This is a genomic window from bacterium (genome assembly GCA_026708055.1).
Classification (GTDB): Bacteria; Actinomycetota; Acidimicrobiia; order Acidimicrobiales; family CATQHL01; genus VXNF01.
In genome coordinates this window covers 1-43,245 of sequence record JAPOVS010000017.1, presented here as the reverse complement: position 1 = coordinate 43,245, position 43,245 = coordinate 1, and the positions used below count along the sequence as shown (strand labels likewise).

Here is a 43,245-nt window from a genome sequence, read left to right as displayed (position 1 = left end):
CTGCCTGCCTGCCTGCCTGCCTGCCTGCCTGCCTGCCTGCCTGCCTGCCTGCCTGCGGCGGCGTCAATGGCCGCGCCGGTCTCGAGCCGCTCGGGCTGCCAGGCCTCCAGCTTGGCGCGCCAGTCGTTCACCATGGCGCTCACCGCCCCGCCCAACTCGGCGGGCAGGCCGGTGTTCTCGGGGTTCTCCAGCCAGTCCTTGAGGCTCTTCGGACTGGTGTGGTGGTACAGCCTGCGCCAGGCGGTCTCGTCGCGGTTGGAGTCGTCGTCGATGGGCACTCGGGGCACCTTCACCAGGCCCGACTCGATGGCGTCCATCAGCCCGAAGTCCGACGACACCCACTCGAACTGTTCGGGCTCCGAACTCGACGCGGTGTCGATCCACAGCGGCGTGGCCGAGAAGTCCAGCACCGGATGAGCCTGCCCGTAGTGGGGGTCGTCGTGGCCCAGAGCCCCCATGTCGCGCAGTGCCCGGATGGCATTGAACCACACCGACGCCCGGCTGTCCTCGGCGCGCTGCAGGCTGTCGGACTTCAGGCGCTCCTTGGGGATGTAGCAATGGTGCGCCTCGTCGTTGATGACGCAGATTCCCGGCCCGGTCGGGCCCGAGGGGGAGTCGAGCAGGTCGCCCAGCACTCGGCGCACCGCCGCCGGCCACGACTCGACGTCGTGCCCCCGGCCTCTGCCGAGCAGCTTGCGGGCGTTGGCGTCGTCGATGAGGTCGCGCTGTACGAAGGCCTGGTAGTTCACCACCCGCACCCGCGCCCGGTTCAGCCGCCGGCGCAGGTCGGCGGGCACGAGGCCCATCTCGTCGTAGACGTTCCCCGGCTGCGACGGCGACAACACCTGCAGCCGGCGCCGTACGGTGTGGCCGGGCGCGAACACCGCGAACCGGTCGGTGTGCAGCACGTTGCGGGAGCGCCGGGAGTGCGCCGCGTTGAGCGTCTGCCAGCAGATCACCATGGCCATGACCGCCGTCTTGCCTGTCCCCGTGGCCATTTTGGCGCAGAGGCGCACGATCCGGTCGTTGTGCGCCCGGGCTGCCACCTCCAGCTCCCGCCGCTGCGGCGTGGCACGCGTGGCCGCCTCGCGCAGCCAGATGAACGTCTCGACGGCCTCTCGCTGGGCGAAGAACGGTCGCAGCCGCATGGCCTCGTCGTCGGCCCAGTGCTGCAGCAGCCGCCGTGTGGTGGCGGTGACACGCGGGTAGCCGTCGGCTCGCCAAGCGCCGACCGCCTCGCGCGTCTGCTTGATGGAGGTGTTCTCCCCCCGGTCCGCGAGCGCCAGGGCCAGCTGCTTCGACGCCCTGGCGTCGGACGGCACGGTGATGCGCAGCGGTGCCCGCCGGCCGCGCCGAGGAGCCGCGTCGCGCCTGGCCCGACCCAGGTCGTCCAGCGCCCAGTGTCTGTCCGGCTCGCGGAACGGGTCGCAGAGCACCGGGTCGACGGCCGGGTCCCACCGCTGCGAAGCCACGAGGCAAAGGTAGTCGCATCCGCCCCGCCGCTCGAAACACTGGGGGTGTGGGTCGGCGGCGCCGTCGAGTGTCAGTTCACCTCGTGGAGTGCGCCGGTGTCCACGTCGTAGATGAACCCCCGCACGGGGATCGACTGGTCGAGGTGAGCGCTGGCCCGGATGGTCGCGATGTCATCGCGGACGCTCTGCTCGAGGTTGCCGAAGGGCAGGAAGTCGATGTCGCCGGCGTCGCTGCCGCGCCGCTCGGCCAGGATGCCCCGCAGGTCGTCGTTGGAGAACGTGAGCATCCCGCAGTCGGTGTGGTGCACGACGATGAACTCTTTGGTGCCCAGCAGGGTCGAGGAGATGATGAGCGAGCGGATGGCGTCATCGGAAACCCGCCCGCCGGCGTTGCGGATCACGTGCGCGTCGCCGAGGGTCAGGCCCAGCATCTCCGACGGGTGGATGCGGGCGTCCATGCAGACCACCGCGGCCACGCCGCGGGCGGGGGGCATGGGCTTGTTGCCCTCGCTGAAGCCGTCGACGTAGGCGGCGTTGGCTTCGAGCATCGTTGCTGTCTCGGACATGAGTGATCCTCCGGTTCTCCGGTGCGAATTCTGCGCCGGCCGTCGGCCGACCGGAGCAGGCTACCGGATTCCCGACCAAAAGACTCAACAATAAGAACGGTTCCCAACCTCGCGGATTCGCGGTTGTCCGGTCGGGGCCGCCTGGGTGCTGTTCGCTCATTCCGCGCGGGCGCAAGGCGTCGCGAATCGGCCCCCGGCCGCTCTCCCTCGCCGTCCTGCGGTTGTCCGGGCGGAGCCGCCGGTGGCCGTCGGCGGGTCGTCTGGCGAAATCGATCCGGCGCCGCCCCCCGGTGTCGCCACCCTCGCTGACTCGTCATTCCGGCGAAGGCCGGAATCCAGGCTGTCGCTACCGGTTCCAGGCGGCGGTGAGCTCGGCTATGGAGGCGATCTGGCCGAAGAAGCGGTCGATGGTGGTGAGGGTGGCCTCGTGCTCGGCGTCGCTGTAGGCGGCGCTGCCGTCGGAGGCGAGCACCACGTAGAGGTCGCGCATGAAGGCGTCGCGTGCGGTGGTCTCGACGCACACGTTGGTGGCCACCCCGGCCAGCACGACCGTGCGGATGCCGGCGGTGCGCAGGATCGTCTCCAGGTCGGTGCGCAGGAAAGCGCTGTAGCGGTGCTTGGTGACGACGGGGTCACCGGGAGCGGGCCGCACGTTGCCGTAGTAGTCGCCGCCGAAGGACCCGTCCATGCAGACCGGCCGCAGCGTGTAGCTGCCGGCGCGGCGCCGGGTGGCCTGCTCCAGGATCACGTCGCTGAGGTAGCGGTTGTCGTCGCTGGAGAGGACGCTGCGCACGAACACCACCAGCACGCCGGCCCGCCGGGCCGAGGCGATGAAGCCCTCCAGCCGCTGCGCCGTGGTCACCGCCGAACTGACGTCGAGCCCCTCGGCGCTCATCATCCCCTCGGGCGAGCAGAAGTCGTTCTGCACGTCGACCACGACGAGGGCGGTGTGGGCCGGCGCCACCTTCTCGGCCAGGCTCCACAGCGGCTTCACGCGGGAGAGACGCTCGGCGGCGCGCCGGGCCTCGCTGTTCACCTCGCCCGAGTCGCTTGTGCCCTGCACGCTACTCCGGGTGGGTCTTCAGCCGAGCAGGAAATCGCGGCGGTACAGCGGGTAGCGCTCCCGCATCCCGGCGTAGAACGGGTACGGGTCCGCGTCGGATTCCGGCGACAGGATGTCCGGTCCGGCTGCGGCGACGGCTGTCATGGCTCGGGCCTCCTCGGGTGGGGTCGGGATCCGGTGCGAGCGCCTGGTGTCGCTCAGACTCCGCGGTGGCGGTAGTCGGCCGCTTGACGGACCATCAGGTCCCAGGTCTGCTCCAGGTAGCCGGCCACCTCGTCGATGAGCTTGCGCATCGGCAGCCGAGCCTCCTCGGGGAGCTCGGGGGCCCCGGTCGGCTCCAGCGTGACGTCCAACCGGGCCATCTGGTCGAGGGTGACGTGCAGGGCCGCCGCACGGGGCAGGCTGCGCCCGACGGTGATTCCCCCGTGCCACGGGATGAGCACCGTCGAGCAGTCGCCGATCACCGGTCCGATGGAGTCGAAATGATCGTCGGGGCTCATGACCTGGTCCTGGTAGAAGAGCGTGCAGAGGTTGTGGCGCATCTTCAGCGGTCGCGCCATCGAGGCCAGGGCGCAGACCCAGAACGAGTGCGTGTGCACGATGGAGTTCACGTCGGGGCGCTGGCCGTAGATCCCGGCGTGGAACTCCCAGCCGGGGCTCACGAAGCGGTTGCCCGCCAGCAGGTTGCCCTCGTAGTCGAGCTTCATGACGTCGTCACGGCCCACCTCGCCCAGCGTCCGGTCGAAGGCGTTGATCCACAGCGCCTCCTCGCCGGGGGCGCGGACGCTCACATGGCCACCGATGCCGGTGTCACAGCCGTTGGCGGCGAGCGCCCGGCAGGCGGTGACGATGTCGCCGGTCACGTTGGAGGAGGTCTCGTCTGCGGAGCTGCTCATAGTGGGTGTTCCTGTCTGCGACGTGTCGCGGCCCCGGGCCTGCAGGCGGCCCGGCACTCGGGCCGCTCAGACTACAGCCATATGGAACCGCTGACTGGCGGTTCAGCGCCGATCCAGATGTGTCTGCTGTGGGGGTCAGCCGGGTCTTCAGTATTTTTTCAGGTCAATTTTAGCGTGAGAGGCCAGGCTATACAGCAGGCGTTCAGCGTCGCAGAGCATGTTGGCGACTTCTTGGATGGGGTCGGCATTGACATCCTCGTCCGCAAGTACCTGGGTGTAGTCGGCACCCTTGCGGTGCGCTGCGAGCTTGCTGCGGAGACGTTGAAGTCGTCTCAGGAACGCAATGTCGCGCTCAACGAAAGGATACTGCTCTTGGCGCATCCATCGTTCCAGCTTGCTGATGCCCTTCTCGTTCGGCTGTCGGTCGGGAAGCAGCTTCTGAATCTCCCTTTCGTTCAGGGCATCGACCATGAGCTTGGTCAAGCTGACGATTTGGTCTTCGAATTCCGGTTGACTACTGTTGAGCGGGATGCGAAGCCGCTGAATAACGTGGGCGTCGTCGGGCTTGGGCTCTTGAAATAGTGGCCAGCTAAACTGTTTTGCCATTCCGTTTTGAACAGTCGATATGCCGACTTGAATCTCAGGTCGGGAGCTTCTGGAGCGGTGGGTAGAGCGAAGAGCGACCGCCTGATCGCCGTTCGGCTCGGTCTGCCGATTGGTGCTATGTTGAAGGTTCGCCAGTAGGGTCGTTCCGACTCGGGAAGATCTCGTCCGAGGTCACCCAGAAAGACCATCACATGGTCGGGGTGGTCGTTGTCGATGGATAGGCCCCAGAGGCCGCCGCAGGACAGGTAGCTTGCTTCGATCGAGAACTTCTCGGGGAACTCGTAATAGCGCTGAAGAACCTCACGGCGAAAATAGACGGGCGTCAGGTAGTGGGGCGCGTCCGGGTTTGCCCCGAAGTTGTTGGCAAGGTGATCGGGGTTACAGGTGTGCTCAACAGGCTCGCCGTCAGAATTCTCGGCGATGATGAACTCGTGGTAGATTCTCTTCTCTTGCTTATCGAAGGGCCAGATGCCAGCCTTGGTCCGAGGGGGAGCCTTCAGCACCTTCCTGCCGTACAGGCTTGAAGAAGGCATCTTGCTGCCCCGAGCCTCCGTCGACACGTAGATGCTGAGACTCATGTCGCTCCGGCCCAGGCGAGGGGCTATCTCACCGATTTGGGCTACTTCTCTGGGGTCATCGACGTAAGAGCGTGCGCGGATAGGTGATCAGCACCGCCCCAGAGACACCGATCCGGCATGCTTCGCCGCTCGCCACCAGCACAAACAGGTTCGCCAGACGAATAGCAAATCCCCTGTTCAGAGCCTATCCGCGCACCCTCTAAGTCATTGAGCTAAGCCTCAGCACTGATCCAGTTGTCTGCCTGCCTGAAACTGCCGGACGAACTTCGTCCGGACCTTTGCGGAGTCCGGAGTAATCTTAGCGGCGATCTCTTCAGAGCCATCGGAGTTGACCTTGATGCACTCCGTTCCCTCCTAGCTGGCCCACAGGTTGTGGTAGAGCCGGAACTCTTCGCTAAGCTGCGGCAGCATACGAGGACGCACGGGGTAGTGGTCTTGAAGGATCACGAGGGGCTCATATCCCTCGTCGCCGCCGAATCTCAGGTACTTCCGTTGTTTGCGGCCGCTCCTGTACGACTCCACGAAGCCTGGAGCGCCAAAGTCAAGAGGTGGGAGATGAACGTGGTCCAAGAGGATATCGGATCTCCGCTTCTTCGGAGCGAGCACTACCACTAGCAGCCTGAACCCGTCCCTTCCCTCCCAGGACTCATAGAGAGTCGTCCACGGGCCATCTCCGACGCTCTCAAATGCTTGTCGAACTTCACGCTGCTCAAGTGCAACCTGAACATCGCTCATTCTGATCTCCGCTTCAACTAGTGTCCTGAACGAGGTTTGGCTAGGGGAAGGAAACGCTCGTCGTAATAGACGCAAGTGAGCCGGTAGAGGGAGTCAGCCTTTACAACTGCCGTCTTGCCTGAGTCGCTAGGAGTGTTGGATGTGTTGAAGTCGTGTCTGGACAACTCTCCGAGTCTAGCCTCCCAAATCCACACAACATGGCCTCGGTCTCCGCGGGAGTAGGTGGCGTCACGTTCGGCGAGCACGTAACGGCAGATGAGGTGCGCTCCTGGCTTTGGCAGATGACCCTTGGGCATGTTCCCTTCGAGGGCGATCTTGATTTCAAGGTCTTGAAACCGGTCAGACTCGGAAACGAGATCTGGAAAGGTGTGAGGCGCGTTGCTCCGATAGGCGCCGTCAGAGTGTCCTTGCAGAGCTGATCGCATAAGGTTGCCGACGATCGCTGATAGATTCGCTAGTTCGACGACCTTGGCAAGAGGCTCTGAGCCGGTATTGACGAGTTGCTCGTCAATACGATCTAGCGTCTCGTAGGTCGCTTCGACGGCGGAGGGAACCCACCTCTCGGTTAGTCCGGTGCTCGCCTTGACCGCTTCGGCTCCACGGGCGGCATTCGGTGGTGGGATCCTTCTGGGAAAGCGGACCGGGTCGACGGTGCCTGACGCCTGTGCCGCAGCGAGGTCGATGAGTTCTGAGAGGGAGAGTCCGAGAGCTTGTGAGATGCGAAAGGCTGTTGCGACGCTCAGGTGCCGTTCGCCCCTCTCAATCAGTCCCACGTAGGTACGGTGCCTGCCCGCTTCGTCCGCTAGGTCTTCAAGCGACCACCCGCGTTCGCGTCGGAGACGAGCGACGACTGCGCCCACGGCGCGGGCGAGGGTTCTCGCTGCCTCGTCTGCAGGATCCCCGGGTGCTGTCTCACCCACGACATAGGATCGTAGGTGCTTGCGCAGGACCCAAGTCAGAGACTATAGTCTCCCCCGGCAATACGCCCCTACAGAAGGGAGGTGGCCTCGGATGGCGCGCATGAAGGTGATGGACTTGTTCTGTGGAACCGGCGGGTTCTCGAAGGGGTTCGAGAACGCCGGCGCATTCGGCGTCGTGTTCGGCATCGACGTGCTACCGGTTGCGGTGGAGACCTTCCGGCTCAATCACTCGCAGGCCGTCGCGTTGGCGGCCGATGTGCGCGACGTGCGGCTCGGGGAGGTCTCCCGCCGCACCGGGTTGGGGCGCGGCGAGGTCGATGTCATCGTAGGCGGGCCGCCGTGCCAGGGCTTCTCCTCGATCCGGCCGTTTCGGTCTGCGTCGGAGGACGACCCGCGCAACTCGCTCTTCGAGGAATTCGCCGGCTACGTCAACTATTTCAGGCCCCGGGTGTTCGTGATGGAGAACGTCGTGGGTCTGGCGACCCACAACCGGGGGGCCACCATCGAACAGATACAGCAGTGCTTCGGCGGGCTCGGCTATACATCGGATTGGCGGATAGTCAATGCCGCCCACTTCGGCGTTCCTCAGAAGAGGGAGCGCCTCGTGATGATCGGCGGGCAGCACGGAGTTCGCGCTCGGTTTCCCTCCCCTACCCACACCGGCGAATTCAGGACGATCGGGATCCGTGATCGGACACGACGACTCGAACCTTCGACGCCGACCGAGCAACTCGGCCTGTTCGCGTGTGACGAGCCCAAGTTGCCAGAGGCGCTCACCGTCATGGAAGGGATTGGGGACCTCCCCCCGGTGGGCGCCGGCCAGACGGCCGACGAGTATGAACTTCTACCGCAGAACGACTATCAAGCAGCCCGCCGCCGACGCGCCCCGCGTCTTGAGTTACATGTAGCAACCGATCACACCAAGCGGATGCTAGAGATCATCCGACACGCTGGCTCGAACATCAGCTCTGTGCCGCAACACCTGATCTCGTCGGGATTCTCCTCGTGCTATTCGCGATTGGATCCCGACGAGCCAGCTGTTACCCTGACGGTCAACTTCGTACATCCCGCTTCCAACAAGTGCATTCATCCCTTCCAGGACCGGGCGCTCACCCTGCGCGAGGGGGCAAGGCTTCAGTCGTTCGACGACGACTTCTCATTCTCTGGGACACGGACTCAGATCGCGAAGCAGATTGGTAATGCCGTGCCGCCGCTGCTGGGTCAAGCCATTGCTGAGAGTGTGCTCGACATGCTCAAGTGACGTCACTCGCCATGTGTCAGTCATAGTGAAAGGAGCTGGAGGGGGGGGGCGGCGACTCGATGGTGCTCAGCGGGAACCCTTGGCGGCACGCCAGGTTGCCAGCGTCTCGGGCAGGTCGGCGGCCACGGGGCCGACGTCGGGGTAGCGCTTGCGATCCGGGGCGCCGAGGCCCCCGTCCACCAGTTCGCTCAGCGGCATGAAGTACAGGAAGCAGACCGTGCGCGAGCCGAAGAGCCAGGTGCCGTCCTGGCGCCGGTAGGTGTCGGCGTAGCGGAGTCCCACCTGGTAGGTGGTTCCTTCCAGCGCCAGCTCGGCGTGGGCGAGCACCGTCCCCGTGGCGTGGTCGTCGTCGTCGAAGTCGATCCGGTGGCTGTGGGGATAGTGGTAGGTGGGCCCCATCAGGCCGGTGCGGTACCGGTAGAAGTCCACGATGGCGTCGCGGCCCTCGGTGGAGTCGCGGCCGTCGGCGTGGGCGAACGTGGCGTCATCGCAGAAGATCTCGCCGATGCGGTCGTAGTCCCGGTCGTCAACGGCCACCGAGTAGTCGAAGACCAGTTCGCGGATCGCCTCGCGGGCCTCGATGCGGGCGATTCGGCGCTCCAGGTCGCTGGTCACGTTGCCTCTCCTTGTGGTCTCAGGGGTTCGATCGGACTTTGTCTGCGGTCCGGGCGGGGTCCGCGGTGCCGCTCTGCTCCTTCGCGCGGGCGCAAGGCGTCGCAGTTCGGCCCCCCGGCCCCTGCCCTGGTCGGTTTGCTGCGGTCCGGGCGGGGTCCGCGGTGCCGCTCTGCTCCTTCGCGCGGGCGCAAGGCGTCGCAGTTCGGCCCCCCGCCCCCCTCCCTCGATTGTTGGTCCGTCCTTGCAGGGTCTGGATCGGTGCCGTCATGCCAGCATCCCGCCGTCGATGATGAGGGTGGCGCCGGTTATGTAGGAAGCGGCGTCGGAGGCCAGGAAGGCGACGGGGCCGGCCACCTCGGCGGGCGTGGCCCAGCGGCCCAGCGGGATGCTGAGCGCCGAGGCCGCAGTGACCTCTCCGCGGTCGAAGGCGTCCCAGCCGGAGGTGGCAACGTAGCCGGGGGCGACGGCGTTGACCCGCACGCCGCGGGGGGCCCACTCGCGGGCCAGGGCGCGGGTCTGGGCGAAGAGTCCCCCCTTGGCCGAGCTGTAGGCCGACATGCCGGCGAGGTGGCGCAAGCCGGCCACGGAGCCCACGTTCACGATCGAGCCACCGCCCCGTTCGACCATCGGGCCACCGAATGCCTGGGCGCACAGGAACGGCGCTGTGAGGTTGAGCGCCACCGTCCTTGTCCAGCCGGCCTCGGCGACTTCCAGTGCCGGGGCCAGGAAGCGGGCCCCGCCGGCGTTGTTCACGAGGATGTCGATGGGTCCCAACTCCTCGGCGGCGGCAGCGGCGGCGGCGGCCAGGGCCTCGCCGTCGGTCACGTCGACGGGCACGACCGCGGCTCGGCGCCCCGTCGCCCGGATCTCGCCGGCGAGGGTCTCCAGACGTTCCCGCCGGCGCGCCAGCAGTGCCACGTCGGCCCCGGCGGCGGCGAGCGCGGAGGCGATGGCCCCCCCGATGTCGCCGCTGGCGCCGGTGACGGCGGCCCGCTTGCCGGCCAGGGAAGTCACAGCGGAGTCGCTGGCCGATGTGCTCACGCCGCCGCCCCCTCGCTGGGGGTGTAGGACACGCAGAACGAGGACATGCCCCGGCTGATGAGGGTGGGGTGCCACTCGGGGGGCTCGGGGCCGGGGCGCAGGTCGGGCAGCCGCCGGGCGAGCGCGTCGAGGGCGATCGACCCTTCCAGGCGGGCCACCGCGGCACCGAGGCAGTAGTGCAAACCGAAACCGAAGCCCACGTGCTCGGTGGGGTTGCGCTCCAGGTCGAAGCGGTCGGGCTCGGCGAAGACCTCCGGGTCGCGGTTGGCGGCGGCCTGCACCAGGTAGACCATGTCGTGCCGGCGGATCACGTGGTCGCCGACCTCGATGTCGGTGGCGGCCATGCGGACCTGCATCTTCGACGGCCCGTCGAAGCGCAGGATCTCCTCGGTGGCCGCCCGCAGGTAGTCGCCGCCGTCGTGAGCCCGCAGGCGCTCGAGCTGGTCGGGGTGCCTCAGCAGGGCACCCAGCCCGTTGCCGATGAGGTTGGTGGTGGTCTCGTGCCCGCCGAACAGCAGCAGGATGCAGGTGCCCACGATCTCGTCGTCGGTGAGCGTGTCGTCGCCCTCCTGGGCGCGGATGAGGGTGTGAATGAGGTTCTCCTCCGGCGCGCTCCGGAACCGCCGAACCAGGCCGCCGAGGTACTCCGACAGTTCCAGCAGGCCGTTCTGGGCGCGCTCGCGACGCCCCTCGACGCCCCGCGCCCCGAACACCAGCACCATCAGGTCGTCGGACCAGTCCTTGAACAGGTCGCGGTCCCCGGGGGGCACCCCCATCATCTCGGCGATCACCACCGCCGGCAGCGGGTGGGCGAAGTCGGCAATCACGTCCATGTGGCCGCGCGGGGCCAACTCGTCGATGAGGCTGTCGACCACCTCGATGATGCGGGGACGCCACAGCGAGATCGCCCGGGGGGTGAAGGCCCGGCTGACGAGCTTGCGCAGCCGCGTGTGATCGGGCGGGTCGCGGAACACCATCCACTCGCCGAGGATCCGGTAGGTGGGGGCGCGCTCTTGGCGCTGCGCCTCGGTGAGCTTGTGCTCGAAGACCGGCCGGATGCGGTCGGAGGAGAATCGGGTGTCCTTCAGCGCCGTCAGCAGATCGTCGTGGCGGTGGATGAACCAGGCCCGGTAGTGCTCGTTGAAGAACACCGGTTGCCGGTGCCGCAGCTCGGCGAAGATCGGGTAGGGGTCGGTGACCCGCTCGGGTGTGAGCAGGTCCACGCCGCCCGCGCCAATGACGCTGCTCACCGCCGGCCTCCGGGCGCCTCCAGCACCGCCACCACGCAGGCGTTGCCGTCGATGCCGGCGGTGCCGCCGCCCATCGTCTCCACCACGCCGATGCGGGCGCCGTCCACCTGGCGACCCTCGGCGTCGCCGCGCAACTGCCAGACGATCTCGGCGATCTGTCCCAGCCCCGTGGCGCCGAGGGGGTGCCCCCTGGCCAGCAGGCCGCCGGACGGGTTGACGGGATGGGCGCCGCCGAGGCTGGTGCGGCCGGAGGACACGAGCGCCCCGCCACCGCCCAACTCGCACAGGCCCAGCGCCTCTGTCGTGACGATCTCGCCGATCGTGAAGGCGTCGTGGACCTCGAGCACGTCGATGTCCTCGGGCCCGATGCCCGCGTTCTCGAAGGCGGCCGTGGCCACCTCGGACACGAGTTGCCAGCCCCAGACCAGGTCGCTGGTGTGGTCCCAGGCCTGGCCCGAGGCCAGCGCCGAGGCCCGCACCGGCACGTCCGAGCCGCTGCCGGCCGTGCGCGCCGGGCCGAGCACCGCCGCGGCGGCGGCGTCGCTGATGTCGCAGCACTGCAGCAGCGTCAACGGGTCCGAGATCGGCCGCGAGTCCAGGATCTGCTCGACGGTGAACTTGCCGGCGTGCTGGGCGCGAGGGTTGCCCAGCGCGTGGCGCCGGTTCTTCACCGCAACCAGCGCCATCTGCTCGGGGGTGACGCCGTAGCAGTGCTGGTAGCGGCGCGCCGCCATGCCGTAGAGGCTGGGCATGGCGAAGCCCTGGGCGCCCTCGGGGTCCGAGGCCAGTGGCTCGATGGGCCCGTCGAAGACAGCGGTCATAGTCTCGATCCCGAACGCCAGCACCGTCTCGTATCGCCCCTCGGCGACCGCCGCCTGGGCCTCGTGAAACGCCGTCGTGCCGCTGGCGCAGGCGTTCTCCACCGTCACGACCGGCACGCCGGTGATCCCCAGGTGCTGCAGAGTCCGCGTGGTGACGCCGGGGTCACCGAAAACGGTGCCCGCGTAGACGGCCTCGACAGCCGCGGGTGTGATGCCGGCATCGGCGAGCGCCTCGGTGACAGCCTGCCAGGCGAGGTGCCTCGGCGGGGTCTCCGGCTGGCGGGCGAAGCGGCTGGTGCCGACCCCCCGGACGGACACAGGTGCGGGTCGGTCGGGGGCGGCGGTGGCTGCTCGTTCCTTCGGCGCGGACGTAAGGCGTCGCGAGTCGGCACCCGGTGCCCTCTCCCTCGCGTGTCGGTCCGTCCGGTCGGGGGTCGCGGCAGCGACCGGCTGTGGCGGCGGGGGGCGGTTGCCCGAGGTCCCACCCCTGCCGGCGCGGGCGTCGAGGTCGGCCGGGGTCACCAGGGGGTCGCCGCGGTCGTCGCGGCCGAGCAGGTTGACCCGCGTACCCGGCCGGAGCGGCTCGTCGGCAGGGCTGTCGACGTGCACGAGCGAGCGGGGGCCCTCGTCGAAGTCCACGTAGGCCAGAACCGCCGGCGGGGGCAGGTCCGCAACGCGAATGCGCAGGACGGTCGAACTCCAGACCGTTCCGCCCGGGCCGAAGCAGGCAGGTTGCACCGGCGAACCGCCGCAGGAGGGGCAAAGCGGCGGCAGGTAGAGCATGGGATACCGGCACGATGCGCAGCGCCCGCCGCGCAGTCCCTCGGCGGTGGCGTCGGGCCGCGGATCGTGACCGGGCCCCTCGCGGGCGAACACCGCCGGATCGCCTCCGGTGCTCATCGTCCCGACGCCGCTCTCCACACGGTAGGACTGTACCAATGACGTATGACTGTCAACCGCTCGTTTGGTATCGTTCGGCCACGACCGCGGGCCGTCGGGTGTCCATGAGCAGGCACAACAGGCCGCCAGTCCGGATCGTCTCCGAGTCCGGCAACAACAACGAAGGGACTGAAATGGGTATAGAGGGAATGCGTTTCGTGATCACGGGATCGGCCGCCGGCATCGGTGCCGCCACCGCTCGGGTGGCTGCCTCCAAGGGTGCGGCCGTCATGGTCAGCGACCTGGCCTCCTCCGCCGAGGCCGGCGAGCGGGTCGCCGCCGACATCCGCGCCGCCGGAGGCGAGGCGGACTTCTTCACCTGCGACGTCACCGACGCCGAGCAGGTCGAGGCGCTCATGGCCGCCGCCGCCGAGCGCTTCGGCGGCATAGACGTGCTGCACAACAACGCCGGTGTGCACGAGACCGCCCGGGCCGGGGAGGACACGTCCCTGGAGACCATGCCCGTGGAAGTGTTCCGCTGGGTCGTGGAGGTCAACGCCATCGCCCCGTGGGTGTGCGCCAAAGCCGCGGTGCCCTACCTCAAGGAGAGCGACTACGCCTCGATCATCAACGCCGCCTCCACCGGGTCGCAGTCCGCCTACCCCCGCAACTCCGCCTACGGCACCTCCAAGGGCGGCATCCGGCTGCAGACCCAGAACCTGGCCGTGGATCTGGCGCCCTACGGCATCAGGGTCAACTGCTACGGCCCCACCGCCATCGCCACCGAGATGGTGACCCGCTTCGTGCAGCAGGCCGAGGACCCGGAGGCCTTCGAGAAGGCGCTCGTCAACACCAGCCTGATCCCGCGCCTGGGCCTCCCCTCCGAGGTCGGCGAGCTGGTCTGCTTCCTGGCCAGCCCGCAGGCATCGTTCATCAACGGCGCCTACATTCTCATCGACGGCGGCTCCCTGGCCTGGCGAGGCACCGTCGACCAGATCGGCCTCGAGTAGCAGCCCGACCCTGCAGGGTCCGAGGTACCGACGTAACCGAACCAACAACCGAGGGAGGGGCGCAGCGGGCCGATTCGCGACGCCTATTGGAGACCAACCACGCCCGATCCGAAAGCAACAACCGAGGGAGGGGGCGCCGGGGGCCGATTCGCGACGCCTTGCGCCCGCGCGAAGGAGCGAACGGCCACCGCCGCCCCCGACCGGACAGGGCCCCCGACCGGACAGAACCGCTGCCCGGACAGAACCGCCGACAGATCAACGAACCCAAACCGAAGGAGCATCCCCATGGCTGACACACTTGCGATCACCGGCCTGCTGAACCGGGCCGGGACGGCGTACGACACCGGCGACCTGGAGTTCATCATGGACCTGTTCCTGGAGGACAGCGTCTTCGAACTCGTGATCGCCGGCAACGAGCCCATGGTGTTCGCGGGCAGGGAGAACATCAGGGCATTGTTCGAGGGCGCCCACGAGACCCAGACCGACCAGCGGCGTCACTGCATCACCAACGTCTACTTCACCGACGAGACCGACACGTCAGTGACCGCCGTCTCGAACCTGATCCTCATCTCGGTGGAGAACGGCGCTCTCACGGTGCTGTCCAGCGGTCTGTACACCGACACCGTGGTTCTGGTGGACGGGGCGTGGAAGCTCCAACGCCGCCACCTGCACCTCGACCTGCCCTACTAGCCATGAACATCGGCCAGATTCCGGCGAAGTGGGCCCGCCAGACGCCCCGGGGCACCGCTGTCATCGATGCCACCACCGGGCAGCGGGTGAACTGGGCCGACTTCGACGACCACGTCAGGCGCCTGGCCAACGGCCTGCGCGGCCTGGGTCTGGAGCGGGGCGACCGTGTGGGCGTGCTGAGCCGCAACTCGATGGAGTACGCGGCGGTGTACTTCGCCTGCGGCCGCACGGGGCTGGTGGCGCAGCCCATGAACTGGCGACTCTCACCGCCTGAGTTGAAGAAGATCGCCGACAACGGTGAGCCGCGCGCCTACATCAGCGGGCCGGACTACCACGCGGTTGCCACCGAGTTGGCCGGAATGGTGGACAGCGTGGAGCACTGGCTGCAGTACGGCGCCGACGGGGACGGCAGCTACGAGCGTCTCACCGCGAGCGCCTCCGATGACGAGCCGGCGGGCTCAGGGGCCATCGGCGGCGACGACCCGCTGTTCATCCTCTACACCGGCGGCACCACGGGCGAGTCCAAGGGTGCGCTGCACAGCCACCGCAGCTGCTGGTTCGGGATGCTGAACCAGACGGTGGCCGAACGGATCGTGCCCAGCGACGTCTACATGCTCACCGGGCAGATGTTCCACATCCCGGTGGTGCTGGCCGTCAACTACCTGGCGCACGGCTGCCCGCTGGTGCTGATGAACTTCGAGGCCCGCCTGGCGATGGACCTCATCGAGGCCGAGCGGGTGTCGGCCTTCCTGGGCGTCACCACGATGCTGAACTGGATGATGGCGACCGAGGGCTTCGACCGCTACGACATCTCCAGCCTGCGCAACATCCAGTACGGCGGCGGCCCCATGCCGTCACGGGTCATCACCGAGGCCCTCGACCGGTTCCCCTGCACGCTCATCCAGGGCTACGGCCAGACCGAGGGCACCACGATGTGCTTCCTGTCCCAGGAGGACCACCTGCGGGCGATCCACGAAGAGCACCGGCCCGAGCGGCTGCGCTCCTGCGGGCGGGAGGGCTTCGTGACCTCGGTGCGGGTGGTGCACCCCGACGGCAGCGACGTGCCGACCGACGGCAAGACGCCGGGTGAGATCGTGGTGCGCTCCGAGGCCAACATGCTCGGCTACTTCCGGCGCCCGGACCTCACCGACCAGACCATCCGCGACGGCTGGATGTGGACCGGCGACATCGCCTGCTGGGACGACGAGCGCTACGTGTTCATCGTGGACCGGGCCAAGGACATGATCATCTCCGGCGGCGAGAACATCTACTCGGTGCAGGTGGAGGAGGCCATCGCCCGCCACGCCTCGGTGCTGGAGTGCGCCGTCATCGGCGTGCCCGACGACACCTGGGGCGAGTCGGTGAAGGCGTTCGTGGTGCTGAAGCCCGAAATGAGCGCCGGCGAGGACGAGATCATCGGCGTCGCCCGCCAGAACCTGGCCTCTTACCAGAAGCCCCGCTCGGTGGAGTTCGTGGCGGAACTGCCCAAGGCCCCCACCGGCAAGATCCTGAAGCGCAAGCTGCGCGAGCCGTACTGGGAAGGCGCCGAGCGCCAGGTCTGACAGCCTGAGGCTCCGAGCGAAATGAATCGCGGACCGACGAGGGAGGGGGTCGGGGGGCCGATTCGCGACGCCTTGCGCCCGCGCTGAAGGAGCGAACGGCACCCCGGGCCCCCGACCGGACCGGAGACGAAGAAACTCAAGTACGACTGGCTGGAGTCACCCATGCGCATCGGCTATCTCGTGGACACCAACGCGGGCGGCTACGACCAGCCCGTCCCCGACCGGCGCAACGCCGCCGAAACTCTGCACGCGCTGGTGGAGGAGTGCGTGCTGGCCGAGCGCGCCGGCTTCCACTCGATCCAGGTGCCCGACCGCCACGGCCGTACCGAGTCGTACTTCGGCTCGCCGCTGAACCTGCTCATGATCCTGGCGCGGGAGACCCGCCGCGTGGGCATCGGCGCCTACTGCCTGGTCAACACCCTCTATCACCCGATGCACGTGGCCGAGCAGTGCGCCATCATCGACAACCTGTCCCGGGGGCGGCTCTTCATGACCTGGGGCCGGGGGTTCCACGAGGGGTACTGGGACCAGTTCGGGGTGCCGCGTGAGCGCATGCTGGGGCGCTACCTCGAGAGCGTGCGCATCATCGAGCAGGCCCTGCTGTCGAAGGGGGAGCGCTTCAGTGTCGACGGCGACTTCTACTCGGTGCGCGACGGCCTGCTGTCGCCGCAGTGCTACCAGCAGCCGCGCTTCCCGTTCTGGGGCGGGGGGCAGTTCCCACCCTCGATCGAGCGATGCGCGACCTACGCCGAGAGCTGGACGTGCGACGACTTCCCGATCCTCGCCGAGGTCTGGGAGTCGCAGGTGGGTGCCTACCGGGCCCGCGCCGAGTCGCTGGGCAAGGAGCCGTTCGTGGTGCTCATGCGCAACGGCTGGGTGGCCGACAGCTTCGAGCAGGCGGCGGCGGAGTTCGGCACGCACTACGTCTCGGAGATGCGGTTCTACTGCGCCCAGGGGATCCTGGCGCACCACCCGGCTTTCGACAGCCCCGAGAAGATCACCGCCGAGAGCGCCCGCGAGCACATCGTCGTCGGCACGCCCGCCCAGTGCCGGGAGCGCCTCGAGCACTATCACGAGACCTACGGCGTGCAGTACTTCACGATGCGCTTCCGCATGGTGACCGGCCCCGGCTTCGAGGCCGCCGCCGAGCAGATCCTGCGCTTCGGCGAGGAGGTGGTGCAGCCGCTGCACAAGAAGTACCCGGCGATCGAGCACCCGGCGATTCCCGAGGCCTGCCGCTGGTAGCGCCGCCGGCGACGGGAGGTGAACGCAGGTTGAACACCGCGTTTGCGCTGCTAGTTTGTCGCGACCAAACTCTCGTTTGATATCCAGGGAAAAGATCGCCCATCCGGGCGAAGGAGGGGAGAGATGCCCAACCGCAAACGAACGCTCTGGCGACTGTTGTCGCTCGGCTTGGCTCTGTCGCTGCTGGCGGCGGCCTGTGCCAGCGATGACGGTGCCGCCGACACCGCCGACGCCGCCCTGGCTGAGGCGACCGCCGCCAACAGCGAGGCGGATTCCGCACTCGCCGACGCGTCGGCCGCCGGCGCCGCGGCCGAGGCGGCGCTGAGGGCAGCCGAGGCCGCACAGGCGGCCGCGGAGCTGGCCCAGGCCACCGCCGAGGGCAACCAGGACGCAGTGGCCGCCGCCGAGGCGGCGCTGGCCGAGGCGCAGGACGCCGCGGCAGCCGCCCGTGACGAGGCGGCATCGGCGCAGGCCGAGGCCGATGCGGCCCGCGAGGCCGCCGCCGCGGCGCAGGCCGAGGCAGAGGCCGCAGCCACCGCACCGGAGCCGCCACCCCCGCCGCCGCCGGCCGAGGAGCCCATGGACGACGAGGAGCCCATGGACGACATGGCGCCGCCCGCGCTGGTGGACAAGCCCGAGGGCTGGACGCCTCCGGAGGCTTCGATGGGCACCGCCATCGCCTGGCCGACCGGCCCGGCCACCGAGCTGCCGCAGCTCACGATCGGTTACCTGCAGGTGCTCGGCGCCTCGGAGGCCGCGCAGCGTCTCGAGTTCACCGCCAAGGACGCCGTGGACTACCTGGGCTGGGACTGGGAATACTGCGACGCCGAGGGCGTACCCGACCAGATGCAGACCTGCCTGGCGGGCTTCATCAGTTCCGGCGTGGACGCCATCGTCACCGACGGCACGACCGTTGAGGTGATCGTCGAGGGTCTCGCCCAGGCACGCGAAGCGGGCATCCCCTTCGTGAACACCGGCGGAACCCAGAGCTTCTACCACCTGTACGCGGCGTCCTTCAACCCCAACGACTCCGAGTTGGGCCGCGTGCTGGCCGAGTGGATGATGGAGAACCGCGGCAAGGACGGCCCGGTCCAGATCTCCAGCGCCGGTTTCGCCAAGTGGGGATCCGACCGTGAGGATCAGCTCCGTGCCGCCGTCGAGGGCACCGGCGTCACCATCGGCGCTGTGGAGATGGTCGACTTCGCCGACGTGATCGGCACCGCCGCCGATCTGGCGGCCAACTGGCTGCTGCAGGCGCCGGACTCGCTGGCCTTCTGGCTGACGTTCGACCTGGCCGCGGTGGGTGTCGGCCCGGTGATCACCGAGAGGTTCGCCGGGGTGTCGCCCCCTGACCGCCCGATGGTGCTGACGTTCTACGCCAACTGCACCACGCAGCAGCAGATGCTTGCAGGCGGCGTGGACGCCTCCTCGGAGGAGAACCTGGAGTGGGGCAGCTACGTGGCCATGGACCAGATCGCCTCGTACTACGCCAAGGGCGTCCAGTTCACCGACGAGTTGCGTCCCTACTACGAGGACGCCGACGGCAACGCCTGGCAGTTCTCGATCCCGTTCATCGTGACGCCCGAGGACGTGGGCGACGAGTGTGACCCGGGCCGCGGCCCGTATCCCACGCCCACGGATCCGCGCTGGGCAGACTATGTGGACTTCTTCGAGGCTCGCTGGGCAGCGGCGTACAGCAACATCGGCTAACAGCGGCCGAACCCCGTGACGGGAATCCGTGACGGGCACAAGACACAAGCAGGAGGGGGACGCGGTCGCTTGGCTGCGTCCCCCTCCGCCGTTGTGAGGCACCTAGTGCTCCGCGACTAGGTTGCAGAGGCCGATCGACTCAGGAGACGCACGTGAGCGACGACACAGGCACGGGAAGCGACGGGGCCCGCTCGAACGCTCCTGCGAGCGAGGCGATCCCCACAACCGACAGTCGCTCGAGCCGGGTCAACCTGCGGGACTTCTTGGCCCGCTACGGCCTGCTGGTGGTCTTCGGGGCCGTGGTCCTGATCTTCAAGGGTCTCAGACCGGAGAACTTCCTTACCCAGAGCCATGTGCAGGACGTGCTGTTCCTGTCCTCGTCGTTCGTGCCGCTGCTGCTACTGGCGACGGCCCTCACGTTCGTGCTGGCGATGGGCGACTTCGACCTGTCATTCGGCAGCATGGTGGGTCTCGCCGGGGCAACCGCCGTGGCCCTCATGGTCAACTTCGAACAGCCCGTGTGGGTCGCGATCCTGGCTGCGCTCGGGGTGGGTGCGGCCGTCGGCGTGTTCAACGGCTATGTCATCTCCTACCTCGGGGCCTCATCGTTCGTGATCACCCTGGCCGGATACATAGGGCTCAAGGGCATCGAGCAACTCTGGACGAGCAATCGCTCCATCAACATCCCGGTCGGGGATCAGCCCTTCTTCGTCGACCTGGCCCGCAACAAGGAGTTCTGGAATCTGGGTCGTCCGGTCTACATCGCCTTCGCCATCGTGGCGGTTGCGTGGATCGTCATGGACCGGACGGAGATCGGCCGCTACATGTACGCCATCGGCGGCAACCCCGAGGCCGCCCGCCTCGCGGGCATTCCCGTGGCTCGCATCAGGGCGCAGGGATTCGTGATTGTGGCCCTGCTGGCCTCCCTGGTGGGGCTGCTGCTCACCGCCGGCAACTCGGGTATCCGGCTGAACCTGGGTGATGCCTTCCTGCTCGACGCTTACGCGGCGGTGTTCGTGGGCGCGGCCGTGTTCCGTCCGGGGCAGTTCAGCATCCCCGGGACGATCGTGGGAGCGCTGTTCCTGCGTGTCATCGAGACCGGTCTGCTGTTGTTGCAGATCTCCAACGCCTGGGTCAACATCGCCAAGGGTGTGATTCTGGTCTTCGGCGTGCTGGTCAGCCAGACGATGCTCCGGCGCAAGTAACCGGAGGCCGGCGACATGAATGCCACTGCCACCGCCCCCGTCACGACGACCGGCGAGGTCTTCCTCGAGGTCAGGGGACTGGTCAAGGATTATCCGGGCGTGCGCGCCGCCGATCGTGTCTCCCTCGCCATCCGGTTAGGAGAAGTTGTCGGCCTGGTCGGCAAGAACGGCGCCGGCAAGAGCACGGTCATCAAGATCCTGGCCGGTGCCACCGCCCCCGACGAGGGGCAGATCCTGCTCGACGGCGAGGAGATCGAGATCCACAACCCGCACGACGCCACGTTGCTGGGGCTGTCCTTCGTCCACCAGGAACTCTCGGTGGTCCCCGAGTTGTCGGTGGCTGAGAACGTGGAACTGGGGCTCGGATACCCCCGCCGGGCCGGGGTGCTGGTGGACTTCGCCAAGCTGCGCCGGCAGTCCCGCGACGTGCTGGCCCGCCTCGGCGGCGGCATCGCCCCGGAAGTGGCGATCCGCACGCTGCCGGTGGCGCAGCAGCGGCTGGTGATGATCGCCCGCGCCCTGGTGACCCAGGCCCGCCTGGTCGTTCTGGACGAGCCCACAGGGTCGCTCACCGACGAGGAGACCAGCCATCTGTTCGCCGTGATCCGCGACCTGTCGGCAGCCGGCGTGGCCGTGGTGTACGTGTCGCACCGCCTCGAGGAGATCCTGGAGATCACCGACCGGGTAGTGGTGATGCGCGACGGCGCCGTCGTGGATGACCGGCCCACCGAGGCGTTCGAGGCGCGCACGCTCATTGAGGAGATCACCGGCGAGGACGCCAGCGAGACGGCGCTGCAGCGTCGCCGCAGCCACGGCATCGGCGGTCCGCCCGACACCCCGATGGTGCTGGAAGTCGAAGGCGTGGAGGTGCCAGGGCGCATCCGCGATGCGTCGTTCAGCATCCGCGAGGGGGAGATCCTGGGTGTGGCCGGGCTCATGGGCGCGGGGCGCACCGAGTTGATGCGGGCGGTCTTCGGCGCCGATCACCGCAGCGCCGGCACAATCCGCCTGCACGGCGCCGAGGTCACGATCCGCAAGCCCGCCGACGCCATCGCCTCCGGCATCGTGCTGCTGCCGGAGGACCGGCGCAACCAGGGACTCATCAGGGACTTCAACGTGCGCCGCAACATCACCCTGGGAACCCTCGCCAGGTTCCGCATGGCCCGGCGCCTGCCGATGCCGTCGGGGCCCAAGGAGCGCGAGGCCTCCCTGGCGGCGGTGCGCGACCTCGACATCAAGACCCCCTCGGACCTCACGCCGGCCGCCTGGCTGTCGGGCGGGAATCAGCAGAAGCTGGTGCTGGGCCGCTGGCTGCGCTCGGGCGCCTCGGTGCTGATCTTCGACGAGCCCACCCACGGCATCGACGTGGGCGCCAAGGAGGAGGTCTACGGCCTCATGGAGCAGCTGGCCGCCGAGGGCAAGGCGGTCGTGTTCATCTCCTCGGAGTTCGGCGAGCTGGTGGGGGTCTGCCACCGGGTCATTGCCATGCGCGAGGGTGAGATCGTGGGCGAGGCCGTCGGGGACGAGATCACCGAGGCCCGGCTGCTGGAGCACTGCTACGGCCACAGCCCCGACGCCGCCCTCGCCGGCAGCGACGAACTCTGAGCAGCCTCTTCCCAGTTGTGATTCTCTCCCTCTGTCATGTCGGCGAAGAGCCTGTTCCGGACTCAATCTGGGGCTGGTATCCAGCCGAGTCTCGTCATTCCGGCGGGGGCCGGAATCCAGTCGAGCTTCGTCAGACCGGCCCAGGACGGAATCCGTCCTGGCGTCGTTGTCCGGTCGGGGGCGGCGGTGGCCGTCGGCGGGAGCGTCTGGCGAAATCGCTCCGCCGGCCGGCCCCCGGTGCCCCCTCCCTCGGTCGTGCGTTCTTCGGTCGAGGGCCGTAGCGGTGGTCCCCTTCGAGCAGATGCAGGACCTCGTCGGGACGGAGTTGCCCGGCGGCTCGTTCGACCTCGAGCACTACCGCAACTGGCTGACGAACGACGTGATCGGCTCGCCGCAGCGCGACGACGATCTGGCCCACCCGATGTTCTGCTACTACGCGGCCATGGGCGGCATGGGTCTGAGCATCGGCGAGCTGTTCGCGCTGGCCCACAGCAGCGCGGACGAGGGTCCCATGTTCGGCGAGTGCGACATGGAGGTGCGCCTGCCGCTGCGCACCGGCGTGAACTACGCAGTGCGGGGCGAGATCACCGACGTGAAGCGCAAGCAGGGCAGCGCCATCGGCACGTTCGACCTGCTGACGTTCTGCTTGGAGGTCGTGGCGCCCGACGGCGAGGTGGCCGGCGTGTGTACGAACTCGTTCATCTTCCCGAGGGAACTGTGAGCGCCGGCAGCGGGACGGACGCAGGGGCGATCCCTTCGCCACCACCGGCAGCCGGTTGCACCGTGCAGGCGGGCGACGAGCTGCCCCGGCGGGTCATCGAGTCGGTCAGCGCCGAGAAGATGAAGACCATGGCGGCGCTCCTGGGCGACCCCAACACCATCCACTGGGACGCCGACGACGTGCGCCGGCTGGGCCTGGGGGACCGCCCGGTCAACCAGGGACCCAACAACATGGGCTACGTGATCGACATGCTTACGGACTGGGCCGGCGGTCCGGCCAACTTCCGGCGACTGAAAGTGCGGTTCGGCGGCAACGTCTTCGCCGGGGACCGCCTAGTCGCAGGCGGCAAGGTCACCGGCGTGCGCCCGAGCCCCGACGGCCGGCTCGTGGACTGCGACGTCTGGCTGGCCCGCGACGGCACCGAGGCCGTCCTCACCGGCACCGCCACCGTCCTGCTGCCCGAATAGCCCCTGAGCCGTATCGGGTACCCGCCGGGAGGGCAAGGGGCGTCGAGAGTCCGGTCGCGCGCCGACCGTGCGCCCTGAGCCGTATCGGGGTCCCGCCGGGAGGGCAAGGCCGTCGGGCCGCGACGACCCCTCCAGCCGCCAGACCTCGCCCGCCCGTCTCCGCCGCCTCCGGCAGCTGCGTGAGCCGGGGCATCGGGCAAGACCACCGTCGCGAGTCATCGACCGCCCCTCTCCGTCGTCTCCGGCAGGGCCGCTCGCCGCAGAGGTCAGCGACGCGCCCGATGGCCTCCTTTATGGCCGCGTCCGAGGGCGCAGCGGGCCTTCGCCACCGGCATCCACTCGCCGCACACCTGCCCGGCCGGCACCGCTTTGGCATCCGCGGTTCTCGGCCCGTCCTCCTGGCGCCGGTACCCCAACTCGTGTTCGGCGAAGTCGAGCACGTCGTCTCGCTGCATCAGTTCCGCGAGCTCCAGGGTGCCCCCGTCGGTCATGCGGAGGTAGCCCGAGATCGTCAACCGCCGCTCGATGCGTGCCAGCAACTTGGTCCCGGCGTCGATTTCTCCGGCGACCGCCCGGCGTGTGGCCGCCGGGTGCAGGCGGGCGACTGTGTGCAAGTAGTCCTGCTCGGTGTCGGACAGCTGGTGCCACGCCGGTGCGCTGATGCTCCGACGGAACTCCTGGCCGGCCATGCCGACCGCCAGCTGGCACGCCGCGAGGTCGATCGTTGCCTTCGGGGCACCGGCCGCTTCCCAGGCCGAGCGGCCAAGCAGTTGCAGGTGGTAGGGCGAGCCGTTGACAGCGGCGGCCGCTGCGCACAGGGCGTCGGCGTCGAAGGTGCCCCCGCCGCCTGTCGCCGTGGCCCGCAGGCACAGGAACGACTGCTCGGCCGTCAGAGGTTGCAGCGGCAGCAGAGTTGCCCGATGGAAGAATGTCAGCTTCCTGTCCTCTAGGACGGTGTATTGGATCTCCGGGAGCGCGGCTCCGAGGAGCCCGATGGGCAGGCCCTCGCGTTCGGCTGTGTGCTGAAAGTCAGCGGCGAACCGTCGCACCTCGTCGCGCTCGCCCGAGTGCAACTCGTCGAGGGTCACGAGCAGGCCTCCGCCTCGCTCCGCGGCAGTCTCGGCCAGGCGGCTTAGCAAGTACCGAGGGTCGTCGTCGGTCTGCTCGGCGGCGTACTCCCATCCGAGAGCGATGCCCGGCGGCAGGCGCAGGCTGTTGATCCGCCGCCTGGGTCTCCGATCGGCGGACCCGGCGGCGGGAGTCTCCTCGGTTGCGGCCACCGCCCTGGCGATTCGTCGGGGTAGTCCGCTCGTGGTGGTGTCCAGAGCGAGCACCATCCAGCCCGCCTCATGGGCCATGTCCTCGGCGGCGTTCAGCAACGAGGTCTTTCCCGAGCCCCGGACGCCCATCAGGATTGAGCACACCCGGTGTCCGCTCGGAGCTGCTGCGATTTCCGAGCCCAGTTCGTCCAGGATGGCGTCTCGCCCCACTAGTTCGGCTGGCGACCTCCCGAAACCGGGCGAGAACGGATTGCCGTGCTGTGTACTGTCGCTGGCCACACATACAGGCTACCTGCACTCGCTGTCCGCATTCCGCATTGAATGTCCGCATCATGCACTAGCTGTCCGCATTCCGCATCGGGTGTCCGCATCACGTCCCGGAATATGCCTTCGGGCGTGCTGGCAGACAGCAACCCGGCGGACGGCGCGGGATGACCTCGCCCGCGGTAACGGGTTCCGAACCCGCGGCGCCCGAGCCCGACAAGCTCAGGGATGACCTCGCCCGCGGGCGCGGGTTGTGCGGGGAACGACGGCAGTCCGGCTGGCACCGCGCAGGCCGGGCCGGGAGTGTCACACCCCCTTCCTATGCTCTGGGCATGGTGAAGTTCCTTCACACAGCCGACTGGCAGCTGGGTATGACGAGGCATTTCCTCGCCGATGAGGCCCAGGCCCGCTTCAGCGGCGCGCGCATTGACGCGGTTCGCCGGATCGGCGCGCTTGCCACCGAGGAGGGTTGCGGTTTCGTTGTGGTTTGCGGTGATGTGTTCGAGACCAACCAGGTGAGTCGCCAGGTCGTCGTCCGGGCGCTCGGCGCCATGGCGGCTACGCCGGACGTGACCTTCTACCTGCTGCCCGGCAACCACGACCCGCTGGATGCGGCTTCGGTCTACGGGTCGCCCACCTTCAGCAAGCACCGGCCCGCCAACGTGGTAGTGCTGGGGGACTCGGTGCCGGTCGACGTGGCGCCCGGCGTGGAACTGGTCGCCGCGCCGTGGTTCAACAAGCACCCGACTACCGACTTGGTCGCCGGTGCCTGCGAGGGGCTCGAACCCACCGGGGCGATCCGCATCATCGCCGGTCACGGCGCGCTCGACTCGATGTCCCCGGATCGCGACAACCCGGCGCTCATCGGGCTCGAGCGGGTCGAGGGCCTGCTGCGTGCCGGCTCGATCCACTATGTGGCGCTCGGCGATCGTCACTCCACGACCGAAGTCGGCCGCAGCGAACGGATCTGGTACTCGGGCGCTCCCGAGCCCACCGACTACGACGAGACCGACCCCGGCAATGTCGTAGTCGTCGAACTAGACGCCGCCGAGGGTCGGGTGGGGGTGGACGTCCGAACCGTGGGCGTGTGGCGGTTCGTGCGCCGCGAATGGGAACTGAGCGGCGACAGGGACATCGAGCGCCTCGCCCACTGGCTCGGAGGCTTGGCGGACAAGGAGCGCACAATCCTCAAGCTGGCGCTTGTCGGCCAGGTCTCCCTCGCCCAGAAGGCTCGACTCGACAGCCTGCTCGACGACCACACCGACCCGTTCGCCGCCTTGGAGACCTGGGAGCGCCGCAGCGATCTGGCCGTGCTCCCCGACGATGCCGACGTCGACGACCTCGGACTGTCCGGTTTCGCCGCCGAGACGCTCGATGATCTCCGCGGACTGGCCGCCGCCAGCGACGAAGGCCGGGCCGTCGTCGCCCAAGACGCTCTCGCTCTGCTGCACCGCCTGGCGGGGCGCAACGGATGAGGCCCGCCGTGTGCTCTCCGGGTGCGACGTGGCTCCGGTGGTTCGGTTGATGGGGCGGCCCCGATGAGCGGCGCGGCGAGCCTGGAGCAGCGCCGATGAGGCTCCATCGTGTGCGGCTGCAGAACTACCGCGGCGTCCTCGACAGCACCGTGACCTTCGCCGTCGACGGCGTGACCGTGGTCGAAGGGCCCAACGAGGTCGGCAAGACCTGCATCCCCGAGGCGCTGGATCTGCTGATCGACATGCCGGACAACTCGAAGGCCCGCAAGGTCCGCGACATAGAGCCAGTACACCGCGACGCGGGGCCCGAGGTGGAGATCGAGATGTCCTCGGGCCAGTATCGGTTCAGGTACTCCAAGCGGTGGCTCCGCCGTCCGGAGACGAACCTGGCGGTACTCGCCCCGTTCCCCCGGAATCTCACCGGGCGCGACGCTCACGACCGGGTCGAGGCGATCCTCGACGAGACTCTCGATGCCGAACTCTGGCGTGCATTGAGGGTTGAGCAGGGCACCGAACTCCTCCTGCCACACCTCGCCGTGCCGTCGCTGGGCAGAGCTCTCGACCGCGCCGCCGGCGGCGAGCTGTCCGAGAGCCGCGAGGACGATCTCGGTCAGCGGATCGTCGCCGAGCGTGACCGCTACTGGACGCCCACCGGGCGTCCGCTGAAGGATCGGGTCGACTCGGCGCGTGACGTAGAGGCTGCACGGGCAGAAGTCGACAGGCTTGCGGCAGAGATGGCGGACATCGACAAGGACGCTGTCGAAGTGGCCCGGCTGGACGCCTGCGAGGCGAATCTTCTGAGCACGCAGGACTCGAGCGAGCGAGCCCTTCAAGAGCTGAGCGAACGATGGGCGGGGATCGAAGGACTCCGGCGTGAAATCGATGGACTCACCGTCGTCCAAAGCGCTGCGAAGGATCGCCGCGAGCGAGCGGACGGCGAGCTGCAGCGGAGGCGGCAGCAGTCCGATGAGTTGGAGGCCCGCAGCGCCGAACAGCGGGACCTCGAGGCCGAGGCCGCTCGCGCCGCTCCGGCGCTGACCGCAGCGATCACTGAGAACGATCGCGCCGTCGCTGCCCTCGAGGACGCCCGAGTCGCGCTGCAGGCCGCCGAGAGCGAGAAGACCCGCGCCGGCGACGACCGTGATCACCATCGCAACAGGATCGAGCTGGCCCAGCTCGGTGAGCGCCACGAGCGGGTCGTGGCGGCGCAGGGTGCCCGGAGCGACGCCGAGGCCCACCTCGAGTCAGCCGTCGTGGACGACGAACTCCTCGCACGCATCGAACGGGCGCACATGGCTGTGGCGCGCGCCGAGGCCGCTTCCACTGCCGCAGCCGCCTCGGTGGAGACGACCGCGCTGGCCGACCTCACGGTGCACGTCGCCGGCGACGAGATGGCTCTCCGGGCCGGGGCTGCCCATACGACCACCGTTGAAGCCGAGGCGGAGATACGGGTGCCGGACGTCGTCGCCGTGTGCGTGCGGGCCGGCGGCGATTCGCGGGGTCTCGTCGCCGCTCTGGACGACGCCCGCGCCGAGTTCGGGAGGCTGTGCGCGCAGGGCGGAGTGGGAGACCTCGCCGGGGCGCAGCAGGCGGCCGAGGCTCGGCGGGCGGCCGAGCGCGCCGTCGTCGATGCCCGGAAGGTCATCGAGCAGGATCTACGCGACCTCACCGTGGAGGCGCTGGCGGACAAGGTGGAGCGGCTCCACCGGCGCGTCGCCCGCTACAGCGCCGAGAGATCGAGTGACCCGCCCGCTCCCGCCGATTTCGAGGAGGCGAAGCGGCTCGCCGCCGAAGCGGACCGCGCCGCGGACGACCGTGCGACCGAGCGCGACCGCTGCGAGGCACTCGCCGGGCGGGCCGTCGATGCTCGCCGGGAGGCCGAACTGGCCGAGGCCAACCTGGCCGGCAGGATCGACATCGCCCGCAGCGCAAGAGCTCGCGCGGCCGAAACCCTCGCCGCCGCCCGCGACGAACGCGACGACGCGGCGCTCGGAGCCGATCTGTTGGCGGCGCAGCAGGCGCTGGACGCCGCCGCCGAAGACCTGAAGCAGGCCACCGAGACTCTGGCGGCCGCCGATCCCGCCTCGTTGGAGGAGCTGCTCGAGAACGCCCGAGACACCCTGGAGCGGGCCGGAAGGGACCTGCAGGCCAACCTGCACGCTCGTCAGGAGCTGCGCATCAGCCTCGAGCTACGCGGCGAGCAGGGGCTTGCCGAGAGTCTTGACGAGGCGCGCCGCCGCGAAGAGCACCTCTCCGCTACCTACGAACGCACCGAGGCGCGGGCCGCGGCCGCCAAGCTTCTCTGTGACACCTTCGAGGCGCGCCGCACCGAGAGCCGCAGGCGCTACCTGGCACCCCTCAAGCAGCGCATCGACGGGTTCGGTCGCATCGTCTTCGGGCCGACCTTCGAGGTGGAGCTCGACGACGATCTCCGTCTGACCCGCCGCACGCTGGACGGCGTCACGCTCGAAGTCGAGCAGCTGAGCGTCGGCGCCCGCGAGCAACTCGGCGTGCTGGCCCGGCTGGCGTGCGCGGCCATCGTCAGTCCCGACGGCGGTGGTGCGCCCGTCGTCATCGACGACGCGCTCGGATGGAGCGACCCGTCACGCCTCGTCGGCATGGGCACCGCCATCGCCGCCGCGGGCCGCAACTGCCAGGTGATCGTGCTCACCTGCACCCCCGGGCGTTACGCCTATGTCGGCAACGCCACGGTTGTCACGCTGCCGGACTGAACGCTGTGCTGGGCGCCTCCCGCGCCGGTGGACATCCCTGATCGTCGTACCGGCGCAGGCCGGAGTGCAGGGCTCGGCCTCCCGACCGGTTCCCCCACCGATTGCTCAGCACTTGGGGGCTTGGCCGCGCAGTGGCCCGCACTGTGTCGACGCTGCTCGGGTAGACTCCTGAGCGTGATAAAACCGCTGGTCGAAGGCGTCACGACAGCCGCTCCCGGCGAATCCGGTCCCCCTCGCCCGGTGCTGTCGCCGGACGAGAAGCGGGTCCTCGCCGCACTCGCGCGGCGTCCCCTCGGGCTCGCCGGATGCGCCTCGGTCGCAGTGGCATCCGGGGTCGGCGACGGCGAGGTTCGTCAGGCCCTCGGACGGTTGGAAGCGCTGGGGCTGGTGAGCGGCGACGTGGAGGTCGTTCATTCCCGTCCCGTGCGCCGGGAGGTCGTGTGGCGGCTGCGGGTGGGCGAGCAGTGGTTTGCCGCGGCGCCCGAGGTGCAGCGCACTCCGATACCCACGGTGCCTCCCGAGCCGATGACGGATCGCCTGCCCCAGAGATTCCACCAGCAGTTCTGGTGGGGCGACCCCTCGGTCATCAGGCTGCCGCGCGACGCGGCGTTCGTGGCCGAACAGTTGCTCTCCTGCGACGACATAGAGTCGTGGGCATGGGTCATCTCGACGCTGCCCGCCGACGTGCTGGAGCAGGTGGCCGCAGACGAGACCACATCGCCGGAGACCGCGGCGATGGTCCGTAACGCTTTGGCCGAGCGGTGTGCGGAAGCTGTCTGAACTGGTCGAGGTTCTGAGCGACAGCACAATCGCTGTCTGGCCGAAGGTCGTCTCCGTGGTTCCCGAGGGCACCGTGCTAATGGGGGGAACGGCGCTCGCAACCTGGTTGCGTCACCGTCGGAGCGAGGATCTTGACCTGTTCACGCCCGACAGGTTCGACCCGGACCCCTTGGAGGATTCCCTGGGACGAGTCGGCGAATTCGTGCTGTCCCGAAAGTCTGCGGGGCATCTGCACGGGACCCTCGACTCGGTGAGGCTCGACATTCTGTGGAACGCCGGTGCCGTCACACTCGAGGCGCCGATCCCCGTCGCCGGTCTCGACGTCGGCTCGGTTCCTGACATCATGGCGGCCAAACTCGCCGCCATCACCGACCGCCACATCCTGCGCGACTACTTCGACGTCATGTGCATCGAGACTCTCGGCGGAATCAGCATCGAGCAGGGCCTCGTCCTCTATGCCCGACGATATGGGCTTTCGCTGCGGCACTCGTCCATCCACGCGCTCGTGCGAGGGCTCGGCTATTTCGCCGACGTGAAGGACGATCCGATGTTGCGCGCCACGGTGGGTGAGGATGTCCGAGACAGCGTGGCACGGCACTTCCAGGAACGGCACCCACAGATCGTGCGGGCGTTTCAACGCGGCCTGGGCTTCGCGGCCGATGTCTGATAACGCCGGGCGGACCTGTAGCGGCGGCTGAGCCGCTGGCCTGTTCGCGGCGCCGTACAGTCAGTTCAGGCAGACCGCCGGGGCGGTGTAGGGGAGGCCCAGGGACTTGGCCACGGCGGGTTCGGTGATGCGGCCCTCGTACACGTTGAGTCCGTCGCGCAGTCCGGCGTCGGCTCGCATGGCCGCCAACGGACCTACATCCGCTATCCGCAGCACGTACGGGAGGGTGGCGTTGTTGAGCGCCAGGGTGGAGGTCCGCGGCACGGCGCCGGGCATGTTCGCCACGCAGTAGTGAACGACCCCTTCGGCGGTGAAGGTGGGATCGGCGTGGGTCGTGGGATGTGAGGTCGCCGCGCAACCGCCCTGGTCGATCGCCACGTCCACCAGCACCGCACCCGGCCGCATCTCCTTCACCATCTGCTGGGTTATCAGCCGGGGAGCCCGGGCGCCGCGCAGCAGCACGGCCCCGACGACGAGGTCGGCACCGACCACGGCGCTCTCGAGGGCCCCAGCGTCGGAGCGGCGGGTCCTCAACGACGGGCCGAAGCGCGCCGCGAGCTTCCCCAGCACCACCGGGTCTCTGTCCAGCACCGTCACGTCGGCGCCGAGCCCCAGCGCCATCTGGATGGCGTTGCTGCCGACCACTCCGCCGCCGAGGACCACGACCGGGGCGGCGGCGACGCCGGGCACGCCCCCCAGCAGAACGCCCCGGCCGCCGGCGGCACCTTCGAGGCAATGGGCGCCGGCCTGGATGGCCATCCGACCCGCCACCTGCGACATGGGTGCCAGCAGAGGCAACCGGCCGGCGCTGTCGGTTACCGACTCGTAGGCGATCGCGGTCACGCCGCTCGCCAGGAGTTCCGAGGCCTGCTCCGGATCGGCCGCCAGGTGCAGGTAGGTGAACAGGGTGTGATGGGAGCGCAGCCGGGCACGTTCGGCGGCCTGCGGCTCCTTCACCTTCACGATCAGCTCGGCCACGTCGAAGATGCCGTCCGCGCTCGCCACGACCGTCGCCCCGCGGGCCGCGTAGTCCTCGTCGCTGAATCCGGCGCCCGCACCCGCACGGTGCTCGACGAACACATCGTGACCCCGGGCCGCCAACTCTTGCACGCTGTCAGGGGTCAGCCCGACGCGCCGTTCCTCGTTCTTGATCTCCTTCGGGACGCCGATGTGCATGATCACCTCCTCGTCGTGTCAATCACAAGAATAGTGCGCTGTATGGCGAAGTAACAAGTCACCCATTTGGAGAATTCCCAAGTCGTGCACAAGATTTGCGCAATCCGATGCAATAGCGCACAATACTCGCCATGGAATCGCTGGATGCCACGGATCGGCAGATCCTGAACGAGTTGCAGAGCGACGGTCGCGTCTCGCACGCCGAGCTGGCCGCGCGAGTCGGCCTGTCCACCTCGGCGTGCCACCGGCGGGTGCGACGCCTGGAGGCCAGCGGCTTCATCGCCGGGTACGTGATGATCGTGAACCGCAAGGCCATCGGCCGCGACCTGGACGTGTTCGTGGAGGTGTCGCTGCTCAGCCAGAGCAAGGAGTCGCTACGGCTCTTCGAGTCGGAGGTGGGGGACTGCCCCGAGGTGATGTCCTGCCACCTGGTGGCCGGCGATGCCGACTACCTGCTGCACCTGGCGGTCAAGGACCATCGCGACTTCGAACGCATCTTCAACCGCTACCTGTCGCGCTTCACCGGTGTGTCGCGGCTGCGGTCCAGCTTCGCCATCCGCACCGTCCACGAGACCACGCGGCACGTGCTGTAGCAGCCGCCCTCTCGGACCGGGCCGCCGAAACCACCCGACCGGGCGCTCAACAGCGGTCGGATCTCAGCCGTAGGCCCGCTCGTAGGTGAGGATCTCCTCCGCCCAGTTGCGCACCTTGTCGCCGGGGATCGGCCCGTGGGCCGGCCAGGGGCCGCTGAGGTCCACCCGCCGGCCCCGGCTGATGACCTCGCTGATGCGGCTGCGGTCGTTCAGCAGCCGGATGTCGGCCAGCGGATCACCGTCGAGCACCAGCACATCGGCCAGGCAGCCTTCGGTGATGGTGCCGATGCGGCCCTCGAGCCGCATGGCGATGGCACCGTTGGCGGTGGCGCAGACGATGGCTTCCATGGGGCTGAGGCCCAACTCGTTCACGAGGATCTCCGCCTCCCGGCCGTGCCAGTGCCCGTAGGGGGTGAGCGCGAACCCGGCCTCGGAACCGCACAACAGCGGCACACCGGCGTCGTAGGCGGCGCGCATCATCTTGGCGGTGGCGGCGATTTCTCCCCGGAAGATGTCCTCCATGCCGGCGCCGGCTCCCACCGTCGAGCCGAAGTCCGCCAGGTTCGCGAGGAACGTGAAGGTGGGGCAGAGGGCGCTGCCGGAGTGGATCGCTGCCTCGAGTCCCTCGGCGTCCATGAAGGAGGCGTGCAGCAGCATGTCCACGCCGGCCTCCGCGCAGGCGGTCACGCTCTCGGGGCTGCGACAGTGCGCCATCACCGAGGTGTCGAGCTCGTGCGCCGTGTCGCAGACCGCCCGCAACTCGTCGCGACTCCATCCCAGGACCTCGCCGGAGCGTCCCGGCAACAGCCCGGTGGCGTGGATCTTGATCCAGTCGGCGCCGTACTTGATGTGCCGGCGGGTCCACATCACGGCCTCGTCGAGGGAGTTGACCACTTGGGCGTAGCCCACCACGCCTTCGTCGGGGATCAGCCGCCCGGCGGTGCCGCCGACGGCCGTGACCAGCGCCTGCACACCGGTGCTGATGCGCGGCCCCGCCACGACGCCGGCCTCGACGGCGTTGCGCAGCGACGGACCCATGGAGAACAGCGTGTCGGGGTCGCAATAGGCGGTGACCCCCGCCCGCAGCATCTTGGTGAGGTTCTGGCCCGCCACCAGCGCGGCCGTCGCCGGGTCGCGGTGGAAGAAGAGCTCGTCGTTGGACTGCACGTCGTCGAAGGTGGCGTGGCAGTGGGCGTCGATGAGCCCCGGCATGACCGTCCGTCCGCCGGCGTCGATGCGCTCGGCCCCTGCGGACGCGGCCTCGGCAGCTGCCGGTCCGACGACCTGGATGTGGTCGCCCCGCAGCAGCACACCCGGATTGGGCCGTGCCGGCGCGCCGGTGGCGTCGATGAGGGTGCCGCCGGAGATGAGGATCTCGCCACCGCCGGCGGGGGACGCCTCGTCGCTTGTCGCCGGTGTGCTCATCGTGCGGTCGCTCCCATACGGCGGTCGGGGCCGGATCAGCTTATCCTCGCGGGGAATTCCGGCCCCGACCGAAGGAGCGGCCATGATCCGCCATTGCGTGCTGTTCAAGTGGAACGACGAAGTAGACGACGCCAAGCGGGCGGCGTTTCTCGAGGGCCTCGTGGAGCTGCTCGAGACGCACGAGGCTGTGCGGGGCTTCGCCCACGGTGGCGACGCCGGTATCAATGCCGGCAACCACGACTTCGCTGTCACGGTGGACTTCGACGACGAAGCGGGATTCGTCTCCTACCGCGACGACGGCGGCCACCAGGCGTTCATCGCCTCGAGGGTGCGTCCCATCCTCGAGGCGCGGGCCGCGGTGCAGTTCGAGTACTGACCTGACGCCCCGGCCGGTGCCGGGGACGATCCGACCCTGCACCACCGGCCCGCCGCGGGGCTGGTGTGGCCCGCGGTGCTAGTGTTGCCAACGATGGCAAAGTCCGCTCCGGCAGCCAGCCGTTTAAGCGCGCCCGCAGCAGGCTCGAAGCCGCCGGCGCGTCGCTCGGGCGCCGGCGGTACGCCACCCGAGGAGCCGTCGGCCCTCGCCGGCTTCTACCGGGCGTATCGAGCGGAGATCTGGGCGCTTCTGGCCTTCGTGCTGGCCCTGCTGAGCGCCCTGGGTGTCTACGGCGACTTCGGCGGGCTCGTCGGGGCGGCATTCCGGCGCGCCGCGGGCGTGACCGTGGGCTGGGGGCGACTGCTGGTGCCGCCGGCGCTGGCCGCGGTGGGCGTGCTGCTGATCATCGGCCGTTCCCGCGAACCCACCGAGACCGATGGTGACCGGCAACCCTCGGTGCGCATCCTGGGCGGCGGCCTGGTGATGACGGCGCTCGCCGGCATCCTCCACCTCGCCGCCGGCCGTCCGACCTGGGGCGACGGCCTGGTGGACTTCGAGGGTGCCGGCGGTTACGTGGGCTTCGCCTCCGGCGGTGCCCTCGCCCTGCTGGCCGGGGTTGCCGGCGCGGTGGTCGTGCTGGTGGCGGTTGGTCTGCTGGGGTGGCTGGCCCTCAGCGGCATGTCGCTCGGCACCGTGGGGCGCGGGATCTGGTGGGTGCTGCGCCGGGTGGGACTGAGTCTGGCTGCTGTGGTCCGCCTCGTGGTGTCCGACCGGCGCTCGGAGGGTGAGGACGAGGAGCCCGCGGAAGGTGCCGGCGCGGCTGAGGGTCCGGTCCCGGAGGGGGAGACCACCTCCGGGGAGTTGCCTCCTGGCGCCGCTGGGCAGCCGCCGGTGGTGATACCCGCCGCCGCGCCCCTGTCGGGCGGTCCGCGGCCGGCGGAGCAGGCGCCCCCATCCCCCGAAGGCGCCCCCGGATCCCGCCGGCGGGGGCGGCAGGCGGAGTCGCCGGCCGCTCAGGTGGCAGCGGCCGGGGATGACAGCGGCCAGTGGCGGCGCCCCAACCTGGGGATCCTGAAGCGGACGCCCGCCCAGGAGGTGGATGGCCGCCTCATCAGCGAGCGCGGGCGGGCGCTGGAGGCGGCGCTCGCCGCCCACGGCGTGGAGGCGACGCTCGCCGACGTGGTGGTGGGCCCGACGGTCAGCCGCTACGAGCTGGTTCTGGCCGAGGGGGTGAAGGTGGCCAGGATCACCGCGCTGTCCCGCGACATCGCCTATGCCCTGGCCTCGGCCGAGGTGCGCATTCTCGCTCCGATTCCCGGCCGGCAGGCCATCGGTGTGGAGGTTCCCAACCCGGCGCGCCACGCGGTGACCCTGGGTGACATCCTGGCCTCGGATGATGCGGCGGCCGCCTCCCATCCCCTCGACGTGGCCCTCGGGCGCGACATCACCGGGCAGGCCGTCATGGTCAACCTGGGGCGGATGCCGCACATCCTCATCGCCGGCGCAACCGGATCGGGCAAGTCGTCCAGCCTCAACTCCATCATCACCACGATCCTGATGCGCTGCACGCCCGAGCAGGTGCGGCTGATCCTGGTGGATCCCAAGATGGTGGAGATGCGGCAGTACGCCAACGTGCCGCACCTGCTGACCCAGCCCGTGATCGATCCGAAGAAGGCCGCCAACGCCCTCGGCTGGGCGGTGCGGGAAATGGAGCGCCGCTACGAGTTGCTGTCCCGGGTGGGCTGCCGCGACATCACCGGCTACAACGAGATGTACGAGGCGTCGCTGGCCGCCGGTGGTGGCGAAGCTGCGGGCGACCACGAGGAGGAGGCGCTGAAGCGGCTGCCGTTCATCGTCATCGTGGTGGACGAGCTGTCGGATCTCATGATGGTCGCCCCGCGCGAGGTGGAGGACGCCATCTGGCGCCTGGCGCAGATGGCCCGTGCCGTGGGAGTGCATCTCGTGATCGCCACGCAGCGACCCTCCACGAACGTCATCACCGGGGTCATCAAGGCCAACATCCCGGCGCGCATGGCGCTGTCGGTGTCGAGCCTCACCGACAGCCGCGTCATCCTGGACCAGGCCGGGGCGGAGCGGCTCGTGGGCAACGGCGACATGCTGCTGCTGGACGGCACCGCGGGGACGCCCCAGCGCATCCAGGGGGCCTGGGTCAGCGAGGAGGAGGTCCGTCGCGTGACGGCTGTCTGGTGCCGCCAGAACGTCCGCCGGCCCGAGTCCGAGGCGATCACCGCGGAGGATCTGGCGACTCCGACCCTGATGGGCAGCCGCGACTCCGGCGACCCCGACGACGACGAGTTGCTGGAGGCGGCCATGGAGTTGGTGGTGGACAGCCAACTCGGTTCCACCTCCATGCTGCAGCGCAAGCTGCGCGTGGGGTTCGCCCGGGCCGGGCGCCTCATGGATCTGTTGGAGCAGCGCGGTGTGGTCGGTCCGTCAGAGGGCTCCAAGGCCCGCGAGGTGCTCATGACTCCACAGGAGTTCGCCACCGAGCAGGCCGCCGCCCACCGGAACGGCGGGAGTTCGTAGGCTGAGCCGGTGAGCAGAGCTGTCGACCGGTTCGCGGCGGCGGCTGCCGGCCTCGGCGTGGACTTGCGTGTCACCCGCTTTCCCACCGGGACCCGAACCGCCCGGGACGCAGCCGCGGCGGTGGGCTGCGAGTTGGCCCAGATCGTCAAGTCGCTGGTGTTCGTGGCCGGTGGCCGGGTTGTCGTGGCGCTGGTCTCCGGCGCCGACAGGGTCGACACCGGACGCCTGGGTGCCGCCGCCGGTGCCGGCGATGCCCGCCAGGCCCGTGCCGAGGAGGTCGCGGACGCCACGGGGTTCTCCATCGGCGGCGTGCCGCCCTTCGGCCACGCCCGCAAGCTGGAGACCTTCCTGGACCGGCGACTGCTGGATTTCGAGGAGGTGTGGGCGGCGGCCGGCACCCCCGACGCCTGCTTCCCGATCGCGCCCGGCGAGCTGGCGCGACTCGCCGAGGCCCGTGTCGTCGACGTCGCCGTCGGCGCGGTGAGCGGGCCCACCGGTTCGTAGACTCGACGCGGACATGGCGATCCTCGACAAGCTCCTCCGAACCGGCGAGGGGCAGAAGCTCAAGGCCCTGGAAGGGCTCGTGCCCCACATCGGCGGCCTGGAACCCGAGATGCAGGCGCTGAGCGACGAGGGGTTGCAGGCCCGCACGCCCGCACTCCGGGAGCGCCTCGCCAACGGCGCCGATCTGAATGACCTGCTGGCGGAGGCATTCGCCGTCATGCGGGAGGCTGCGTGGCGGGTCATCGGCCAGCGGCACTACGACGTGCAGCTCATGGGAGGGGCGGCGCTGCACCTGGGCTGGGTCGCCGAGATGCGCACCGGCGAGGGCAAGACGCTCGTCTCCACCCTGCCGGTGTATCTGAACGGCCTTACGGGCGAGGGCGTCCACGTGGTCACCGTCAACGACTACCTGGCCAGTCGCGACGCCGACTGGATGGGACAGATCCACCGCTGGTTGGGCCTGAGCGTGGGCCTCGTGATCCCCGGCGTTCGGGACCAGGACTTCAAGCGCCAGCAGTACGCCTGCGACATCACCTACGGCACCAACAACGAGTTCGGTTTCGACTACCTGCGGGACAACATGGCGCTCTCCGCCGCCGAGCGGGTCCAGCGCGGCCATCGCTACTGCATCGTGGACGAGATCGACTCGATCCTCATCGACGAGGCCCGCACGCCGCTGATCATCAGCGGCCAGGTGGCCGAGGCCGCCAACACCTACTACCGGTTCGCCTCCATCGTGCGCCGCCTGGTGCGCGACGAGCACTACGAGGTGGACGAGGAGAAGCGCACGGTGGCCCCCACCGAGGAGGGCGTGCACGCCGTGGAGCGCGCTTTGGGGGTGGAGAACCTCTACGACTCGGTGCAGGTCAGCTACGTGCACCACCTCGGCGCGGCGCTGCGGGCCAAGGAGCTGTACCGGCGCGACAAGGAGTACATCCTCAGCGACGGCGAGGTGAAGATCGTCGACGAGTTCACCGGGCGCATCCTCGACGGGCGACGCTGGTCCGAAGGACTGCACCAGGCCGTCGAGGCCAAGGAGGGCGTCAAGATCCAGGAGGAGAACCAGACCCTCGCCACCATCACCCTGCAGAACTACTTCCGGCTCTACGAAAAGCTCGCCGGCATGACCGGCACCGCACAGACCGAGGCCAGCGAGCTGCACGGCACCTACGACCTGCAGGTGGTCTCGATCCCCACGCACAGGCCCATGATCCGCGCCGATCAGCCCGACCTGGTGTACCGCACCGAGGAAGCCAAGTTCGACGCCATCGTCGACGACATCGCCGAGCGGGTCGAGCGCGGCCAGCCGGTGCTGGTGGGCACCATCTCGGTGGAGAAGTCCGAGAAGCTCTCGGGCCACCTCACCCGCCGGGGCATCGCGCACGAGGTGCTGAACGCCAAGCAGCACGCACGCGAGGCCGAGATCATCGCGCAGGCCGGGCGCCTGGGGCGGGTGACGGTCGCCACCAACATGGCCGGGCGCGGCGTCGACATCATCCTCGGTGGGAACCCCGAGGCGCTCGCCCGGCGGGATCTGCTGGCCGACGGCTACGACCCGCAGTCCGAGGAGTACACCAAGGCATACCCCAAGCTGCTGGCGAGCCACAGCGAGCACTGCGGGGCCGAGGGCGAGGTGATCAAAGAGTTCGGCGGCGTGTACGTGGTGGGCACCGAACGCCACGAGAGCCGCCGCATCGACAACCAGCTGCGGGGCCGCTCGGGCCGCCAGGGCGACCCGGGGGAGAGCCGCTTCTACCTGTCCCTCGAGGACGACCTCATGCGCATCTTCGCCACCGGCGCCATGAACTGGGTGATGGCCCGCTCACTGGACGACGGCGTGCCCATCGAGTCCAAGATGGTTACCAAGTCCGTGGAGCGGGCGCAGACCACCGTGGAGCAGCGCAACGCCGAGACCCGCAAGAACGTGCTCCGCTACGACGAGGTGATGAACAACCAGCGGCGGGTCATCTACGAGATGCGCGGCCAGATCCTCCAGGGCGCGGAGCTGCGCGAGCAGGCCCTCGAGCACCTGCAGTCTGAGGTGGAGGCGATCGCCGCCGATCTGCCGGAGGATGAGCCGTGGGACCACCGCAGCATCCTGGTGACCGCCGGGAACCTGTGGCCGACCGACTTGACGCCCGAGGATCTCGCCGCCGAGCCGACGCCCGAGTCGCTGGGCGCCCGGTTGCTGGACGATGCCACGGCGTTGTATGCCAGGCGGGAGTCCGAGATCGGCACCGAGGTGATGCGCGGTCTCGAGCGCCAGGTGATGCTGCGGGTCATCGATCAGCACTGGCGCACCCACCTCTACGAGATGGACTACCTGAAAGAGGGCATCCACCTGCGTGCCGCCGGCCAGAAGGATCCGCTGAGCGAGTGGCAACGCGAGGGTTTCGAGATGTTCGGTGACCTCATGCAGCGGATCAGGCGGGATTTCGTGCGCATGATCACCCACATCCAGGTTGTGAAACCGGAGACCGAGCAGGTCTCGGCGACGCGCAACGTCACGTACTCGGGCCCCACCGACCCCTCCGAGGCGCCCAGCGCGCTGGCCCAGGCGGCCGCCGCCGCTGCCGGCGTGCCGCTGGCCGGTGCCAAGCCCGCCGCCGCACCGAGCGCCGCGGGCAAGCCCGCTGCGGGCACCGCAACGCTGGTCCGCAGCGCGGCGGAGAAGACCGGCCGCAACGCGCCCTGCCCGTGCGGCTCGGGCAAGAAGTACAAGCTCTGCTGCGGTCGCTGAGCGACCGGAGGCCGCCGCCAGTGCGCGGCAACGCGATCCCGTCCCCCGCCCGCCGTCCCGTCCCCCCGGAGCGCCCGTGAACGAGGACTTCAGCGATGATCTGGCCGAACTGAGCCGGCGCCTGGAGCAGTCCGAGCATTACCTGGGCATCGCCGGCCTGCGCGCCCGGCGACCGGCTCTGGAGATCGAGGCGGCCCGCCCCGAACTCTGGGACGACCCCGAGCGGGCGCGCCGGGTTGCCCAGGATCTGGCGGCGGTGAACGACGACATCGAGAGCTTCGAGCGGCTGCAGGCGCGTCTCGAGGACGCCGACACGCTGTGGCAGCTGGCCACCGAGCTGGACGACGACTCGGTGCTGGCGGAGATCGCCGAGTCCGTGGACTCCCTGCGGACCGATTTCGACGCCCTCGAATTGCGTGCGCTGCTGGCCGGCAGCTACGACGAGCGCGACGCCGTATGCAGCATCCAGTCCGGCGAGGGCGGCACAGACTCCCAGGACTGGGCCTCCATGCTTTTGCGCATGTACGGCCGCTGGGCGGAGCGCCGGGGCTTCAGCTTCGAGGTGGAGTCGGTGACCGAGGGCAAGGAGGCGGGGATCACTTCGGCGGAGTTCAGCGTCAAGGGGCGCCACGCCTACGGGCTGCTGCGCAGCGAGCACGGCATCCACCGGCTGGTGCGCATCTCACCGTTCAACAAGGAGGGCAAGCGCCAGACGGCCTTCGCATCGGTGAAGGTCGTGCCCTTCTTCCCGGAGATGGCCAAGGAGGTGGAGATCGACGAGTCGGAGCTGCGGGTCGACACCTACCGCTCCTCGGGCGCCGGCGGCCAGCACGTCAACGTCACCGACTCGGCGGTGCGCATCACCCACCTGCCGACCGGTCTCGTCACCTCCAGCCAGGCGCAGCGCAGCCAGCACCAGAACCGGGAGCGCGCCATGCAGATGCTGGCCGCCAAACTGCTGGATCTCGAGCGCCAGAAACGCACCGACGAGGTGGCCGAGATCGCCGGCGCCGCCCAGCGGATGGGCTTCGGGAGCCAGATCCGCTCCTACGTCCTCTACCCGTACCAGATGGTGAAGGACCTGCGCACCGAGCACTCCACCTCCAACCCCGAGGCGGTCCTCGACGGCGACATCGACGATTTCGTGGCCGCCTACCTGCGCTGGTGCCGCTCCCAGGAGGTCTCTGCCGGACAGTAGAATTCGGGGCAGTGACTACTGTGACACGGCCCGATGTCGCCAGTCTCGCCGAACCGCCGCTTGGTCTGTCGTCCACCGAGATGTGCGTCCTTGCGGCTCTCTCGCGCCGCCCCCGGGGCCTCAGAGGGGTGAGCGCTGTCGCGTTCGTCACTGCCCTGGCACCAGCCGATGTGGCCTCAGCGCTCGATGATCTTGAAGATCGCGGGCTCGTGACACCCGAGTCCGAGACGGGTGTGCCCCCCGCCGCGTCAGCGGAGCGGACCGTCTGGCGTCTCGTCGCCGGAGACGCCTGGTTCAGCGTGGCCGACGCTGTGCGAACCGTGGAACTTCCCGAGCTGCCGCGTGCCCCGATGCCGGAGAGGTTGCCGGAGCGTTTCGCCAAGCTGTTCTGGTGGGGAGACCCGGACCTGATCGAGCTCCCCCGCGACGCGGCTTTCGTCGCCGAACACCTTCTCACCTACCACGACATCGACGCGTGGGCGTGGGCGCTCGAGGCGCTGCCCCGGGAGGCTCTCGAGCGCGTCGCCGACAAGGAGTGCATCCCGCCGGAAGTCAAGGCCATGATCCGTAACGCCCTCAGCGAGCGCGGTGAGCCCACTGAGTGAGTTCGCCGAGGTACTCGGGCCAGCCACACGCGCAGCCTGGCCCGCTGTGGCAGAGACGGTCCCCGCCGGGACTGTCCTGATGGGCGGAACCGCCTTGGCGATGCAGCTGAGGCATCGCCGCAGCGAGGACCTCGACTTGTTCACGCCCCACGCCTTCGACCCGGATCCGCTGCACGCCGCGCTCGAGGCGCGGGGCGACTTCCGCCTCACCCGCAAATCCCAAGGACACCTCCACGGAACCTTCGACGGCGTCAAGATCGACATTCTCTGGGGTGCCGACGCGGCGACACTACGCCCGCCCACGCTTGTCGCTGGCATCCCCGTCGGGTCGCTGCAGGACATCATGGCTACGAAATTCCGCGCCATCAGCTCCCGCCATCTGCTGCGCGACTACTTCGACGTCATGTCCCTCGAGCAGCTCGCCGGGATCACCGTCGAGGAAGGGTTCGCGCTGTATCTGCAGAAGTACGGGCTCTCCGTCAACCACGGTTCGGTGCATGCACTCGTGAGAGGGTTCGGCTATTTCGACGATGTCATGGACGATCCCATCCTGCGGGGCATGGTCGGCGAGGACGTTCGTGATCGCGTCGTCGGATTCTTCACCGCCCGCCACCCCGCAATCGTCCGCTCTGTCATGCAGGGCCCGAGTTCCCGGACCTGAACTAGCATGCCACCCGTATCGACAGACAGGAGTTCTGGGTCATGCGGTACGCCTACCCGTGCAGCATCGTCCGAGATGGGGCTGAGGCGCGGGTCAGCGGGCGGGAGGCCTGGATGGTGACGTTCCCGGATCTCAACGGTGCCAATTCGGGCGGCTGGTCGTGGACCGAGACCTACGATCTGGCGCACGACTGCCTGTCGGTCGCTCTCGGGATGTACGTCAAGGCCGGCGAGGACATTCCCGAGCCCAGTCCGCCGGACGACGGGCAGGTAGTCATCCCGGTTCCGCCTGTCGTTGCCGCGAAACTGGCCCTCTATTCGGCGATGCGAGAGCAGGGTGTCACGAACGCCGCTCTCGCTATCCGGCTCGGCCTGTCGGCGCATGCGGTGCGCCGATTGCTGGCTCTTCGGATTTGAGCGGGGAGTGGGTGTCTGAGGGGTGGGGCGGTGGGCTTGGATACGGCGATCACTGAAATTCCCCACTTCTGACCACTGAAATTCCCCATCCCGGGGGTCCACCGGTTGGGGTCGGGCTCCTGTGTGTGGGCGTGGAGAGACGTTCAGCACACAGGAGGCTGAGTTCCATCGGTCGGTGCGTGTCGTCTGGGGGTCGAGGCTCGAGCGCCGCCTCCTCTGGCGCCGTCACAGGTTTCGAACACCAGGACCAGAACAGCGGGCGACGCGTCGGCCGTTGCCCGCGCCGCGAAGGCGAAACCGACGGCGGCAGCCGTCCGGGCGCGCTCCGGCGGTCGAGAGGCCGCGCGGTTCGCTGCTATTGGGCCGTGTCGCCGGTCTGGTCGTTCAGCCGGGCGCGCAGGGCGGCCACTTCGGCTTCGGTGGCGTCGCGTTGGCGGCGGGTCTCGTCGTGGTCGGGGAGCCAGAGGCCGGTCTGCGGGTCGCGGAGGCGCAGGCGGTGCGGTTCAGCGTGCAGGTCGAGGCCGAGGACGGCGCTGTGCCCGCGGAGGCGGCCGTCGCCGTCGCGGTCCACTGCGATGGGTGCCCAGGCGTCGCCGGCGCGGCGGTCGCCCTGCAGGGCGGGGGTGTAGTAGTCGCCGCCGGTGGGGTCGAGGCGCCAGTACTCGCCGACTCCGACTTCGAGGTACACGGCGGGCTTGACGTTGAGGTCGCTGTTGTGGGTCTTCTCCGAGGCGATCTCCAGGACGAAGGCGGGCGGCGCGCCGGCGTCCCAGAGCCGGTAGCTGAAGTCCAACTCGAGGGCGCCGGGGTCCACGCCGAAGCTCACGAAGAGGTCGGGGACGACGAAGGCGGTGTTGGGCTGGGGGCGGTAGTAGAGGTTGCGCTCGG

At 69.1% G+C, this 43,245-nt stretch carries 40 protein-coding genes and 1 pseudogene; 23 read left to right on the top strand and 18 right to left on the bottom strand.

Annotated features, from left to right (window positions below; genetic code table 11):
• From OXG55_01490 to OXG55_01450, 9 genes are all read right to left on the bottom strand, one after another.
• The coding region (locus OXG55_01490) for a DEAD/DEAH box helicase family protein (protein ID MCY4101929.1) at positions 1 to 1,472 on the bottom strand (1,472 nt) is incomplete at its 3' end.
• A 71-nt stretch (positions 1,473 to 1,543) separates the two neighbouring features.
• Entirely contained in the window at positions 1,544 to 2,038 is a 495-nt protein-coding gene (locus OXG55_01485) for a carbonic anhydrase (GenBank protein ID MCY4101928.1), read from the bottom strand.
• A gap of 346 nt (positions 2,039 to 2,384) precedes the next feature.
• On the bottom strand, positions 2,385 to 3,101 hold the full coding sequence (locus OXG55_01480) for a cysteine hydrolase (GenBank protein MCY4101927.1): 717 nt from the start codon (positions 3,099 to 3,101) through the stop codon (positions 2,385 to 2,387).
• Between the two features lie 18 nt (positions 3,102 to 3,119).
• Positions 3,120 to 3,245, bottom strand: a complete 126-nt coding sequence (locus OXG55_01475) for a hypothetical protein (GenBank protein ID MCY4101926.1) — start codon at positions 3,243 to 3,245, stop codon at positions 3,120 to 3,122.
• A gap of 53 nt (positions 3,246 to 3,298) precedes the next feature.
• Positions 3,299 to 3,997, bottom strand: a complete 699-nt coding sequence (locus tag OXG55_01470) for a class II aldolase/adducin family protein (protein ID MCY4101925.1) — start codon at positions 3,995 to 3,997, stop codon at positions 3,299 to 3,301.
• 147 nt (positions 3,998 to 4,144) lie between these two features.
• On the bottom strand, positions 4,145 to 4,480 hold the full coding sequence (locus tag OXG55_01465) for a hypothetical protein (GenBank protein ID MCY4101924.1): 336 nt from the start codon (positions 4,478 to 4,480) through the stop codon (positions 4,145 to 4,147).
• Positions 4,477 to 5,181: a hypothetical protein gene (locus OXG55_01460; protein ID MCY4101923.1), complete on the bottom strand. Its 705-nt coding sequence runs from the start codon at positions 5,179 to 5,181 to the stop codon at positions 4,477 to 4,479. The genes OXG55_01465 and OXG55_01460 overlap by 4 nt, the downstream gene beginning before the upstream one ends.
• A gap of 354 nt (positions 5,182 to 5,535) precedes the next feature.
• Positions 5,536 to 5,916 carry a hypothetical protein gene (locus tag OXG55_01455; GenBank protein MCY4101922.1) on the bottom strand — a complete coding sequence of 127 codons (381 nt, stop codon included), beginning with the start codon at positions 5,914 to 5,916 and terminating at the stop codon, positions 5,536 to 5,538.
• A gap of 17 nt (positions 5,917 to 5,933) precedes the next feature.
• On the bottom strand, positions 5,934 to 6,836 hold the full coding sequence (locus OXG55_01450; GenBank protein MCY4101921.1) for a helix-turn-helix domain-containing protein: 903 nt from the start codon (positions 6,834 to 6,836) through the stop codon (positions 5,934 to 5,936).
• 100 nt (positions 6,837 to 6,936) lie between these two features.
• Between OXG55_01450 and OXG55_01445 the strand changes: the two genes are divergently transcribed.
• Positions 6,937 to 8,097, top strand: a complete 1,161-nt coding sequence (locus OXG55_01445) for a DNA cytosine methyltransferase (GenBank protein MCY4101920.1) — start codon at positions 6,937 to 6,939, stop codon at positions 8,095 to 8,097.
• A 66-nt stretch (positions 8,098 to 8,163) separates the two neighbouring features.
• On the opposite strand, the gene OXG55_01440 is transcribed toward OXG55_01445, so the two are convergent.
• The 5 genes and pseudogenes from OXG55_01440 to OXG55_01420 form a co-directional block, all read right to left on the bottom strand.
• On the bottom strand, positions 8,164 to 8,712 hold the full coding sequence (locus tag OXG55_01440) for a nuclear transport factor 2 family protein (protein ID MCY4101919.1): 549 nt from the start codon (positions 8,710 to 8,712) through the stop codon (positions 8,164 to 8,166).
• Positions 8,713 to 8,976: 264 nt separating this feature from the next.
• Positions 8,977 to 9,753 carry an SDR family NAD(P)-dependent oxidoreductase gene (locus OXG55_01435; GenBank protein MCY4101918.1) on the bottom strand — a complete coding sequence of 259 codons (777 nt, stop codon included), beginning with the start codon at positions 9,751 to 9,753 and terminating at the stop codon, positions 8,977 to 8,979.
• Positions 9,750 to 11,003: a cytochrome P450 gene (locus OXG55_01430; GenBank protein ID MCY4101917.1), complete on the bottom strand. Its 1,254-nt coding sequence runs from the start codon at positions 11,001 to 11,003 to the stop codon at positions 9,750 to 9,752. The genes OXG55_01435 and OXG55_01430 overlap by 4 nt, the downstream gene beginning before the upstream one ends.
• On the bottom strand, positions 11,000 to 12,142 hold the full coding sequence (locus OXG55_01425) for a thiolase family protein (protein MCY4101916.1): 1,143 nt from the start codon (positions 12,140 to 12,142) through the stop codon (positions 11,000 to 11,002). Before OXG55_01425 ends, OXG55_01430 begins: the two co-directional genes overlap by 4 nt.
• Positions 12,143 to 12,388: 246 nt before the next feature.
• Positions 12,389 to 12,607, bottom strand: a pseudogene (locus tag OXG55_01420) (OB-fold domain-containing protein).
• A gap of 314 nt (positions 12,608 to 12,921) precedes the next feature.
• On the opposite strand from OXG55_01420, the gene OXG55_01415 reads away from it, so the two are divergent.
• The 9 genes from OXG55_01415 to OXG55_01375 all read left to right on the top strand — a co-directional run bounded on the left by OXG55_01415 (position 12,922) and on the right by OXG55_01375 (position 22,918).
• On the top strand, positions 12,922 to 13,713 hold the full coding sequence (locus OXG55_01415) for an SDR family NAD(P)-dependent oxidoreductase (protein MCY4101915.1): 792 nt from the start codon (positions 12,922 to 12,924) through the stop codon (positions 13,711 to 13,713).
• A 285-nt stretch (positions 13,714 to 13,998) separates the two neighbouring features.
• Positions 13,999 to 14,403, top strand: coding sequence for a nuclear transport factor 2 family protein (locus tag OXG55_01410; GenBank protein MCY4101914.1), 405 nt, complete (start codon positions 13,999 to 14,001; stop codon positions 14,401 to 14,403).
• A gap of 2 nt (positions 14,404 to 14,405) precedes the next feature.
• Positions 14,406 to 15,965 (top strand): AMP-binding protein, encoded by a 1,560-nt coding sequence (locus OXG55_01405; GenBank protein ID MCY4101913.1) that lies wholly within the window; start codon positions 14,406 to 14,408, stop codon positions 15,963 to 15,965.
• A gap of 162 nt (positions 15,966 to 16,127) precedes the next feature.
• Complete coding sequence (locus OXG55_01400) at positions 16,128 to 17,210, top strand: LLM class flavin-dependent oxidoreductase (protein MCY4101912.1); 1,083 nt, start codon at positions 16,128 to 16,130, stop codon at positions 17,208 to 17,210.
• 123 nt (positions 17,211 to 17,333) lie between these two features.
• Entirely contained in the window at positions 17,334 to 18,920 is a 1,587-nt protein-coding gene (locus tag OXG55_01395; GenBank protein MCY4101911.1) for a substrate-binding domain-containing protein, read from the top strand.
• A gap of 152 nt (positions 18,921 to 19,072) precedes the next feature.
• Positions 19,073 to 20,125 (top strand): ABC transporter permease, encoded by a 1,053-nt coding sequence (locus OXG55_01390; protein MCY4101910.1) that lies wholly within the window; start codon positions 19,073 to 19,075, stop codon positions 20,123 to 20,125.
• Positions 20,126 to 20,140: 15 nt separating this feature from the next.
• A complete protein-coding gene (locus tag OXG55_01385; protein ID MCY4101909.1) occupies positions 20,141 to 21,730 on the top strand; it encodes a sugar ABC transporter ATP-binding protein in 1,590 nt (529 codons plus the stop codon).
• Between the two features lie 283 nt (positions 21,731 to 22,013).
• Complete coding sequence (locus OXG55_01380) at positions 22,014 to 22,451, top strand: hypothetical protein (GenBank protein ID MCY4101908.1); 438 nt, start codon at positions 22,014 to 22,016, stop codon at positions 22,449 to 22,451.
• Between the two features lie 62 nt (positions 22,452 to 22,513).
• Positions 22,514 to 22,918 carry a MaoC family dehydratase gene (locus OXG55_01375; protein ID MCY4101907.1) on the top strand — a complete coding sequence of 135 codons (405 nt, stop codon included), beginning with the start codon at positions 22,514 to 22,516 and terminating at the stop codon, positions 22,916 to 22,918.
• Between the two features lie 266 nt (positions 22,919 to 23,184).
• On the opposite strand, the gene OXG55_01370 is transcribed toward OXG55_01375, so the two are convergent.
• Positions 23,185 to 24,477, bottom strand: a complete 1,293-nt coding sequence (locus OXG55_01370; protein MCY4101906.1) for an ATP-binding protein — start codon at positions 24,475 to 24,477, stop codon at positions 23,185 to 23,187.
• A gap of 320 nt (positions 24,478 to 24,797) precedes the next feature.
• On the opposite strand from OXG55_01370, the gene OXG55_01365 reads away from it, so the two are divergent.
• From OXG55_01365 to OXG55_01350, 4 genes are all read left to right on the top strand, one after another.
• The gene (locus OXG55_01365) at positions 24,798 to 25,937 is read left to right on the top strand and encodes an exonuclease SbcCD subunit D (GenBank protein MCY4101905.1); all 1,140 of its coding nucleotides are present in this window, start codon (positions 24,798 to 24,800) and stop codon (positions 25,935 to 25,937) included.
• Positions 25,938 to 26,032: 95 nt separating this feature from the next.
• Complete coding sequence (locus OXG55_01360) at positions 26,033 to 28,669, top strand: AAA family ATPase (GenBank protein MCY4101904.1); 2,637 nt, start codon at positions 26,033 to 26,035, stop codon at positions 28,667 to 28,669.
• Between the two features lie 174 nt (positions 28,670 to 28,843).
• Positions 28,844 to 29,449 carry a hypothetical protein gene (locus OXG55_01355; GenBank protein ID MCY4101903.1) on the top strand — a complete coding sequence of 202 codons (606 nt, stop codon included), beginning with the start codon at positions 28,844 to 28,846 and terminating at the stop codon, positions 29,447 to 29,449.
• Entirely contained in the window at positions 29,433 to 30,116 is a 684-nt protein-coding gene (locus tag OXG55_01350; GenBank protein MCY4101902.1) for a nucleotidyl transferase AbiEii/AbiGii toxin family protein, read from the top strand. The genes OXG55_01355 and OXG55_01350 overlap by 17 nt, the downstream gene beginning before the upstream one ends.
• Before the next feature lie 60 nt (positions 30,117 to 30,176).
• Here OXG55_01350 and ald read toward each other — a convergent pair whose 3' ends face one another.
• Positions 30,177 to 31,292, bottom strand: a complete 1,116-nt coding sequence (ald, locus tag OXG55_01345; protein ID MCY4101901.1) for an alanine dehydrogenase — start codon at positions 31,290 to 31,292, stop codon at positions 30,177 to 30,179.
• A gap of 131 nt (positions 31,293 to 31,423) precedes the next feature.
• On the opposite strand from ald, the gene OXG55_01340 reads away from it, so the two are divergent.
• On the top strand, positions 31,424 to 31,885 hold the full coding sequence (locus OXG55_01340) for an Lrp/AsnC family transcriptional regulator (protein MCY4101900.1): 462 nt from the start codon (positions 31,424 to 31,426) through the stop codon (positions 31,883 to 31,885).
• Between the two features lie 63 nt (positions 31,886 to 31,948).
• Here the strand turns inward: OXG55_01340 and OXG55_01335 are convergent, their stop codons facing one another.
• A complete protein-coding gene (locus OXG55_01335; protein ID MCY4101899.1) occupies positions 31,949 to 33,310 on the bottom strand; it encodes an amidohydrolase family protein in 1,362 nt (453 codons plus the stop codon).
• An 82-nt stretch (positions 33,311 to 33,392) separates the two neighbouring features.
• On the opposite strand from OXG55_01335, the gene OXG55_01330 reads away from it, so the two are divergent.
• The 8 genes from OXG55_01330 to OXG55_01295 all read left to right on the top strand — a co-directional run bounded on the left by OXG55_01330 (position 33,393) and on the right by OXG55_01295 (position 42,357).
• Positions 33,393 to 33,686, top strand: coding sequence for a Dabb family protein (locus OXG55_01330; protein MCY4101898.1), 294 nt, complete (start codon positions 33,393 to 33,395; stop codon positions 33,684 to 33,686).
• Positions 33,687 to 33,779: 93 nt separating this feature from the next.
• A complete protein-coding gene (locus OXG55_01325) occupies positions 33,780 to 36,233 on the top strand; it encodes a DNA translocase FtsK 4TM domain-containing protein (GenBank protein ID MCY4101897.1) in 2,454 nt (817 codons plus the stop codon).
• A 9-nt stretch (positions 36,234 to 36,242) separates the two neighbouring features.
• Complete coding sequence (locus OXG55_01320; protein ID MCY4101896.1) at positions 36,243 to 36,737, top strand: YbaK/EbsC family protein; 495 nt, start codon at positions 36,243 to 36,245, stop codon at positions 36,735 to 36,737.
• A 13-nt stretch (positions 36,738 to 36,750) separates the two neighbouring features.
• Positions 36,751 to 39,477 carry a preprotein translocase subunit SecA gene (secA, locus tag OXG55_01315; GenBank protein MCY4101895.1) on the top strand — a complete coding sequence of 909 codons (2,727 nt, stop codon included), beginning with the start codon at positions 36,751 to 36,753 and terminating at the stop codon, positions 39,475 to 39,477.
• A 76-nt stretch (positions 39,478 to 39,553) separates the two neighbouring features.
• Positions 39,554 to 40,675 (top strand): peptide chain release factor 2, encoded by a 1,122-nt coding sequence (gene prfB, locus OXG55_01310; protein MCY4101894.1) that lies wholly within the window; start codon positions 39,554 to 39,556, stop codon positions 40,673 to 40,675.
• Between the two features lie 128 nt (positions 40,676 to 40,803).
• Complete coding sequence (locus OXG55_01305; GenBank protein MCY4101893.1) at positions 40,804 to 41,280, top strand: hypothetical protein; 477 nt, start codon at positions 40,804 to 40,806, stop codon at positions 41,278 to 41,280.
• Positions 41,281 to 41,359: 79 nt separating this feature from the next.
• Positions 41,360 to 41,941, top strand: a complete 582-nt coding sequence (locus tag OXG55_01300) for a nucleotidyl transferase AbiEii/AbiGii toxin family protein (GenBank protein ID MCY4101892.1) — start codon at positions 41,360 to 41,362, stop codon at positions 41,939 to 41,941.
• A 113-nt stretch (positions 41,942 to 42,054) separates the two neighbouring features.
• Complete coding sequence (locus OXG55_01295; protein ID MCY4101891.1) at positions 42,055 to 42,357, top strand: hypothetical protein; 303 nt, start codon at positions 42,055 to 42,057, stop codon at positions 42,355 to 42,357.
• Positions 42,358 to 42,712: 355 nt separating this feature from the next.
• Here OXG55_01295 and OXG55_01290 read toward each other — a convergent pair.
• On the bottom strand, positions 42,713 to 43,245 hold a 533-nt coding region (locus tag OXG55_01290; GenBank protein ID MCY4101890.1), incomplete at its 5' end, for a Uma2 family endonuclease.

What these genes read in the sequence shown, in the direction of transcription:
- OXG55_01340 (MCY4101900.1), top strand. Translation starts at nt 31,424, where the DNA reads ATGGAATCGCTGGATGCCACGGATCGGCAGATCCTGAACGAGTTGCAG.
- OXG55_01400 (MCY4101912.1), top strand. Translation starts at nt 16,128, where the DNA reads ATGCGCATCGGCTATCTCGTGGACACCAACGCGGGCGGCTACGACCAG.
- OXG55_01335 (MCY4101899.1), bottom strand. Translation starts at nt 33,310, where the DNA reads ATGAGCACACCGGCGACAAGCGACGAGGCGTCCCCCGCCGGCGGTGGC.
- OXG55_01325 (MCY4101897.1), top strand. Translation starts at nt 33,780, where the DNA reads ATGGCAAAGTCCGCTCCGGCAGCCAGCCGTTTAAGCGCGCCCGCAGCA.
- OXG55_01395 (MCY4101911.1), top strand. Translation starts at nt 17,334, where the DNA reads ATGCCCAACCGCAAACGAACGCTCTGGCGACTGTTGTCGCTCGGCTTG.
- OXG55_01360 (MCY4101904.1), top strand. Translation starts at nt 26,033, where the DNA reads ATGAGGCTCCATCGTGTGCGGCTGCAGAACTACCGCGGCGTCCTCGAC.
- OXG55_01470 (MCY4101925.1), bottom strand. Translation starts at nt 3,997, where the DNA reads ATGAGCAGCTCCGCAGACGAGACCTCCTCCAACGTGACCGGCGACATC.
- OXG55_01300 (MCY4101892.1), top strand. Translation starts at nt 41,360, where the DNA reads ATGGGCGGAACCGCCTTGGCGATGCAGCTGAGGCATCGCCGCAGCGAG.
- OXG55_01295 (MCY4101891.1), top strand. Translation starts at nt 42,055, where the DNA reads ATGGTGACGTTCCCGGATCTCAACGGTGCCAATTCGGGCGGCTGGTCG.
- OXG55_01475 (MCY4101926.1), bottom strand. Translation starts at nt 3,245, where the DNA reads ATGACAGCCGTCGCCGCAGCCGGACCGGACATCCTGTCGCCGGAATCC.
- OXG55_01410 (MCY4101914.1), top strand. Translation starts at nt 13,999, where the DNA reads ATGGCTGACACACTTGCGATCACCGGCCTGCTGAACCGGGCCGGGACG.
- secA (MCY4101895.1), top strand. Translation starts at nt 36,751, where the DNA reads ATGGCGATCCTCGACAAGCTCCTCCGAACCGGCGAGGGGCAGAAGCTC.
- OXG55_01460 (MCY4101923.1), bottom strand. Translation starts at nt 5,181, where the DNA reads ATGAGTCTCAGCATCTACGTGTCGACGGAGGCTCGGGGCAGCAAGATG.
- OXG55_01445 (MCY4101920.1), top strand. Translation starts at nt 6,937, where the DNA reads ATGAAGGTGATGGACTTGTTCTGTGGAACCGGCGGGTTCTCGAAGGGG.
- OXG55_01455 (MCY4101922.1), bottom strand. Translation starts at nt 5,916, where the DNA reads ATGAGCGATGTTCAGGTTGCACTTGAGCAGCGTGAAGTTCGACAAGCA.
- ald (MCY4101901.1), bottom strand. Translation starts at nt 31,292, where the DNA reads ATGCACATCGGCGTCCCGAAGGAGATCAAGAACGAGGAACGGCGCGTC.
- OXG55_01385 (MCY4101909.1), top strand. Translation starts at nt 20,141, where the DNA reads ATGAATGCCACTGCCACCGCCCCCGTCACGACGACCGGCGAGGTCTTC.
- OXG55_01330 (MCY4101898.1), top strand. Translation starts at nt 33,393, where the DNA reads ATGATCCGCCATTGCGTGCTGTTCAAGTGGAACGACGAAGTAGACGAC.
- OXG55_01485 (MCY4101928.1), bottom strand. Translation starts at nt 2,038, where the DNA reads ATGTCCGAGACAGCAACGATGCTCGAAGCCAACGCCGCCTACGTCGAC.
- OXG55_01405 (MCY4101913.1), top strand. Translation starts at nt 14,406, where the DNA reads ATGAACATCGGCCAGATTCCGGCGAAGTGGGCCCGCCAGACGCCCCGG.